39 protein-coding genes (2 of these 39 only partly in view) are annotated in these 57,671 nt (G+C 35.1%); 13 read left to right on the top strand and 26 right to left on the bottom strand.

Features of this window, described 5'->3' with window-relative positions; all coding sequences use genetic code 11:
- The 12 genes from ACTJIW_RS02910 to ACTJIW_RS02855 form a co-directional block, all read right to left on the bottom strand.
- On the bottom strand, positions 1 to 2,897 hold the 5' portion of the coding sequence (locus tag ACTJIW_RS02910; RefSeq protein ID WP_440715675.1) for a SusC/RagA family TonB-linked outer membrane protein. The gene continues 112 nt to the left of window position 1, outside the view; only the first 2,897 of its 3,009 coding nucleotides appear in the window; the start codon lies at positions 2,895 to 2,897; its stop codon lies off the left edge, out of view.
- Positions 2,898 to 3,449: 552 nt separating this feature from the next.
- Positions 3,450 to 7,571 carry a two-component regulator propeller domain-containing protein gene (locus tag ACTJIW_RS02905; protein ID WP_440715674.1) on the bottom strand — a complete coding sequence of 1,374 codons (4,122 nt, stop codon included), beginning with the start codon at positions 7,569 to 7,571 and terminating at the stop codon, positions 3,450 to 3,452.
- Positions 7,572 to 7,664: 93 nt separating this feature from the next.
- A complete protein-coding gene (locus tag ACTJIW_RS02900; protein ID WP_440715673.1) occupies positions 7,665 to 9,608 on the bottom strand; it encodes a glycoside hydrolase family 97 catalytic domain-containing protein in 1,944 nt (647 codons plus the stop codon).
- A gap of 60 nt (positions 9,609 to 9,668) precedes the next feature.
- Complete coding sequence (gene xyl3A, locus ACTJIW_RS02895) at positions 9,669 to 12,263, bottom strand: xylan 1,4-beta-xylosidase (RefSeq protein WP_440715672.1); 2,595 nt, start codon at positions 12,261 to 12,263, stop codon at positions 9,669 to 9,671.
- Between the two features lie 42 nt (positions 12,264 to 12,305).
- Complete coding sequence (locus ACTJIW_RS02890; RefSeq protein ID WP_440715671.1) at positions 12,306 to 13,862, bottom strand: glycoside hydrolase family 43 protein; 1,557 nt, start codon at positions 13,860 to 13,862, stop codon at positions 12,306 to 12,308.
- Positions 13,863 to 13,894: 32 nt separating this feature from the next.
- Positions 13,895 to 16,192, bottom strand: a complete 2,298-nt coding sequence (locus ACTJIW_RS02885; protein WP_440715670.1) for a beta-L-arabinofuranosidase domain-containing protein — start codon at positions 16,190 to 16,192, stop codon at positions 13,895 to 13,897.
- Positions 16,193 to 16,210: 18 nt separating this feature from the next.
- On the bottom strand, positions 16,211 to 18,736 hold the full coding sequence (locus ACTJIW_RS02880) for a glycosyl hydrolase 115 family protein (RefSeq protein ID WP_440715669.1): 2,526 nt from the start codon (positions 18,734 to 18,736) through the stop codon (positions 16,211 to 16,213).
- A gap of 22 nt (positions 18,737 to 18,758) precedes the next feature.
- Complete coding sequence (locus ACTJIW_RS02875; protein ID WP_012025855.1) at positions 18,759 to 20,441, bottom strand: sialate O-acetylesterase; 1,683 nt, start codon at positions 20,439 to 20,441, stop codon at positions 18,759 to 18,761.
- Between the two features lie 51 nt (positions 20,442 to 20,492).
- Positions 20,493 to 21,737: an SGNH/GDSL hydrolase family protein gene (locus ACTJIW_RS02870; protein ID WP_440715668.1), complete on the bottom strand. Its 1,245-nt coding sequence runs from the start codon at positions 21,735 to 21,737 to the stop codon at positions 20,493 to 20,495.
- A 55-nt stretch (positions 21,738 to 21,792) separates the two neighbouring features.
- Positions 21,793 to 23,508, bottom strand: a complete 1,716-nt coding sequence (locus ACTJIW_RS02865) for a glycoside hydrolase family 43 protein (protein ID WP_440715667.1) — start codon at positions 23,506 to 23,508, stop codon at positions 21,793 to 21,795.
- 145 nt (positions 23,509 to 23,653) lie between these two features.
- Positions 23,654 to 25,594 carry a RagB/SusD family nutrient uptake outer membrane protein gene (locus ACTJIW_RS02860; protein WP_012025858.1) on the bottom strand — a complete coding sequence of 647 codons (1,941 nt, stop codon included), beginning with the start codon at positions 25,592 to 25,594 and terminating at the stop codon, positions 23,654 to 23,656.
- Positions 25,595 to 25,606: 12 nt separating this feature from the next.
- Complete coding sequence (locus ACTJIW_RS02855) at positions 25,607 to 28,699, bottom strand: SusC/RagA family TonB-linked outer membrane protein (RefSeq protein WP_440715666.1); 3,093 nt, start codon at positions 28,697 to 28,699, stop codon at positions 25,607 to 25,609.
- Between the two features lie 908 nt (positions 28,700 to 29,607).
- Here ACTJIW_RS02855 and ACTJIW_RS02850 point away from each other — a divergent pair.
- Positions 29,608 to 32,235, top strand: a complete 2,628-nt coding sequence (locus ACTJIW_RS02850; protein ID WP_440715665.1) for a glycoside hydrolase family 3 C-terminal domain-containing protein — start codon at positions 29,608 to 29,610, stop codon at positions 32,233 to 32,235.
- Positions 32,236 to 32,322: 87 nt separating this feature from the next.
- Here the strand turns inward: ACTJIW_RS02850 and ACTJIW_RS02845 are convergent, their stop codons facing one another.
- The 4 genes from ACTJIW_RS02845 to ACTJIW_RS02830 form a co-directional block, all read right to left on the bottom strand.
- Positions 32,323 to 32,736 carry a response regulator gene (locus tag ACTJIW_RS02845; RefSeq protein ID WP_440715664.1) on the bottom strand — a complete coding sequence of 138 codons (414 nt, stop codon included), beginning with the start codon at positions 32,734 to 32,736 and terminating at the stop codon, positions 32,323 to 32,325.
- 526 nt (positions 32,737 to 33,262) lie between these two features.
- Entirely contained in the window at positions 33,263 to 33,637 is a 375-nt protein-coding gene (locus tag ACTJIW_RS02840; protein WP_440715663.1) for a DUF4440 domain-containing protein, read from the bottom strand.
- 45 nt (positions 33,638 to 33,682) lie between these two features.
- Complete coding sequence (locus tag ACTJIW_RS02835; RefSeq protein ID WP_149207058.1) at positions 33,683 to 34,195, bottom strand: PRC-barrel domain-containing protein; 513 nt, start codon at positions 34,193 to 34,195, stop codon at positions 33,683 to 33,685.
- A 71-nt stretch (positions 34,196 to 34,266) separates the two neighbouring features.
- Positions 34,267 to 34,434, bottom strand: a complete 168-nt coding sequence (locus ACTJIW_RS02830) for a hypothetical protein (RefSeq protein WP_165768449.1) — start codon at positions 34,432 to 34,434, stop codon at positions 34,267 to 34,269.
- Between the two features lie 395 nt (positions 34,435 to 34,829).
- Between ACTJIW_RS02830 and ACTJIW_RS02825 the strand changes: the two genes are divergently transcribed.
- Complete coding sequence (locus ACTJIW_RS02825; RefSeq protein WP_440715662.1) at positions 34,830 to 35,813, top strand: SDR family NAD(P)-dependent oxidoreductase; 984 nt, start codon at positions 34,830 to 34,832, stop codon at positions 35,811 to 35,813.
- 301 nt (positions 35,814 to 36,114) lie between these two features.
- Here the strand turns inward: ACTJIW_RS02825 and ACTJIW_RS02820 are convergent, their stop codons facing one another.
- From ACTJIW_RS02820 to katG, 4 genes are all read right to left on the bottom strand, one after another.
- Positions 36,115 to 36,612 (bottom strand): hypothetical protein, encoded by a 498-nt coding sequence (locus tag ACTJIW_RS02820; protein WP_440715661.1) that lies wholly within the window; start codon positions 36,610 to 36,612, stop codon positions 36,115 to 36,117.
- 133 nt (positions 36,613 to 36,745) lie between these two features.
- Positions 36,746 to 37,594 carry a helix-turn-helix domain-containing protein gene (locus ACTJIW_RS02815; RefSeq protein WP_440715660.1) on the bottom strand — a complete coding sequence of 283 codons (849 nt, stop codon included), beginning with the start codon at positions 37,592 to 37,594 and terminating at the stop codon, positions 36,746 to 36,748.
- Between the two features lie 61 nt (positions 37,595 to 37,655).
- Positions 37,656 to 38,114 carry an RNA methyltransferase gene (locus ACTJIW_RS02810; protein WP_012025873.1) on the bottom strand — a complete coding sequence of 153 codons (459 nt, stop codon included), beginning with the start codon at positions 38,112 to 38,114 and terminating at the stop codon, positions 37,656 to 37,658.
- A gap of 112 nt (positions 38,115 to 38,226) precedes the next feature.
- Positions 38,227 to 40,500, bottom strand: coding sequence for a catalase/peroxidase HPI (gene katG, locus ACTJIW_RS02805; RefSeq protein WP_440715659.1), 2,274 nt, complete (start codon positions 40,498 to 40,500; stop codon positions 38,227 to 38,229).
- A 466-nt stretch (positions 40,501 to 40,966) separates the two neighbouring features.
- Between katG and ACTJIW_RS02800 the strand changes: the two genes are divergently transcribed.
- Entirely contained in the window at positions 40,967 to 42,544 is a 1,578-nt protein-coding gene (locus ACTJIW_RS02800) for an FAD-dependent oxidoreductase (protein WP_274250270.1), read from the top strand.
- A gap of 84 nt (positions 42,545 to 42,628) precedes the next feature.
- Here the strand turns inward: ACTJIW_RS02800 and ACTJIW_RS02795 are convergent, their stop codons facing one another.
- The gene (locus ACTJIW_RS02795; protein ID WP_440715658.1) at positions 42,629 to 42,991 is read right to left on the bottom strand and encodes a hypothetical protein; all 363 of its coding nucleotides are present in this window, start codon (positions 42,989 to 42,991) and stop codon (positions 42,629 to 42,631) included.
- 294 nt (positions 42,992 to 43,285) lie between these two features.
- Between ACTJIW_RS02795 and ACTJIW_RS02790 the strand changes: the two genes are divergently transcribed.
- Positions 43,286 to 43,498, top strand: a complete 213-nt coding sequence (locus ACTJIW_RS02790; protein WP_012025877.1) for a hypothetical protein — start codon at positions 43,286 to 43,288, stop codon at positions 43,496 to 43,498.
- Positions 43,499 to 43,577: 79 nt separating this feature from the next.
- Here ACTJIW_RS02790 and ACTJIW_RS02785 read toward each other — a convergent pair whose 3' ends face one another.
- The 5 genes from ACTJIW_RS02785 to ACTJIW_RS02765 all read right to left on the bottom strand — a co-directional run bounded on the left by ACTJIW_RS02785 (position 43,578) and on the right by ACTJIW_RS02765 (position 48,322).
- A complete protein-coding gene (locus ACTJIW_RS02785; protein WP_440715657.1) occupies positions 43,578 to 45,782 on the bottom strand; it encodes a TonB-dependent receptor plug domain-containing protein in 2,205 nt (734 codons plus the stop codon).
- 87 nt (positions 45,783 to 45,869) lie between these two features.
- Positions 45,870 to 46,880: a hydrogenase expression/formation protein HypE gene (gene hypE / locus ACTJIW_RS02780; protein WP_440715656.1), complete on the bottom strand. Its 1,011-nt coding sequence runs from the start codon at positions 46,878 to 46,880 to the stop codon at positions 45,870 to 45,872.
- Between the two features lie 10 nt (positions 46,881 to 46,890).
- A complete protein-coding gene (locus tag ACTJIW_RS02775) occupies positions 46,891 to 47,127 on the bottom strand; it encodes a HypC/HybG/HupF family hydrogenase formation chaperone (RefSeq protein WP_149207044.1) in 237 nt (78 codons plus the stop codon).
- Positions 47,128 to 47,129: 2 nt separating this feature from the next.
- Positions 47,130 to 47,972, bottom strand: a complete 843-nt coding sequence (gene hypB / locus ACTJIW_RS02770) for a hydrogenase nickel incorporation protein HypB (RefSeq protein WP_440715655.1) — start codon at positions 47,970 to 47,972, stop codon at positions 47,130 to 47,132.
- An 8-nt stretch (positions 47,973 to 47,980) separates the two neighbouring features.
- Positions 47,981 to 48,322: a hydrogenase maturation nickel metallochaperone HypA/HybF gene (locus ACTJIW_RS02765; protein WP_012025882.1), complete on the bottom strand. Its 342-nt coding sequence runs from the start codon at positions 48,320 to 48,322 to the stop codon at positions 47,981 to 47,983.
- Positions 48,323 to 48,509: 187 nt separating this feature from the next.
- Here ACTJIW_RS02765 and ACTJIW_RS02760 point away from each other — a divergent pair, with 187 nt between their 5' ends.
- From ACTJIW_RS02760 to ACTJIW_RS02720, 9 genes are all read left to right on the top strand, one after another.
- Positions 48,510 to 49,637, top strand: a complete 1,128-nt coding sequence (locus tag ACTJIW_RS02760; RefSeq protein WP_012025883.1) for a hydrogenase small subunit — start codon at positions 48,510 to 48,512, stop codon at positions 49,635 to 49,637.
- 16 nt (positions 49,638 to 49,653) lie between these two features.
- The gene (locus tag ACTJIW_RS02755; protein WP_012025884.1) at positions 49,654 to 51,390 is read left to right on the top strand and encodes a nickel-dependent hydrogenase large subunit; all 1,737 of its coding nucleotides are present in this window, start codon (positions 49,654 to 49,656) and stop codon (positions 51,388 to 51,390) included.
- 15 nt (positions 51,391 to 51,405) lie between these two features.
- Positions 51,406 to 52,167 carry a Ni/Fe-hydrogenase, b-type cytochrome subunit gene (gene cybH / locus ACTJIW_RS02750; protein ID WP_440715654.1) on the top strand — a complete coding sequence of 254 codons (762 nt, stop codon included), beginning with the start codon at positions 51,406 to 51,408 and terminating at the stop codon, positions 52,165 to 52,167.
- A gap of 6 nt (positions 52,168 to 52,173) precedes the next feature.
- A complete protein-coding gene (locus tag ACTJIW_RS02745; protein ID WP_440715653.1) occupies positions 52,174 to 52,680 on the top strand; it encodes a HyaD/HybD family hydrogenase maturation endopeptidase in 507 nt (168 codons plus the stop codon).
- A gap of 12 nt (positions 52,681 to 52,692) precedes the next feature.
- On the top strand, positions 52,693 to 54,963 hold the full coding sequence (gene hypF, locus ACTJIW_RS02740; RefSeq protein WP_440715652.1) for a carbamoyltransferase HypF: 2,271 nt from the start codon (positions 52,693 to 52,695) through the stop codon (positions 54,961 to 54,963).
- Positions 54,964 to 54,966: 3 nt separating this feature from the next.
- The gene (locus tag ACTJIW_RS02735) at positions 54,967 to 55,593 is read left to right on the top strand and encodes an FKBP-type peptidyl-prolyl cis-trans isomerase (protein ID WP_433811898.1); all 627 of its coding nucleotides are present in this window, start codon (positions 54,967 to 54,969) and stop codon (positions 55,591 to 55,593) included.
- Between the two features lies 1 nt (position 55,594).
- Entirely contained in the window at positions 55,595 to 56,671 is a 1,077-nt protein-coding gene (hypD, locus tag ACTJIW_RS02730; RefSeq protein WP_440715651.1) for a hydrogenase formation protein HypD, read from the top strand.
- 8 nt (positions 56,672 to 56,679) lie between these two features.
- On the top strand, positions 56,680 to 57,396 hold the full coding sequence (locus ACTJIW_RS02725) for an urease accessory protein UreH domain-containing protein (protein ID WP_440715650.1): 717 nt from the start codon (positions 56,680 to 56,682) through the stop codon (positions 57,394 to 57,396).
- Between the two features lie 148 nt (positions 57,397 to 57,544).
- Positions 57,545 to 57,671, top strand: the 5' portion of a protein-coding gene (locus ACTJIW_RS02720) for a hypothetical protein (RefSeq protein ID WP_433811904.1). The gene runs 233 nt beyond the window's last position; the window shows 127 of its 360 coding nt (coding positions 1-127); the start codon lies at positions 57,545 to 57,547; its stop codon lies off the right edge, out of view.

Below are 57,671 nucleotides of genomic sequence, written 5' to 3'. Positions count from 1 at the left end.
CCTGTATACTTTGTAATAGTAATAAGGTTTTGACCGCTTACATAGAATCTTATATTTGAAAAATGATTATCAAATGTTTCTCCTGATAAGGTATATCCTAATGTGATATTTTTTAATCTCGTATAAGAACCATCTTCAATATAGCGCTGGTTTGCTGAAGACCAGTTAATATCTGCTCCCTGCGCTCTAGGCAGAGTTGCCGATGGGTTTGTAACGACTCCATTCGCAACTATTGCTCTGTCTAAAACATCAGTACTGGCATTAAACAAACGATTCATTCCTTTTAAGTCAAAAGTGTTGGCATTGTAAATATCATTCCCCTGAACTCCTGTAATGAAACAGTTAAAATCAAACTTTTTATAAGCTGCAGTAATATTTAAACCATATGTAAAATCAGGATATGGATTTCCAATATTGGTTTTGTCGTTTGAATTGATAACTTTATTACCGTCACGATCCACAATTTTGATATCACCCGGCTGTATATTTGTCTGGCCAGGACCAAAAACAGCATCTACTTCTGCCTGGTTTTGATAAATTCCATTTGTCTGGTAACCATAAAAGTAAAATAACGGCTGGCCTACTTCAAGTCTAGAAAAGTTCTCTAAACCTGCTCTTGCAGTTGGACCTCCCAATACACTGGTAACTCCCGGTGCTAAACTTGTTACTTCATTTTTACTTGTTCCTAAATTAGCTGTAGCAGACCATGTAAAATCTCCTTTTCTGTCATTGTAACTTAAACTGATTTCATATCCGGATACTTTTACATCGGCAATATTTTGAATTTGAGTTCCGCCTCCGGCAGATCCAACAGAAGCTGCTAAAGGAACTGCAAAAAGGATGTCACTGCTTTTATTATTAAAATATTCAAAAGATCCTGTGAATTGATCGTCAAACAAACCAAAATCTACACCTATGTTTCTATCCTTTTTAGACTCCCATTTCAAATCAGGATTTGAAGCAACTCCCAGAGATACACCCGGTGCATTTCCGCCTGCAATTGGGTAATTATAATCAGCAAGCAATGTAGCTGCATATTGGTAATTGTCTATTCTGTCATTTCCGGTTGTTCCTGTACTTGCTCTAAGTTTTAAAGTGCTGAAAATAGAATTCTCCATAAAACTTTCTTTGGCTATATTCCATCCTGCCGCTATTGAATAGAAATTTCCCCAGCGGTTATTAGCTCCAAAACGAGAAGATGCATCACGGCGTCCTGAAACAGCCAGCAGATATTTATCATCATAATCATAATTGATACGGGCAATATATCCAATGTTCTTTTCTACGTAATTTGCAGAACTTAGATTTCCTTCATTATATCGCAGCTGATCAATTTCGTCTGAAATATTGTAACGGCTTCCTGCTACCAGATTTTGTGACTTTCCGTCAATTTTAGTTATAACACCTAAGACTTCTAAATTGTGTTTTGCAGCAAAAGTAGTTTTGTATGTTAAACTGTTATCGTAAACAATAGTCTGTCCTTGCGAGTTGGTTTCATTTGTTGTAGAAAACGCCTGTCTGTGGTAAGAACCATCAGCGTAGCTCGGTACGAATGTATGATCTTTACCTGTGTAGTAATCCAATGAAACTTGTGATTTAAATTTTAAACCTTTTAAAATCTCTAATTCAGCGTAGATATTTCCTATTATTGAAAGATTGTTTATTTTTTGATAGCCTAAATTTGCTACACGAACAGGATTTTCTGCATCGTTGCCGTCAATAGCGCTTGGTCCCTGATAACCTCCTAAACTAGCATCGTTGTAAACCGGTAAATAAGGCGCCATTTTTATTGCATGTTCAAGTAATGTTCTTCCTCCTGAGCTGCGTTCCGGATTGATTGTACTGAAAGATATTCCGATATTACTTCCTACTTTAAGTCTGCCGATATCCTGTGTATTATTGGCTCTAAAAGAATAACGTTCAAAACCTGTATTAATAACGGCTCCTTCCTGCTTTAAATATTCGGCAGAATAACGGGCTGTAGAAGTTTCTGTACCATTTGAAAAACTTAAATTATAATCCTGCATTAAACCGCTTTGAAAAATCTGGTCCTGCCAGTTGGTATTAATGTTTCCAAATTCAGCTGCTCTTGCTGTTAAATCACTTCCCAGATCTTTAGCATACTGCAGATATTGCTGTGTATTTAAAACATCATATCTTTTGGTAATGGTTTGAAAACCGGCATAAGTGCTAAAAGTGAGCTGACCTGGTCCTTTTTTTCCTTTTTTTGTGGTTACCATAATTACTCCATTAAAAGCTTTTGAACCGTATAAAGCCGTTGTTGAAGCATCTTTTAAAACAGACATCGATTCAATATCATTAGGACTAAGTCCTGATAAATTTCCTGTCAAAACTCCGTCAATAACGTATAAAGGAGCACTATTTCCCATAGTAGCCAAACCACGAATGGTAACGGTAGGATTAGAACCCGGCGCGCCATTTACAACAGTAACACCGGCAGCTCTTCCCTGTAAAGCCGATTCTGCATTTGTAATGGGCACTGCAGCAATATCTTTTGAGCCTACTGTAGAGATTGCTCCGGTTACTTTAGCTTTTTTTTGCGTTCCGTATCCTACTATAACTTCATTTAAATTTTGTGTGGATAATGCCAGTGTGACATCAATATTGCTTCTTGTTCCTACTGTAATTGTTTGAGAAATCAAACCTACAAACGAAAAAGTAATTTTATCTGTAGGATTAACATCTTTTAAAGTATACTTTCCGTCAAAATCTGTAGAGGTGTTGTTTTTTGAACCTTCTACATTAACACCGGCACCCGGGAGAGGAAACCCCGAAGGATCTGTAATCACCCCATGTATAGTCTTAGACTGTGCCATTATAGTATGACTGCTGATTATTAGCAATGTAATTATTGCAAATTTTAATTTTAACATCATTTCAATTGGTTTTTTGATTAGTTTAAATAGTTATTCGGTTGTAAAGTTTTTTTATTTATTGCAGGCTTACTTATAAAATTGAAAAGCTGTTGCAGCTCTTCCTAATTTTTATTCAAATAAGGATTCAATAAATAATTTAGTGTTCATTTCATACTGTAATTTTTAAAATTGTTAATACTTGTTTTATGGGTTGTTTTAGTTTTCTTACAATCCAAAAATATAAGGTTAGCCTAAATTTTGCCTATTAAAAATGATGCAAAAACTATCAATTTTGTAGCATGAAAACTACAGAAACCGCCTAATTGACGGTTAATAAGCCATTTACTAAAAAAACAGAAATAGGATTTTAATAATAATGTGTTTCTTTTTTTATGCATGAAATAAAAAAAGATGCTGATTGCAATTATTCGATAATTACTTTAAAAGAAATTTGACGCTAATTACTTTGATTTTCAACAATTAAAGTATTCATATACCTAAAAGAAATCTGTTATTAGAGCAAAAAAAAGACGTTATAAAACCGTCTTTAGGAATAATTAAAAAAGAAACAAACTATTTATTATGCGTAGGCAGTTGTCCGTATTTTTCTTTATAACATTTTGTAAAATATGAAGGAGAACTAAAACCAACTTTAATACTAATCTCGGTTATATTATCATTGCCCAGTTCTATTAATTCTTTTGCTTTTTCTAAGCGTACATTTCGTATAAACTCATTTACTGAAACTCCTGTAAGTGTTTTAATTTTTCTGTACAACTGGCTTCGGCTTAAAAATACCTTCGATGCCAGAACCTCAACGCTGAGTTCGTATTCGTTAATATTTTCATTGATATAATGCAGTACCGTTTTTATAAATTCATTATCCAGTGTGGTCGTTTTTTCTTTTGCCTTTGGCGTAATGCCGTTGTAGAATTTATTGAACATAATCTGCCTGCTTTTGAGCAGCTGTACCAGACTGGATCTTAAAATATCCATGTCAAATGGCTTACTCAGATACATATCTGCACCAGAATCTATGCCTTCGAGTTTATCTTTTATTAATGCTTTTGCCGAAAGCATCATTAACGGAATATGGCTTGTTTTTAAATCTGCTTTAATGCTTTTACACAACTCTAAACCATTCATTACCGGCATAATTACATCGGTCAAAATCAAATCGGGCAGTTTTTGTAAAGCAGTTTCCAAACCAATCTGACCGTTTTCGGCAGTCAGTACTTTATATTCTTTTTTAAGTTCGTTTTTTAGATAATTTCTAAGTTCTGTGTTATCTTCAACAATCAAAATAGTATACACCCGGTCTTGTTTTTCCTGATCTTCTGGTAATTGAACCGCTTCTTTTTCAACTATGGGCGTGAAACTTATTTTTTTCTCCTTTTTTAATTCTTCATGCAGTATTTCATTTTCACTAAAAAAGTCTTTTCCTGTGGGAAATATTAATTTAAAAGTGGTGCCTGCTCCCAATACACTTTCGACTTCAATAATTCCTTTGTGGAGTTCAACAAAACCACGAACTACTTCCAGACCTATTCCTGTACTTCCGTAATAGGCTTTGTTCAAATTATTTACCTGATAGAAACGATCAAAAATTCGTTTAATATCTTTTTTGTCTAATCCTGCGCCGGTATCTTCAACAATAACTGAAAAAGAAGGATTTGTATAGGCAGGAGTTAATGACGGAAAATAAACCAATTCCTGATTTATTACTAATTTTACCGTTATTCTTCCATTATCGGGAGTAACCTTAAAAGCATTTGATATTACATTAAAAATAATTTTCTCGAACATTTTAGGATCGACCCAGTCTTTTAATGTTTTCTTATCCGATTCAAATTTAAGGTCAATACCACGGCTCAGGGCTTCTTCATCAAAATAACTTACAATGTCTTTTGTAAAACCCACTACTTCTAACTGCTGTACTTTGAGCGGCATTTTATTAAACTGCAGCTGATTAAAATCCATCAGCTCGTTGATTAATCTTGAAAGTCTGTCTGAACTTTTTTGAATGGTTTGCAGCTTATTTAAAACACCGTTTGAAAGTTCTGTGCTGTTGTTTTTAATTAAATCGGCTAAGGGATTTAAAATTAAAGTAAGCGGTGTTCTAAACTCATGTGAAATATTGGTAAAGAACTGTAACTTTTTATCATTTAATTTTTCAATTTGAGCTGCTTTTTTCTTTTCAAATTGTATTAATTGTTTTTGTTTAAACCTGTTTTGATAATATTGATTGCCAAAATGAATCGCTGCTAATACTAATAAAGAATAGAATAAATAAGCAAATGATGTTTTCCACCAGGGCGGCAGGATTTCAATTTTTAATTCTAAAGGTTTTTGGCTCCAGACTCCATTTTTTTCAGAAGCTTTAACTTTAAAAATATATTTTCCGGGTGCAAGATTTGTGTAGGTTGCTGAGCGTTTACTGCCTACATAGTTCCAGGAATCTTCAAAACCTTCTAAGTAATAAGCAAACTCTGTTCTGGCCGGAAAAGAATAATTTATGCCAATAAAATCGATTGTAAAAACAGATTGATCATGTTTAAGGATTATCTTTTTTGTTTCTGATATTACTTTTATAAGCGGTGAGTTTTTTTCCAGCGGTTTTACAGATTTATTAAAAAGCTTCAGGTCTGTGAAATAAATTGGAAGCTGTTTTCGGCTTTTTTTCAAATTTGAAGGATCAAAATAATTTAAGCCTTCATAACCTCCAAAATAAAGAATTCCGTTTTCATCTTTTAATACCGAATTGTTGTTAAAATCATTCCCCAGTAAACCATCATAGGTAGAATAATTTACTGTTGTTTTGCTCTTTAAGTCCAGCCTGCTGATTCCCTTTTTGCCGCTTAACCATATCGCACCATCATTAGATTCTACAATAGAGGCTATTGATTTTTCCTGAAGGCCGTTAAAATCTATATACCATTTTAGATCATCCTTTTTTTTATTGTAGGTAAACAATCCCGCACCATCGGTTCCAATCCAGATTTCTTTATTTTTAGTTTGATACAAAGTATTGATAGTATGGGTGCTTTTACGATTTTTAAGCTTTGCAGACATTTTATCTCTTAGGGACATTACTGAAAAAGTTATAAAATTCGTTGTACTCACTTTATATAAGCCGGTTGTAGAACCAACCCAAACTTCATCATCAGAATCGACCATGACTTTCCGAATGTCTGCATTTGCTAATCCAATTGCATAAAAAGATTTCTGATTGCAATGATGAAAACGCCCGTCAGCTGGTGTATAATAATGAAGTCCTTTTGAAAAAGTTCCAATCCATATTACACCTCTGGAATCTTCGGCAATACTCATTATATTGTCGGAGGTTAGATCCGGAGTATTTTTTGTATTGTAATTAATAAAAGTGCTGCTTCCTTTTTTTAGAAAAAAGATTCCTTCGTTCCAGCTGGCAAGCCAAACATTTTGTTTTTGATCAATAAAAACTTTTGTGATATTGTCATTTGTTAATCCCGAATAAAAACGAGTGTCTGATTTTGTAATATGTTGAAAGTTTTTGGTTTCGGGGTTGTAAATATCTACGCCTCCACCTTCCATAGAAATCCATAACTGCCCCAGATGATCTTTGGCAATACCGGTAACACAATTGGTTTGCAGCGACTGCGGGTTTCCGGGAAGACTTTCTATTCCGTTTACCTTACTGTTTATCCGGTCAAAAACTCCCAAACCTTTATTGTAATACCCCAGCCAGATTCTTTTTTCTTTGTCTACAAGTAAAGACCATACAGAATTAGATCCCAGACTGCGATTATTGTATTTGCTGTTTACATATTTTTTTTGAACAGCACCCAGTTCATCTACAATGATTAAACCGTCATTTTCAGTAGCACAAAGAATGGTGTGATCATCTGCTTCGCGAATGCACATGATTCTTTTTTTGGTAATTGGATAAGAAACAGCTTGTTTTACCGCAGCATATAAATTGACTTTTACCAGTCCTTTGTATCCGTTGCCAATCCATAGGTTTTGACTGCTGTCAAAAAACATAGATACAATTGAGCCTGAAATTAATTCATTGTCTTTAGGAAGGATTACTTTTTTGACCTCATTTTTTACAGGATCTACTACTTTTAGACCAAAATTAGTACCTAAATAAATAGTGCCTTTTTTATCTTTTACTAAAGAATTGATTAAATAATTTGAAACATTTGGAGTATCAAGTTTATATCTTGTAATTTCATGTGTTTTAGTATCTAACCTAAGCAGACCATTACTAAATGTTCCTAAAAAAATGTTTCCATTATTATCTTCTATGATACTTTTTACAGAAACTACGGTTTCTTTGTCTTCTTTTTTCCGAAGATCAATGTTTTCAAAAGTATCTAAATTGCGATTGTATATACATAAACCTTCATCAGTACCCACCCACAAATGATTCTGCCTGTCTACATAAACCGTATAAATTAAATTGCTGTTGATAGAATTATTTCGCTTGGAGTCTTGTTCATAACCAATATAATTGATTCCGTCATATTTATACAATCCCGCACCATTTGTTCCCATCCACATAATTCCAAACTGATCCTGCGCAATGGTATATATACCGCTTTTTGAAGTCGTATTATCTACCAGACGAAATCGATAGTTTTCAAATGTATTTTGTGAAAACAAACTATTGATAATAAAAAACAAAGCAGCAAAACATTTCTTTGAAAACATTTTAAAATGATTTTTAAATTAAAATCTATATATGGCTGATTTATAAAAACACAATATTGGGTTGATTATATCAGAAGATGTTCTTTCTATAATTTAGTTCAGTATTAGTATTCCACCGTTGGCTGGAATTTTTATTTCTATTTCCTTGTTCTTTTTAAGATGTACTGTTTTTACTTTTCCGTTTAGTTTTTCATCATCAAAATAACAGGTTAATGATGCATCAGAAACCATCATTGGAAGTTTTAATTTCACGCTTAAGGTTTCCTTTTGAGCATTAACTCCTGCGATGTACCACTTTGTTCCTTTTCTGCGGGCCAGAATAACATATTTACCCGGATATCCATCTAAAAAACGAACTTCGTCCCAAGTCGTGGGAACTTCTTTCATGAACTTTACCGCCCAATCCGGAGCATCAGTTAAATTGTTTGGTGCCAGTGCAAAATGCTGTACACCGCTTTGAAAAAGTACTGCCGTTGCCAAAGCAAACACATCTGAAGTAATTCGTTTTGAACCTTTATTGGGAGTATTGTCACTATTGTAAAATTTGTTTAGAGCGCTTCCGCCAAAATCCATACTTCCTACAGTATTTCTAATAAATGGATGTATCGACGCATTCATCGCTTCTTTGTCACAGCTTGCTTGTCCAAAATGCAGATTTTCACTCGCTAACACCGCTTCACTTGAAGCATAATTAGGATACATACGCTCCCAGCCTCTTGGTAATGTACAGCCGTGAAAAATAACCATTAGTCCAAAATCGTTAGCATCATTCAAAATATCTTCATACAGTTTCATGGTTACTTGTTTGTCGCCTCCAAAAAAATCTACTTTGATACCTTTTATACCAATTTCTCTTAACCACGCCATTTCCTTACGACGAATGATACTGTTATCCATCATTCCTCTTGGTCCTTGAGGCGCATCGTTCCAATATCCATTTGAATTGTACCATAAATACAAGCCGACACCTTTTTCGACTCCATATTGTGCCAGTTCGGCGATTTTATCTTTTCCTATTTGAGTGTCCCAAAGTGCATCAACCAAAATGGTCTCATATCCCATGCTGGCACTGAAATCTATATATTGTTTCTGCACCGGAAACGTAGTATTGTTATCCATTTTTATAATCCAGCTCCATGAACCTTTGGTATATTTATATTCTTTTGAAGCTTGGTATTTTGGTTTTACTAAATCAAAAGGAATTGTAGTTTCTACAATAGGATTCAGAGTTTCGCCCACAGTAATAGTTCTCCACGGTGTTTCGCCAATAAGCGGTATACCTGGAGCTGTTGTTCCGTTTCCGTTATTTTCTCCTGCCATTGGAAAACCAATAGTATACAATCCCTTTTCGTGCCCTATTAATCTGCTGGCACAATAACCGCTGTCTATGCCGGTTTCAGATAATAAAACCCATCCGTTATTATTCACTTTAAAAAGACAAGGAAATGTATATCCTTCACCAATACCGTTTTTCCCTATAGGTTCGTCTAATGTATATGAGGTTTCATAACTGGGCATAGTTCTGGCAAATCCGGTCATGGATTTACTCTGCGGACAAAGAAATGTTGTCGTACCTTCCGGCAGAAGAAAACCTGAAGCTTCTCCCTCTACCACGCAGGAACGGCTTTCCTTTTGCGGATATACTTTATATTTAAAAGCCGCATTGTTATTGCTCACTCTAAATATAATGTCAATCGCTGCTTTATTTTCTTTAGTAAAAGAGAAAACAGCTTCATTGGCTTCATAATAAACATTGCTGTTTTTTATATTAGGAAGCTGGTAATTTTCGTCAATTTTATTTTGAACCGGATTTGTTTTTAAAGCTAATCCGGTTGTAAAATCTTCAATATTGGTTTTAAGACCAAGAGGCGACTTTTCTAAAAACGTTTTTTCATTATAAGAAATACTATAAAAAGGCTGACCGTTAGAAACAAAAAGAGAAACTTTAAGTTTTCCGTCGGGGCTTTTTATAACTGATTGTGCATTTAGGCTTAAAAAACTAAAAAGACATAAACATAAAACATATTTAAAACTCATAATTCGCTGTAGATTAATTACTTTTTTATTTGATAAGAAATTTAAGAGGCAGTCTTTTATTTACTGAATAACCACTTTGGCTGTTTTTAAATCTTTAGTATCCGAACTGTTTCCATAATACACTTCATATTCGCCGGAAGCGATATTCATACCTCTGGTTTTAGCATCATAAAACTCAAATGAAGATGCGGGTAAATCGATTGTAACATTTTGTTTTTCGCCTGCCTTTAACTCAATTCGTTTAAAAGCTTTTAATGTTTTTAACGGGCCTTCTGCATCATTCAATTTTCGGACATACACCTGAACAATCTCTGTTCCGCTGCGCTTACTGCTGTTTTTTATTGAAAATTTCAGCTGTGTATCTTCATTCGGTTTTATCTTGCTTTTACTTAGATTTCCAGCCTGAATATCGAATTTAGAATAGCTTAAGCCAAACCCAAACGGAAACAAAACATCTGTGGTATAACGATACGTGCGCCCTTTAAGCGAATAATCTTCGAAGTCGCCTAATTTATCTGAGTTTTTATAAAATGAAACTGGCAGTTTCCCCGCAGGGTTATAATCTCCAAAAAGTACATCGGCGACAGCCTGTCCTCCTGATTCTCCCGGATACCACGCCTGTAAAATAGCATCACAGCTTTCTGTTTCTGGTGTTAAAGCAATAGCAGATCCAGAACAGTTTACAAAAATTACTTTTTTACCTGCTGCTTTAAGTTCTTTTAAGCATTTTCTCTGCACAGCAGGAAGTTCAATGTTGGTTCTGTCGCCTCCTTTAAAACCGGGAAAAGAAACAGGCATTTCTTCCCCTTCTAATAAAGTCGAAAGTCCTCCTGCAAAAATTACGGTGTCAATGCCTTTTAATTTTTGAATCAAGGCTTTAAAGTCGATATCAAACTCTTTTCCAAAATCAAATTCTAAGTTAGCCTGCCAATCATTGGATTGTGCAAAAAGAATTTCGATTTTATATTTCTTGCCTGCTTCAACCGGAAACGGGATTTTTCCAGGAACAGTACGCCAGTTGGTATATTTTGCGATCGATTTACCGTTAACTAATAATTCAAAAGCACCTGTCGCTCCGGTTTTAAAAACAAGGTTTTCAGTTTTTTTTGCTGTAAATTCGGCTTCATATTTTGCAGAGAATCCTTCTAGTTTAACTCCTGAAGCAAATTCATGCTGACCTGCTGTGGTCATTTTTATAGGATTTAATATTTGCTGCGAAATAACACTGTTTCCTTCTCTATTAGGGCTATTCCAATAAACTGCTTTCATTCCTTTTTTTCCTTCAAAAGAAATTTGATCAAAATACGTCTCTGTTACTTTGTCTTCAACTAAATCACAAGATTTATCATACAGCACTTTATTAGCAGCCAGTTTTCCCTCAATTCCTTTTTTAATGGTAATAGTTTTATTGGGAGTTCCATTATAGTTTCCCCATAACATTGGTTCGTTATCAGCATTTGGACCTATAACTGCCACTTTATTTACGTTTTTATTTAAAGGGAGAATATTATTTTTATTCTGTAAAAGCGTCATTGACTTTTGAGCCATTTCTAAAGCCAATTGCTGATGTTCTTTACTGTTCAAGACACTTGCCGGAATTTGAGCCCAGGGTACAATCGAGTCATCGTCCATTTCGCCCAAATCAAAACGGCCTATTAAAACACGAAGCAGACTTTTATTGATTTCTTCTTCCTTGATTAAATCTTTCTCAACGGCTTCCGGAAGTTTTTTAAACGGATATTTATCCCATACACATTCTACATCAGTTCCTGCCAATACAGCTTTTGATGCTGCATGAACCTCATCTGATGAAACTTTATGTGTGGTATAAAAATCAGTAACGGCACCGCAGTCTGAAACTACCAGATATTGAAATCCCCATTCATCGCGAAGAATACGCTGTAATAATCGGGTGTTACTGCAACAAGGTTCATCATCTAATCGCTGATACGCACACATTACCTGTCTTACATCGGCTTCTTGTACTAATGCCTTAAATGCAGGCAGATAGGTTTCGTATAATTCACGCGGATTTACATTATTCAAATTCAATTCATGTCTGCTCCATTCAGGTCCTGAATGAACAGCAAAATGTTTGGCGCAGGCTAAAAGTTTTCGGTATTTTGCATCTGCTGGTCCCTGAAGTCCTTTTACAACCGAAACTCCCATTCTGGAAGTCAAATAAGGATCTTCACCATAGGTTTCCTGTCCGCGCCCCCAGCGTGGGTCTCTAAAGATATTTACATTGGGCGTCCAGACTGAAAGGCTTAAAAAACGTTTGTTTTCATTTCCGTTTTGTATCCATTGGTTGTATTTTGCACGGCCTTCATCTGAAACTGCATCAAATACACGAAAAACCAATTGATCGTCAAACGATGCTGCCATACCTATTGGTTCAGGAAAAACGGTAACATTATCGTTATTGGCATAACCATGCAAAGCTTCGCTCCACCAGTTAAACTTTTTAATTCCTAATCGGGGAATTGCATCACTCTGATCGCACATTAAAGCTGCTTTTTCTTCGAGCGTTAATCGGGAAATTAAATCTTCTGCACGTTTTTTAGAACTAAGCGACGGATCTTTATAAGGATACTGCTGCGCGTTTAAATTGAAAAAGCATAGTAAACTTAAAAGATACAGATAATTATTTTTCATGTTTTTTCTTTTGAATTAAAGATTCTGCTGTTCGTCTATCATTTAATTTTTATTCTCAAGATGGAAGTAATCAAAATCGACATAACCTCCTAAGGTTTTCTCTGCATAGTTAAAAAGACCAAATCTGTAGCCCATAAAATGAGGAAGCGTATAAGGCAGTTTTATTTCGTTCCCTATGCTCATCCATTCTTTTCCGTTAAGGCTGTAGTAAAAGTGTCCTAAATCTGTTTTGTCTTTAAAATTGCATGAAGCTTTGAAATAGATTTTATTTCCGGAGAAAGGAACACTTTGAATCTCTTTTGAAATGCCGTTTACTGTTTCAATCATGACAATTCTTTTTGATCCGTTTTCTGCTTTTACGCCAACAAGTCCAAAATCTTTTTGAAATAAAGTAAGTCCAGCAAAATCACCATCTTTCATTTGAGAAACTTCCAAAAGTGTCGTTCCTGAACATTCTGGTCCAAACGTTCTTTGTGTAAGCGTATTTTTTGCCTGAGTTAAAGTGTTTGCTATAGAAGCAGTTTTTAATCGTAAGTATCCTTTTCTTTCCTGAACAGACCATAACGAATTATCAGGATTATGGTTCCACTGCCAGACTAAAGGCAGATCTTTTTCTCCTTTTTTTCGGCTGAAATCATCTGAATTCACAATTCCCGGAATTAATCCTTTACTTTTGGGTAAATCAAGATATTGAGGCACTTTATTATTTTCACCCAAAACAGGCCAGCCATCGACCCATTTTACAGGCACAAAATATGGAATACGGCCAACGCCTCCATAATCTCTAAATAAATACGAAAACCATTTTCCGTCTGGAGTGTCAATTAAACCTCCTTGTGCCACACCTAAATCCTGTAAACCAATCTTTCCTTCCCACGGTCCTGAAATTTTATCGGCTCTGTGAATAAGCACTGTACGCATTCCGTCTTTTGGCCAGACAATATTAAACAGATAATACTTTCCGTTTATTTTGTACAATTGAGAACCTTCTGCTCCCAGCATAATGTTATTTCCTGCCGGACTGCTGGCATTTTCAATCAATACCTGATCTAGTCCGTTTTCTTTTATTCCTGATAAATCTGATTTTAATTCTTTAATAAAAAGTTTCCCATTTCCATACACCATATAAACTCTGTCATCGTTATCAAACAAAATACTGTGATCGTGATACGCGGGACTAAAACTAATTTCTTTCCAAGGCCCTTTTTCGATATCTTTTGTGGTATATACATATGTCTTTCCGGTAGTCTGGGAAAAAGTAGTTACATAAAACATATTGTTATGAAATCTTATATTACTTGCCCATGAACCTCGTCCGTAAGTGTTTTTGCCATTATCCAGATTTAGTTCATCACTGCTTCCTAAAGTATCATACGCATAGTTTATAATTTTCCAGTTAATTAAATCTTTTGATTTCATTATAGGAACGCCCGGATTCATGTGCATTGTGGTACTGCTCATATAATAATCACTTCCGATCCTGATAATGGATAAATCTGGAACATCTGCAAAAATTACAGGGTTTTGTGCTTTTTTATCCTGCGCATTAGATCCGGTAAGAATTAAAAAAATCGCTAATAGGTTATAGAGTACTTTCATGGTTTTATTTTCTGAACTTTTAAACTTTCCCGTTAATTTTTCACGATTCGTAATTGGTAAAACTTAGGACTTACTTTTCCGTCTTTAGCTGTTATTTTAATTGCTATAACGTCTTGTTTTGCAATATCGAGCCTGATTATTTTATTTTCTAAAGAGACTATTTCTGCTGGTTTGCTGTTGATCGTTATAGTAATATCATTGGTACTCATTGTATCCAAAATACTTATATCAAGATACTTTCCTGATTTGTCTTTGTTTATCATTTGATAGGAAATATAAGACTGGGTATTTCTCCAAAATCGGCCGTCGTCATATCCTGAATTACTTTTTTCTCCTCTGTACAAATGATCAACTTCTGGCTGTTGTTCTCCGCAGTTAATTTTATCTATAGTATTTGCTTCAAGCGCCATTTCTTTTATTTCCTGCTGTCGCAGTATTTCCTGTTTTTCTTTAAATTCATCTTTAGTAAAGGTTTGGAAATATATTTGATAACGTGCATCATGCAGTTCAAAAAAAGGTTCTAATTCTAAGGAGTCTAAAACAAAACGCATATTGCCAAGTTCTTTAAGTCTGGAAACATAACTTGCTTTTTCGCCAACAAGTGCATAAGCTTTATCCATTGGCATGTATTTTCCCGAAGCGACGTGACCCATACGGCTGTCATCTGCAAATAATCCGTCTAATGCCTCTGTAGAAGTTTTGGCAGCTAAAACAATTGGGCCGTTTACAAAAGCACTCCAGTTAGAACCATCAGGCAATTGCTCTAAATGGGTTTTCGTTTCAAATTCAATGCGTACATGGTCTTTTGATTTCCATTTTCTTTTAAGACTGATATAACCCGATGGTTTTAATTCTGTTTTCTGCTCTTTATCGTTGATGAATACTTTAAAGTTTTCTGCCCATTTTGGACGGCGGATATTTAAATCAAAAGTTTTTGCTTTTTTGAGATTAAGAATAATTTCGGTGCTGTTTTCATAAGGGAATTTTGTACGCTGTTCGATTACAATTCCTTTTTCATTCCAGTTTAGTGTTGATGCTATAAAGAGATTGACAAAAACTTCCTCATCAAAATGGCTGTAAATTAATTCTCCATATTTAGTATGATTCTCCAATCCAGATCCTACACAGCACCACATACTGGTTTCGGGTTGTGAATAAACCCGATAATGATTGGGTCTAATGGGTGTAAAGTAAACAAAACCTCCTTTTTCCGGATGCTGGCTTGACAGTATATGATTGTAAAGCGTGCGTTCGTAGAAATCGAGATAATTCATCTCTTGTTTTTCCAGAAATAAGGCTTTACTGAGACGTTCCATGTTATAGGAATTACAGGTTTCCGGTCCTTCATTTGACTTAAGCATGCCGCTGAAATCATTGATAGGATTAAAATGTTCTGAAACACTGTTGCCGCCAAAAGCCACGCTTCGTTTTTGAGTTACATTATCCCAAAAAAAAGTAACTGCTTCTGACCATTTTTTATCTGCTGAAATAGAAGCAATTTTTTCAAAACCAATAACTTTGGGAATTTGAGTATTGGCATGTAGCCCGGTAAGTTTATCTTCTTTCTTTATTAAAGATTCTAAAAAACTCTTTTGGGAAATTTTTTGAGCTGTTTCCAGATATTTTTTATCCTTCGTAATAAGATATAAATCTGCAAAAGACTCGTTAATGCCTCCATGTTCTGTTTTTAGAATTTTCTGGATCTGATCGTCACTCAGTGGTTTTATCATTTCAATAAACCAGTCTCCCAATTTTATTAAAACTTCTTTTGCCTGCTGGTTTCCTGTATATTGATAAGCATCGTTTAATCCTGCAAAAAGTTTATGGATATTGTAAATGGGAACCCAGGTATTGTTTAAGCCAAAACTGCTTCCGTCAATATCTCCTTTATGAATGCGGTCCCAAAAAACTTTTCCCTGCGGAATCCCGCCAACATATCCATTTCCGTTTTTATCCTGACATCTGGCTAATTCAGAAATCATATAATCTAATCTGCTTTTAAGCTCCGGATTTCCTGTAGAAGCATACATCATCGATAATGCCGATAAATAATGTCCGGCAATATGACCGTCAAGCCCCAGACTTTCCCAATTACCGTAACGAGTTGACTTTACCGGAAGACCAGCATCAATTAAATAAGGCGCAAGAAGTTTATCCGGATTAAGGGCAAGCATATATTTAAAATCAACATCCTGTGCCTTTTTAAAAGGTCCGTCTCCTAATCTCACTTCCTGTAACGGAAATGTTTTCATTTGAGCTGCTGCTGAAAACGTAATGCATACTGCTATTAAACATCCTAGTTTATTATATTTCTCAAAGATATTTACCATAATTTTATTGAATTAAAACTAATCCTGTGAAACCCTGTCGCTTTCGGGCGCACCGAGATAAGACGGTTTTAATCCGCCGGTATTTATTAAAATCTTCTGAAGAACAATTCCGGGATCCAGTACGCGAAAACGCAGTGTATGTCTGCCTGGTTTCAAAATCTGGTGCGACGTAAGGGAATGGATCATGTGTTCTGCCTGCCATTTTCCGAGTTCGCCGCGATATTTCTCGTTAAAATTTACAAGCTGCGGTTTTTCGTCATCAAAAGAAACTTCATAACGAAGCCCTTTGTTGCTGTTAAAATTAAGTGTAGGCGCTAGTAATAATTCAACATTAAAAGTTCCGGTCGAAGTAAAATCAATTTCATATTCTACAAAAATATTTTCCTTTGTGTCCGGATAAAGGTTTTGGGGTAATGTCGTAATGCCGCTTTTTGTTTTTCCAAAATCAGGAATTGTTTCCCAATGAATTCTTTTTGAATTGTTTGCTTTAGAAAAATGTGCGGCTTCTATAGAAACATAACCGTCTTTTTCTACAAATACTTTTCGTTCTGTTTTTTCAGAGGCAGTAATGTATTGTATTTCAGGTAAAATATTTTTAGGAGTATCAAACCAGTTTTTGTAACCAATGCGCATTTGATCCATCATGTGAGGCCATTTTCCATTGGCAATTTCGTTATTGTATTTGTTTTGAAGAACAGAATCGCGTGTGAACTTAGTCTTCACCAAATCGGCATAATAATTAGCCTGAATATCTTTCTGTTTGTATAATTTTTTATTCAACGCTTGTGCAAAATACATTTCATAGAGATTACTGCAGGCGTCTATAGGATATAAAACGAGCTGGAAATAAGCATCTTTATATTCCTGAGGTAAATCATTATAAACTCTGTAGGCATCAAGTGCCAGATTTTTATAATCGTTTACTACATTTTGAAATTCATTGTAATTTTCAAGACTGTAAGTTTGACTGTCGAGCATTTCTGGTGTTACACGACGATTGAATTTGGGATACGTATTTAAAAATCCGGCAATTTCTTTTGAATGTTTTTCTCCAAACTGCTCTGCAGCCCATTTTTCGGTAAATTCAAATAAATTCTGCGGATTAAATTTCTTAGGATTCCATGCCATATCGAGAAAAAAACTGATAGGAAACTCCATTGGTTTAAGATCACCAACATTCACAATCCAGACTTTATCTGCACCATGCTCATAACTAAGATTCATTTGTTCCCAGACTCTTTGTATCGGACTTATATTAATCCATTTTGAATTTCTTGGACCTCCAACGTAATCGAAATGATAATACATACCGTAACCGCCCTTATGCAGAGGTTTACTTAAATCTGGAAGTTTACGGACATTTCCCCAGTTATCATCACAGAATAATAAAATTACATCGTCCGGAACACGCATTCCCTGATCGTAATAATCCTGAACTTCTTTGTATAAAGCCCAAACCTGAGGCGTTTTGTCTGGACTTTGTCCGGTTTCCTGCGAAATAATACGGCGCTGTTCTTTTACTATATTTTCGAGCAGACTTATATTAGTTCCTTCGCTCATGGCTTCATCGCCGTCTCCACGCATACCTATGGTTACTAGTTTTTCCCAGTTTTTACTTCGTACGATACCGCTTTTCCAGAATTCATCTAAAACAGTTTTATTTTTAGAATAATCCCAAACATTAGGGAGATTGTTTTTTTTGATATAACGGTGCCAGTCTGTTTGAGCCAAAGCCATTGGTTCATGGTGGGATGTTCCCATTATAATTCCCATTTCATTAGCAAGAGGTCCGCTTAACGGATCATCATCATAAAAAGCATTCCCCCACATGGCAGGCCACATATAATTGGACTTTAAACGAAGTAATAATTCGAAAACTTTCTCATAGAACTTACTATTAAATCCGCCGAATGTTTTTTTTGCCCAGCCGCTCAATGCGGGAGCTTCATCATTTAAAAAGATTCCTCTGTATTTTACAGCCGGTTCTCCATCGCTGTACGTTCCTTTTATAAAATAAAGTGTTTCACTTTTCTTTACCGGAACATCTGCCCAGTAATACCAGGGTGAAACTCCTATTTGTCTGGATAATTCATAAATGCCGTAAATTGTACCGCGTTTGTCACTGCCTGCAATTACAATAGCTTCTTCAACTCCTTTGAACGGATTTTTGACGTGCTGGATAATAAATTTTTCATTTTTCCCTTTAAGCTCTTTTCCGTTGATTTTCTTTTGCTTTATTAAATCATCAATGACTGAATTTCCTGCCATTCCAATTATAATAAGAGGGGAAGAATCTGCTGGGTTTTGATTCAGAATAACAGGTTTTGAACCCGTAACTTTTTCAAAATCTGATTGGAGATTATATACGGCGCGCATGATACCAGCATCAAGCGTAGTATTTATGAAAAAAGACGGCTGTACTGATTTTTCTTTCAGCACCATAACGTTAGAACTTTTTTCATGGGTAATGAAAGGTTCTGCTGCTTTTAAAGGGCTGTAAATACAGATAATCAATAAGGCAATCCATGTTGAAAGACTTTTCATTTTATTTTCTCTTAATTAAAAATTACTTCTCGATAGTATAGGCAGATATGCTGTATTTTTGAAAAACTAAGGGATCAACCTCTTTAAATAAAAACTGTGAAAACATATAAAGTCCATTTTTCCAGACTTTAAAGTCATGTACTCCCGGCTCGATGTAGTAAATATGAGGAACATTATTTTTAGCCAGATAATCATGTGTGCGGGTGCTGTTTTCTATAAGCCAGTCTTTATCACCGCATGAAATCCAAAGCAGTTTGAGTTTCTTTTTTGCTTCTTCGGGTTTTGCTAATAATTCTGTTCCTATTTTTGTATTAGGCGCAGCCGAAAAAGCTCCAACCCACGCAAATTGATCTAAATTCCCCAATCCGAAATTTAAAGACTGTCCGCCTCCCATAGATAAACCTGCAATAGCACGATGTTCCCTGTCTTTTAAAACCGGATATTTTTTTTCGATAAAAGGAATTAAATCGTTTAAAAGGTCTTTTTCAAAAACACTAAAAGCTTTTACTTTATCTGCCGCCATGATATCGCCGCCGGCTCTGTCGTCTTTCATTGCTCTGCCGTTTGGCATTACTACGATCATAGGTTCAAGCTTTCCATCAGCATAAAGATTATCCAATATAACATTGGGCTGTCCACCGTTTAGCCATTCTTTTTCATCTCCACCTATTCCGTGAAGCAGATAGAGAACCGGATATTTTTTATTTTTATTAAATCCCGGAGGCGTATAAATAGTTGCTTTTCTGGTTGAACCTACTGTTTTAGATTCGTAACTTACTATTTCGACCTTGCCTTGCGGAGCATTTGCGTTTACCTCATCAAATCCAAGAGGGGCACGAACAATAAAAGGTTCTTTGCCGTTAAATAGCATATATCCTGATAGGGACAGCATTTTATCGGCATAACGTTTGCCTAATTCTCTGTAACCTTCGGGGCTGAAATGCAGGAAATCAGCATCTGCTTTACATCCTTTTGAAGAAATAATATAAGAGTTTGGCAGTACCTGAGGCAGTTTTGCAATGATCTTATTCATACTGCCGCATTTACCATTCTGATCTTCATTTACGGTTTCTCCGGAAAGTAATGGTACTTTTTTCGGATCAAGATTGAGATCTTTAATTAAATTATCATAAACAATTTTTACTTTTTGAGGCCAGAGTGTATCGCCTGTATTTGATTCTCCCTGATGAAGCAGAATGCCTTTTATAACGCCTTTTTTCTGAGCAATTTTAGCCATTTCTACCAATCTCCCGTATGGATTACCGTCGTATTGTTTTACGATATTTTTTAACCAGTCGGGAGAATTAGCGACATAACTTTCAAAATTATTCTTATCAAAAAGTTCTATTTTACAGCCTCCAACAGCAACATTTACAACACCGACTTTTATATTCTGCGGAAGGTTCGATATCATAGTTCTTCCAAAATAATCCATTGGGGTAAGTCCTGTGGTACATCTGCATAAAGGCGGAACAGCTGTATACCATTTCCCTTTTTCGCGTCCCATTTCAGGACAGTCAACTGCCGACAAAACCTGAAAGCGTTCGTTGACACCTGTTTTATCCTGAGGTTCTATTTTGGCAAAACCTTCCATATTCGATTGTCCGAAACTTAAATACACATGGAAATTCGGATCTTGGGAATATCCTTTCTGTGCTGTTAAAAAAAGAATCGTAAATATTGAAAACCTGATTATTAATTTCATTTTATACTTTAATTAAAATTTGCAATTAAAAATTAGTCTTGTGAAATCGTGTTATTGAAACAAATCTAAATCAACGGTTTCTCCCATTCTTTGATATCCTTTTTCATTGGGATGTAAAAAATCGTTGTCGTGCATATCTGGCAAAATTGTTTTAGAGCCAACGTCTGAAGCCATTGCTTTATCAAAATCAATTACAGCATCAAAATTGCCTTTGGTTCTAATCCATTCGTTTACAATATCTCGTGCATCTTGTTTAAAAGGCGCATCATAAAAGGATTTTTCAAATGGCAGAATTGTACCGCCAAATACTTTTATACCTTTGGCATGGGCTTTATCAATCATAACTTTATAGCCTTCTATAATTTCTTTTGCTGTGACTGATGCATCTTCTGCTTTTCGAATGCCGCCAATGTCATTTATTCCTTCCAGAATAATAAGCCATTTGGTCCCGCTTTGAGAAAGTACATCTCTGTCAAAACGATTTAAGGCCGTTGGTCCTAATCCTCCCCTTACTACACAATTCCCTCCAATTCCTAAATTAAGCACACCAATATGGGCTGTGTTTTTATTCGCATTTAGACGTGATGCTAAAATATCTGTCCAGCGGTTTTGTTTGTTTGTTCCAGATCCGCGGCCGTCGATAATTGAATTTCCTAAGCATACAACATTACTCTCATTTTTAACTGAACTAATGTCGACTCCCATAATAGAATACCAATGGTCTGTTTTTACTGCTCCTGCAAAAGATTCGTTATTGATATGATCGCCTTGTAAAATATAAGAAGTTGTGCGGGAACCGGGATGACCTGATACGTTTGATGAAATTTCGCCATAATGAATGGTAATGGCTAAAAGCTGTCCTGGCTGTAATTCAAAATCAAAAGCATCTGAATATACTACCTCATCAGCTCCCAGTGTTACTTGCGGACTGCCCTTAAAACTCAATATTTTTTGTGTTTTTATATCTACAGCCGGAGCTTCTGTAACATTGGCAACACTTACCGATTTCAGAACGGCAGGCTGATCGCTAAACAGATTAGAAAAACGAAGTCTAATCTGTTTACCGCCCAGCGATACTTTAATAATCTGACGAAGTGTATTCTGTGCTAATCCGGGTTCAGGAGGCATATTTTTTGGTTCAACAAGAATTTGAGCTGTTGCCCAGGTGCCTGTCCAGTTTTGATCTTCTTTTTTATCTCCCGTTTTAATTAATGCTTTATTCGATGTACACCCTGCCATTACAAACAGCAGATTTAAAAGTACGATCCATTTAACAGACTTTATTTTTACATTCATTTTATTAAAAATTATAAGTTCATTTTCGAATAAAAAAAATTAATTTTTATCCTGATTATGGATGAGCATCATTAGCCGAAGTAGCATATAAACCTACTAATGCCCCTGTAAAATCTCCGGCAGCATTTGTTGAAAGAATATCGCCAGAAACGGTTCCGCCTAAATTTTCAAAATCAACTCCATTTACAGCATAACTGAATTCATAATTGTCTCCCGCAGCTTTTACCTGCAGACGAAGTGTATTTGTTATTTTGATTTTAGAACTTGCTATAATTTTTGACTGTCCTTTTTCTGTTCTTTCCAGTATTATAAAAGTATCATTTCCTTTTTTAGTAATCCCGAAAACATAATTAAAACGTTCATTTTGAAGACATACAATTCCTGCCAGATCTTTTTCTGACTGCAGTTTGTAATCAACTGATGCTGTAAATGAGAAAGTATTGTGCTGTTGTCTGTAAAAAAGTGTCGAAGTAGGTTTCATTTCTTTAATGTTTACTTCAAAAGGCGTTATTTCTAAACCTTTTTTACTTACTGAACTAAAGTTTTCGCGAGGACCTCTTAATCCTATCCATCTGTAATCTAATTTTTGAGAAGTGAAATTTTCGGTAAAAGTGAAATTTCCATTTGGAAAAAACCCATTTTTTCCGGTTTGGTTTGTAACTCCAGCCGGCATTTTTAGTTTTGGCTGCATAGGAACTAATCCGTTTTCAAAAACAGGAAATTCGCCAGACCAGTCTACAGGAAGTATAAAAGTTTCTCTTCCTATATTTACTCTGTCTTTTTCGTTAGGTCGGATTGCCAGGAAAACACCGTAATATTTATTGTCCGGTCCTTGTATTAAATCAGCGTGGCCTGCCCAGTCTACTTTATTGGCTCTGTCTTTTGGAAAATAACGCTGGGTAAGAATCGGGTTATTTGATGCTGGTTTAAAAGGGCCTTTTGGACTATCACTGGTGAAAATAACTTCGCTGTGATTTCCTCCTGTACCGCCTTCGGCACACATTAAATAATATTTCCCATTTTTTTTATATAAATGCGGTGCTTCAATCCAAATAGGTTTTTTAGAAAGGTCTACTCCTCCGTCTACAATAATTTTATCGGTGCCGGGAATTACTTTATCAGTAGTAAGATCATATTCCCAAACTTTAATTACACGGTGTCCTTCGTATAATTCTTTTCCTTTATCGGGTGCGTCATTATGAACGATATATCCTTTGCCATTTTCATCAAAAAAGATTGAAGGATCAATACCGCCGAAGTCTAATTTTATAGGGCTTCCCCATCCTTTCATGGGATCTTTTGTTTTGACAATGATATTTCCAAGGCCACCTGAAAAGGCTGTCACAATCATATAAAAAGTATCATTGTGCGGATTGTAGGTAATTCCGGGTGCATATACTCCTGCGCTGATTCCGGTATCATGCGGATTAAATTCGGATACATTGTTTAAAACACCTCCTAAATCTGTCCAGTTTACTAAATCTTTGGAATGAAAAATAGGCACGCCGGGAAACATTGCAAATGAAGAACATACCATGTAGTAATCATCTCCTTTTTTGGTAATGGCAGGATCTGGATAACATCCCTGTAAAATAGGCGTATAAAATTCGTCTGGTTTTAATGGATTATTTTTATAAATCTGATCATCACCATTGTAAACGACATTAGAAAAAACAGCTGTTTTTTTTGATTGCATTTTTTTCTGAGCAGTTCCTGTATAAGAACACAAAAGTGCTGCTGCCAGTAAAAAAAAGATATTTCCTTTAATCATTTGTGTATTATTTATTTATTCAAAAAAATATTAAAAAGCCGAGAGAAAATGCCCTCGGCTTTCAACTTACAAACTTAAGATCATCAAAAAGTAACCGTAAAATCAACTCTTATAAATAGGATCTAAATTTGTTTAAAAAGTTAATCTAGTAACCCGGATTTTGATATTTAGCTTTTTCATCTGCACTCATTTCCATACCATCTAACTGTCCTTGAGGAATTGGTCTTAAATAATGATGTGCATCAATAGTTCTGGTTACAACTTCAGGTGTATGCTGACCATAGTTAGATCCGCCAATTGAATATTTTCCTGCAATCTCATTCCATTTTTGAGTTCTTACTAAATCATACCAGCGGTATCCTTCTCCAAAAAACTCACGTGAACGTTCTGCTAAAATGTAATTAATATCAATTATTGCCGGAGTTGCAGTGGTCATAGCTGCACTGTTGTCTGCTATTTTTGCTGTATTTCCGTTATTATCCCAGCGCCATTTTCCTGCTCTTGCTCTTATCACGTTTACAAGAGTTCTTGCGCTTAGGGTTCCCGTTGCACCTTTAACAGCAGCTTCTGCCGCTACCAGATACAACTCAGAGAATTTTGCCACTGGGTAAGGTCTTGTACTTGCAGCATTAGGCTGTCCTAATCCGCCCGCATTATCGGTACGATATGGCCCTAATTTCCAGAAACCTGGATATACAATTCTGCTTATTCCGTTTGGAGAAATAACGTAATCTGCTCTTCCCGGTAAAATTCCTGCTCCAACACCGCTGTCACCTTGTCCAGAAGGATAAGTAATTGGTGTTAATGGTTCATCATTTAAAAACGTTAATACAGCGTCGCCAGGTTTAATTGTTAATCCGTTTGCATTGGTTAAAGTCGGTACGGTTGTAAGACCTGTTCCCTGCAAATTCCAGTTACCGCGATAAACTGCTGCAAAAGTTCCGTCATATCTTGAATCATTTGTTTTATCTGCAAAAGTTTTGGTGAAAACTTCAATTGGAGGCGCCATTCTTGTCCATGGACGTCCTAAAAACTGATTGGCTTCACGCTGAACAGAAGAAACCGAAGCGCTTCCGTTTTTACTTCTAATAGAAGTGTAATTCCAGGTTACCATCCAGCCAGCGAAGTTATCAGGTGCTCCGCCGCTTCCGTAAGTAAGACTTCCTCCGTTGTAATATTCGCTTGATTCTGTATGATCTGCATATAACATTACTTCTTTATTTCTGTCATTTGGACCTGCGTTTACATCATAAAAAGAATCCAATAAAGCATAAGGACCAGGATTATTAATTCCTTCTACGGCTAAATCATAAGCCTGCTGAAAATACCATTGTGCATTATGTCCGTCAGGATCTGTACGTGGTGCTTCAGGATAAGTTGGAATATTATTTGGATTTTCCAGCCACCATGCATAAGTCAAATATGCTTTTGCCAATATTAAACGAGCTAATGTTTTGGTTGCAGTACCTGTTAATCGGGCAGCATCCGGCAGTTCAGCAACTGCTGCTTTTAAATCTGGAAAAACAGCTTTTGTATAAACTTCTGGAACTGTATTACGTTTTGAAGATCTCGAAGGTTTACTGTTAAATTTCAATTCTCCAGCTCCTAAATCTAATGGCACACCTCCAAAAGTCTGAACCAATAAGAAATAATCGAAAGCCCTGAAAAATTTTGACTCGGCAATAAGACTGCTTGAAACTCCTACAGCTGCTCCGTTCTCGATTATACCGCTGGCCGTGTTGATATCATTGTATGAATTGTTCCATAAAACATCTGAACGGCTTGAGTTAGGGTTAATTACACCAACTCCTGATAAATCATGATCCTTGAAATTTCCGTCTGCACTCTGCGCATACGTTGCTTCATCTGTACCGGTTTGTGTAGCATTATAAAAATAAGCCTGTCCGTAAATATAACGAAGGTGGGCATAATGAGAAGTTAATCCTTGTATTACTCCCTGTTCTGTTTTAAAATAACCCGGTTCATAAAAATCATGCGGCTTTTCTTCCAGAATATCAGTACAGCTGGCAAAGGAGTATAAAACTACTGATCCTATTATTAAATTTCTAAAAATATATCGTTTCATAGTTCTTCTTGATTAAAATGTTAAGTTAAGTCCAAATAAATAATTTCGGGTACTAGGGGTATTAGTACCAATAACCAAAAATCTTCTTTGGTAAGAGGATACAGCCTGATTTTCATCTCCAAATGAGTTAGTTTCAGGATCCATTCCTGATGCTTTATGATAAGGAGAGAAAAATACAAATGGATTTTGTGCTGTAAAATAAACTCTTAGTTTATTAATACCTAAATCTTTAATAAAATCCTGATCTAATGTATATCCTAAAGTAAGGGCTCTGATTTTAACATAAGAAGCATCAAAATAACCCATTGTCGAAATGTATTTAGGATTATCCCCGCTTCTGATACCTCTTGGGTTAGGAAACTCTGCATCTCTGTTATCTGGCGTCCAGTAATCAACTTCAACATTACTTCTACGGCCGTTCATTAAGTTAAGGTAACTTGCACCGCCGTAAAGCGTGCTGATTAATACACCGCCGCTTTTAAAAGCTCCAACTGCAGAAAAATCAAAACCTTTGTAAGTTAAGTTTGTGTTGAAACCTCCCTGAAAATCAGGATCTGTTTCTATAATTTGTCTGTCATTTGCATTTATAGCTCTAGTTGGCGATCCGTCTGGGTTAAAATCTCCTGTGTATTTTACCTTGATTGATCCCACAACTGTTCCCTGCTGATTAATTCCTGTTGGTCCAGGTTCTAAAATTGACATATAAGGATCACCTTCCTGCCAGATTCCAACTTTTTCATAATCATAAATTGAGTTTATGTTACGTCCCACAAACCAAGAGTTTGCTTCGTCTCTTTCTGCTCCTGAAGCAAGAGAAACCAGTTTGTTTTTGTTAGCATACAAGTTAAATCCAACTGACCAGCTTAATCCTTCCGGATTGTCAAGAATTACTCCGTTTAAAGATATTTCATATCCTTTATTTTCTGTTGCTCCCACGTTAGCTACATAACTGCTTACACCAGATGTTGCAGGAAGTCCTACTCTTTGTAAAAGGTCTTTTGTTTGTGTATTATAATATTCTAAAGTACCAGAAAGACGATTATTAAATAATCCAAAATCAAGAGCATAATTCCATGTAGTAGAAAACTCCCACCCTAAATTTGGGTTTGGCAGTTCTGTTACATAAACACCTGTAGAATTTGTGTTTCCAAAATTGTAAGGTCTCGTGCTTAAAGCTCCCAAAGTAGCATAAGGTGCTACTGCCTGATTAGAAGTTTCTCCATAACCAGCACGCAGTTTCACTAAATTAACTGTTTCCTTAATGCCTTTCATAAATGACTCATTTGAAACATTCCAACCCACAGAAACTGCCGGGTAAGTTACCCATTTATTACCGTCAGATAATCTTGAAGATCCATCAGATCGTATGGTTCCTGAAATGAAATATTTATTGTCATACGAATACATAAGTCTGGCCATATAAGAACGAAGTCCCCATTGTGTATAATCCTGATTTGCCGGATTAATAACTGCTTCTTCTTCACTCTGACCTAAATTGTAAAACTGAAATGCATCAGAAGTAATTCCGTTTCTTGAAATCTGAGAACTGTTTCCTGTATACTGCTCATTTGAATAAAGACCAACAAAGTTTACAGTATGTTTATCAGCAAATGTTCTGTCGTATGTCAAAAGGTTTTCAATAAGCCATTGTGTAGACAATGCATTCGTTATAGAAGCGTTAGATAAAGTAGCCGGATTTACATCAAAAACACCCTGCCCTTCATAATAACCGCTGTTTGAAGTACGTAAATTTAATCCCGTATTTAGGCGGTATTTTAAACCTTTAACTCCCGGAATTTTTAATTCGGCAAAAATATTATTGTATGAACTAAAAGCTCTGGTTAAATTAATATACGATTCACCTAAGTTTTTAATTGATTGTCTTGTGTAAACCCATTGATCATCAGCACCCATACTTACTACTCTTTTCAAAGATCCGTCAGCTCTGTAAGGGTTCGCAAGCGGAGAAGTTCCTAAAATAGTTCCTGTACCAATGTTATCTCCATTTGTTACAGCATAATTGCTATTAGTTGTAAACCCTATACGAAATGCACTTCCAATCTGCTGGTCTACACCCGCTCTAAGGCTGTAACGTTCGAATTTTTGTCCCGGAAGAACAGATTCTTCTTTATAATAACCTAATCCTGCATTGTATGAACCTTTTTCAGTTCCACCTGCAACGCTCACATCATGACTGATCATTTCACCAGCTCCGTAAAGTGAATCCTGCCAGTCTGTATTTGTGCTTCTAGATTCATCAACACCATCTGTATATAATCCGGCATAATCACGAAGAGCTGCAAACCTTTCAGCATTCATCATTGGATATTTGCCAAAAACCTGCTTTATACCGCTGAAACCATTATAGCTAAATGTTGCCTGCTGATTTTTACGTCCTTTATTACTGGTAATCATGATAACACCATTTGCTCCTCTCGAACCATAAATAGCAGTTGCCGAAGCATCTTTTAAAATATCAACAGATTTAATATCAACAGGATTAATATCTCCTATCGAACCCGCAAATGGAACTCCGTCAAGTACAATCAAAGGATCATTACTTCCTGTAAGTGATCTGGTTCCACGAATACGAATCTGCATCGCCGCTCCCGGTTTTGAAGATGTCTGTGTTAATTCAACCCCCGGAAGTCTCCCTTGAAGCGCCTGCGTAATGTTCGCTGCAGGAACTTCATTTAACTCTTTACCTCCTATCGAGGCAACAGAACCTGTTACAGACTCTTTCATTTGAGTACCATACCCAATAACAACAACTTCTTTTAATGTACTTAAATCCTCTTCAAGAGTAACATTAATAGTTTTTTGTCCGTTTACAGCAACTTCTTTGCTTTTCAAACCTATAAAACTAAAAACAAGAGTACCATTTGAAGGAACACTAATAGAATAATTACCATCAAAACTGGTGCTTACTCCATTTTTAGCACCTTTTAAATTTACATTCGCTCCAGGAATTGGTCCATTGGCATCTGATACCATACCTGTGACTGTTGTCTGCGCACCCATATGATACGAAAACGCAAGCATTAACATCAAAAAACATAAGCATTTAAAACGCTTGTGCTTACTTGTAACAAAAAAGTTAGTCATAAAAATTGATTTAAATTAAGTTAGAACTTTGGTTTAGTTAATAAGTGTATTTAAAACAAATATATAGAAAAACAAATAATACACAATCGGTTGTGTAAATTTTTATTGATAATTACAAAAAAAAAGCCTCTAAAAAAAATATAAAAACTAATTTTATAATTAAAATATTGATTTTTTATTAAAAAAACATTTCAGAAGATATCGATTGTTATCAATTATAAAATGATTTTTTATAAAATTTAACAAAAGAATAAAAGAGTAAATATTTGGTGTATTTAGAAAAAATTGAAGTAAAAATAATGTTAAATACAAGATATTTCAATACAAAAGCAGTAAATAACAATAGAAATTTAAAATAAATACAAGACAAAAAGTGCAGAAAAAGCCAATCTAAACAATCGGTTGTTAATTTGTAGAGTATTCAAACAGAGAGTATTCATTTTTTGAGAATAAGCTCAATCCATTTTTATAAATCATTTAATACAACTTTATACTATAATAGTATATAAAGGCAGATTAAAGAATTATTTGTTTTTACAATAACTTTTTACAGCTATATATTTTTAAACATTTGGATGCTCATTTTAACCTATCTTATATATAATAGGTAATGAATTATGAAATCATTTTTAGAAATGCAATTCCAAAAATTAAATCCCCTCTTCTCTTTTCAAAATATAGTTTAGAATGACTTGTACAACATAAAAAAGCAATCAGTCAGTTTATAAAATAATTATAAATACCTAAATAAAGTCAATAAAAATCAATACTACTCTCTATTTAATACAAATACCATTATTTTTTAAGCATAATTATATGTAATTGGAAAAAATTTATTTTATTTACACAATCGGTTGCAATCACCTTTACTATCTAATCTTAATTCTTTTACACAAAAAAATAATTCCATGAAGATGAAAAAAACGATATACTGCCTCTTATTTTTAATTTGCATTTATTCATATTCACAAGACAAAAAGTATGATTTTGAATTTCAAAATCCATCACTGAGTTTTGAACAGAGAGTTGATGATCTTGTGAGTCGTTTAACATTAGAAGAAAAAGTTTCTCAAATGCTAAATTCGTCACCTGAAATTGCAAGATTAGGTATTCCTGCTTATGACTGGTGGAATGAAACCTTGCATGGAGTTGCCAGAACTCCGTTTAAAACGACGGTTTATCCTCAAGCTATTGGAATGGCAGCAACTTTTGATAAAAATTCGCTCTTTACAATGGCCGACTATTCTGCTCTTGAAGGCAGGGCTATATACAATAAAGCGGTAGAACTTAAAAGAACCAACGAGCGTTATTTGGGACTCACCTACTGGACTCCAAATATTAATATTTTTCGTGATCCTCGCTGGGGACGCGGACAGGAAACCTATGGAGAAGATCCTTACTTAACAGCTGTCTTAGGTGACGCTTTTGTAAAAGGCCTGCAGGGAGATGATCCTAAATACCTAAAAGCCGCCGCTTGTGCTAAACATTACGCTGTACACAGCGGTCCGGAATCGCTAAGACATACTTTTGATGTTGATGTAACGCCCTATGAACTTTGGGACACTTATCTTCCTGCTTTTAGAAAATTAATAACCGAATCGAATGTAGCCGGTGTTATGTGTGCTTACAATGCATTTAGAACACAGCCTTGTTGTGCAAGTGACATTTTAATGAATGATATTCTGAGAAAAGAATGGAAATTTGACGGTTATGTTACTTCAGACTGCTGGGCGATTGACGATTTTTTTAAGAATCATAAAACACATTCCGATGCTGAATCTGCTGCTGCCGATGCTGTTTTTCATGGCACTGATATTGATTGCGGCACCGACGCTTATAAAGCACTTGTTCAGGCTGTTAAAAATGGAAAAATCAGCGAAAAACAGATTGATATTTCTGTGAAACGTCTTTTTATGATTCGTTTCAGACTTGGAATGTTTGATCCCGTATCAATGGTAAAATATGCCCAAACCTCATCTTCTGTTTTAGAAAGTACAGAACATCAATTACATGCCTTAAAAATGGCAAGACAGTCGATCGTTTTACTTAAAAATGAAAAAAATATTCTTCCTTTAAATAAAAACCTAAAAAAGATTGTGGTTCTGGGACCAAACGCCGACAATGATATCTCAATATTGGGAAATTATAACGGAACTCCGTCTAAACTGACTACAGTTTTGCAGGGTATTAGAGAAAAAGTGAGTCCTGATACAGAAGTTGTTTATGAGAAAGCAGTCAACTTTACAAATGATACTTTATTGGTTTACAAAGACTTGAAAAATCAATACTCATACGAAGGAAAACAAGGTTTCAAGGCTGAATATTACAATAATACTACTCTTTCAGGGCAGCCTGCAGCGGTTAGAACCGAATTAGAAATCAATAATTTCTGGCAGGAAGGAGAAGTTGTAATTCAAAACATCAAAGCAAATCATTTCTCTGCGCGTTATACTACAAACTTTACAGCAGATCAGGACGGTTCTGTTACTTTTGAACTTAAAGCCGATGACGGTTATCGTTTTATAATAAACGGAAAAGAGGTTGTAAATGCCTGGCAGAAGAATAGATGGGGAGAAAAAACTTTTAAACTGGAAACCAAAAAAAATACAGTTTACAAAATAGTATTGGAATATTGGCAGGGAGAAGGAAAAGCAGAAGTATCGCTGCAGACCGGAAATTTTGTAAAAACCAATTTTGCAGATTTAATTGAACGTCATAAAAATGCTGATGCTTTTGTTTTTGCCGGCGGTATTTCGCCGCAGCTGGAAGGAGAAGAAATGCCTGTTGATTTTCCCGGATTTAAAGGAGGCGACCGCACCTCTATCCTGCTTCCGGGGGTGCAGACCAAACTTTTAAAAGCGCTTCAGTCTTCTGGAAAACCAGTAGTTTTTGCCATGATGACGGGAAGCGCAATAGCAATTCCGTGGGAAGCAGAAAATATTCCGGCAATACTAAATATCTGGTACGGCGGACAATCGGCAGGAACCGCAGCCGCCGATGTAATTTTTGGAGATTATAACCCGGCAGGAAGACTTCCTGTTACTTTTTACAAAAGCGATTCAGATTTACCTTCTTTTGTAGATTATAAAATGGATAATAAAACGTATCGTTATTTTAAAGGAACGCCGCTATACGGCTTTGGATACGGACTGAGTTATACTTCATTTAAATATAGTGATTTAAAAACACCAGTTAAAATTAAAAAAGGACAGTCAGTTTCTATTTCGGTTAAAGTAGCAAATACCGGAAAAACAGAAGGCGAAGAAGTAGCGCAGCTGTACTTAATTAATCAGGATACAGCAATAAAAACACCTTTGAAAAGTTTAAAAGGATTTGAAAGATTCAATTTGAAATCTGGTGAAAATAAAATAATTACTTTTAATCTTTCTCCTGAAGATCTTTCGTATGTTACACCGGAAGGCAGTTTAAAACAATATGAAGGCAAAATCAAAATTTCGATTGGAGGCAGTCAGCCAGATGAAAAACTGCTGACAAAAGGCAATGTAATTTCTAAAATTATGCAATTAGAAAAATAAAAAACAGCTTAAATAAAAAAGGTTTTGAGTATTCTCAAAACCTTTTTTATTTAAGAATTTGTAGTTAAATCTGATCCGTGTCCGGAATTATAATTTCAAGTTACAATCTTCTCTTTTTTTACCTATAATTATTTTTTGCAATGATTCAAAAAGCTTTTTGAAGCTGCCATGTTTCTTCAAAAATTTCACTCTCTTGAATTTGTCTATTTCATCCTGCTGCATAATTCCCGAATTTCGGGAATAAAGTACAATTGGAATCTTTCTTAAGCCTTTAATATCACGAAGTAATTTAAGGAATCCGCTCCCATCAAAATAAGGCATATTATAATCCAAAAAGATTATATCAGGACAGATTTTTGAATCCTTAAGCTTTTTTAAAGCCTCAAGTGCACTTTCCTCTACAGAAGATCTGATTTCATGGCTGATTGCATTCAAAACTGACACAAAAATCTCTGCATCATCAGTATTATCGTTGACTAGTAATATGTTTTTGTATTTCATGCCACTACTATTTAAGGGAAAAAGTCTGGAATAAAGTCGTTTTTGTCTTTAAATTGAATACAATTTTATAACAAAATAAAACGATATCACAGTACACTAACTCTAATTTGTAATAAGTCTGAAAAACTTTGTAATAACATACTATTTACACTTATGTGCATTCATGTAAGTGCTAAAAATGAAGACAGAAAGATGTAAATTTTAAAAGGCTGAAATGAAATTATATAAAACAAATTAAAGTAAAAAAAATAATTTTAATAAAACCAATATGTCTGAGAGATTATTAAACTAACCACATAAACAGAAAAACCATGGAATACGAAAAACACTATTATGCACCCGAAGGAATTGGAGAAGATACGACTCAGGAAGAAGACCTGCTTTTTTATGAATTGAGCTGGGAAGAATAACTACTCATTTTTATAGAAAATATCCAGTTGTAGACCCAAGTTTCGGAAAAAGAAAAACATTCCAAAGCAATGATAAAAAGCTGTGGAATGCTGTTCTGCAATCTATTCATTTTTTTTTATTTTTTAGAAGATAATTCTGTTTCGGTATGAAGCATACACAGCCAGCGGTCATTTTCTTTTATCCATGTTGAAGTACAGGCACATTTGACAGATTTATTTTCTTTTGTATCCAATAATTCGATAACATAGGCTGTTACCGCAGTTTCTTGAGTCGGCAACTGGGATATAACATCTAAATAACCTAATACTTTTATTTTATCGCCTTCGCCGGACTCAAACATTTTTTTAAAACTCGGTTCATCTACACTCTGTACTCCATTTCTTCCAGCTATTATACAGGGAAAATGAGTGAGGTTTTTTACTGTTTCATATTGGTGATCCTCCATGCCCTGCCAATATTTTTTTTCTAAATTAAAAATCTCTGTTTCCATAATTAATTCTATTTATTATTGAACAGTTATACTGGAGTAATGACATTATAAATGATTTTCGAACTCTCGACGATTGTAAAATTTATCATCATCACTGTCATAAAATTCAGGATCGTTAGAAGAATAATAAGATCGCATTACATTTCTTTCATAGTTCCTGTCGAACTTATCCTGGCTGTTATATCTGCTTGTATTTCTAAAGGTGTCATATCCTATGCTGTTTGCCATGACAATCTTTGTGTCTTTATTAATGTTTACCGATCCAATGGGAATGATAATATGGCTGTCTCCATCCTTATAAACAAACTCTTTTCCATTGTCGTAAGCAATAGCATCGTGTACTTCTTTACGTCCGTCTTCTATTAATTTTTTATCGACCTTAACATCCAGATAAATCACTCGCTGCATATCCTTATTGACCCAGAGGTTATCAATAGTTCCTATAGTGCGGTTGTCAGCATCTACTATTTTCCATCCTCTTACATCTGAGTAATTAGAAGCAATCTTATAATCCGAAAGTTCATCCAGTCGGTATAAATTTCTTTGTTTCGTATCCATGGTATTTTGTTTATGTGTTACACTTAATTTTTTTGACAGACTTAAAATAATTATGTCTGTCTTGCTCTTTATTATTTTGCTATAGTGTCTGTGCCTACGGCATTTTCGGTTTCTACACGCATATTATTATTTGTCCCATCATCTTGTATAAAGACATAATAGGCAACAGCCGCGATTAACAGGATTGCCACAATCCATGGCCATAAAGGCTTTTTCTTCTCAATTTTAATTTCTGCCATAACTTATTATTTTGATTATAAACATTTTAACTACAATAAAATTACAAACATCTACAGCTTACAGAAGTATTTAATTTCATTCTGATTTTATAAAATTACCAGTACATCATTCCTTCAGCAGCCTATTAATTAAGTAATTAACATTAAAAATTATATAACCGCAACGAAATCCTTTAGCATAATTTTATAATGCTTTAAAACAATTATTCATTATTAAATTATGCGCTATGAAATTTCTAAATCAGAAGAACAGAACACTTAGTTCCAGAACTTCAGAAAAAAAACTTTTTATAAAAAGCACTTCAAGCAGAGCTAATGAAAAAAGCAGTGTCACGACATTTAAAAATATACTTACCCACTTCAATTTATAAGTTAACCATCTAAATAATAGAATTATGACAGATAAAACAGTAGTCCAAAATAGCCTTAAAGGGAAAAACGTTGTCATTACAGGAGCAAGCAGCGGTGTAGGCAGAGCTGCGGCGGAAGCATTTGCCCATGAAGGATGCAATCTGATCTTAGCGGCCAGAGGACAAGAAGGATTAGATGAAATAGTGAAATTCTGCCGTGAATTAGGTGTGCAGGCTGTTGGCGTTTCGGCAGATATGTCTATTCCTGAGGAGGTAGAAAAAGTAGCTGCATCAGCTGCATCAATAGGAGGAAAAATCGATATATGGGTCAACAATGCGGGAGTTATGGCCAGCGGGAAATTTGAAGAAATCCCTTTAGAAATCCATCATCAGGTAATCAAGACCAATTTGTTTGGTTACATGCACGGAGCTTATAATGCCATTAAAATTTTTAAAACACAAAATGAAGGTGTTTTAATTAATAACATATCGATAGGTGGTTATATGCCAGCACCTTACAGTGCGGTTTATTCTGCCAGCAAATATGGAATAAGAGGTCTAATGGAATGCCTGCAGGGTGAAATATCAAACCGACAGCACATTCACATCTGCAATCTTTATCCGCAACTCCAAAACTCAACGGGCAATCTTCATTCAGCAAAATATTCGGGTTTTGATATGACAATACCTTTTATTGCGTCAGATCCTCGTGATACAGCCTCTAAAATAGTAGAGCTGGCTAAAAATCCTAAAAAGGACCTGTTTCCTGATTTTAAGGCTGCTGCCGTCACAAACCTTTACAGATTATTTCCTAAAGTAATCATCAACGCTGCATCTGCCGTTGTGCGTACTAAAATGGAATTTAATAAGAATAAGGAAAATAACCCTGGTAATGTTTTGACGAAGTCAAAAGAACCGCTGCGAGTTTATGGAAATCCGTCTGCAAAAAACACATCAGATCTTAAACTGGCAATGTTTGCCGGAATTGGTATTGGTATCGGCCTGCTTTTATTTCATAAAAAACACTAAACGATGTCTATGTTTTTCTAACGCAAAAACACGTTTTAAAATAAGGAAAAAATATATCAAGATATAAAATAAAAAAGATGAGTATTACAGCTCATCTTTTTTATTTCTATTTCATTACCCCCATTCTATCTGTTTCGACTGCGGTTACATAATTTGAGTCTTCTTTAAGAACTATAACATACACTCCGGTAAAAGGTTCTTGATTGTAAGTTGTCTGTTCTGGAATATTCTCCCGCGAGACTACAAAACCAACTACTGAATATTAAAGCTTATTCAATAATTTAAAAAATATTCCCTGAGCTTATTCTAAAATGTCAGCTCTGTTAATCAACCTTTGTCTGAAAAACTGATAAACAGAACCAATAACAAAAAGTAAAAGCAGAAAAAGAAGTGTTCTTCCTATTATTGGATCGGTAATATCTTTGGCCAGAGGCCGGCGCACAGGAATTCTGGTAAAAGTTTCATTGACTGTTGGCACCAGAGAAAGAAAGAAACTAAAAGACAACCAGAAATTTTCGAAATAACGGGATCTCGCACTATTTTTTCTCTTTGCATTTAGAAAATAAGCTCCCAGTACCAAAAAGATTATAAAAATAGAAAAAGCATGTCCCGGATTAAAACCTCCATGTTTAGAGATGCCTAATGAAGTTAACGATGTAATGATCGTTCCGTAAAAATATATCTTACCAGATAATTTGTTCAAATTGATTTTACCATATTTGATAAAATCTACTAACGCCGCGATAATTGCGCCTACACCAATAATAGTGTGAAAAATTCCTAAACTTGATAATCCCATTTTGTATTAATTTAAATTTGTTTGAAAACAGTACAAACTTCCGATAGATTAACAGAAATGGTTTTGTCAAATAGTTCAATTATTTGGTGATTTCGTTCATAAAAACTTTAAACAAAATTCTAGTTAGTATTAATTATTTAAGTTTCTGTCTGTAATTTGTGGGACTGATACCATATTTGCTGGTGAAACTTTTGGTAAAATTTGCCAGATCATTAAAACCGCAGTCAAAAGCTATTTCAGTAATACGCTGGTCAGAAACCTGAAGCATCTCTGCCGCTTTGATAAGCTTTTTAGTTTTAATGTAATTCGCAGGAGTATCATGATATATTTTTGAAAATTCGCGTTTAAACGATGATACACTTAAATTATTCTGTTGTGCTAATTCTTCAATAGTGAGCTGCGAAAATAAATTTGCTTCGATTATTTGTCTGAAACTATAAATAGTGGGAGAAAAAAGCTGGGACAATATCAGCTGTATTGATTCTGAATTTTGTGTTTGAGACAATAAGAGTATAATTTCTTTTAATTTTAGAACTAAAATGTCTTCATTGATTAAAGACGGATTTTCAAAATAAAACAATAATCCTTCGATATACTTTTGAATTAAAAAATCGTTATTTATTCTTTCACTTGATTTATTCGATATTAAACTTTCAGGTCTTTGAAACAATAATGGAAGTTCCTTTTCATATATTTTCTTTAATATTTCAGGATAGAACGTTACAATAACTATTTCACAATTATTATTGGAATTTGAATTATGCAATTGTTTACCAGAATCCATACAATTTACCAATAATGAATAATTTGCAGAAATATTGACATTTTCGTTATCAACATAATAATCAATCTCACCTTCTTTTACATATAAAAAGCAAGCCTGCTCAGTAATTGGAAAATCAAATTTAAAAGGCGGTGTTAATTCAATTTTTTGAATTAATGTCATGCCATATAAATCATGCTTTTTATAGTCGTTTATCATAAAAAAGATCTGCTAATTTTCTTTAAACATTATGAAATACAAATTATTACATTTTTTCATTTTAAGATCTAGGTTTGGATAAATTCCTGTCATACATCACAACAGTTCCCGCCACAGCAACATTTAAACTTTTTTCTGATTTAAATTTTACTAAATGATGGCATTTATCCATTGCTTTTTTCGATAAACCATGATCTTCTGCTCCCAATAAATAAACGCATCGTCTTGGGTGTTCAAAGGTTTCTAAATCTACTGCTTTTTCAGATAATTCAACTCCAACCAGACGTGCGCCTTTTGGTAAATTTTCAAAAAAGGCCTCAAAAGTTTCATAATGAAAATAAGGAATTGCTTTTACTGCATCGTGGGTATCACAGGCTTGTTTGGCATATCGGTTTCCTATGGTAAATATAAAAGATGCACCCAGATTTTGGGCAGATCTCCACAAAACACCTAAGTTTTCTGGTGTTTTACCATTTTGTATTCCTATGCCAAAATATTCGTTTGTAAAATTATCACTCATAAGGGCAAAAGTACAAACTGTGAGTATAGAAATCAATTTTTATAAGGATGACTTATATCAAAAAAAAGACGCCAATTAATGGCGTCTTAAATACAATTATAAATATCAGCTATTAAGCTAAATCAAATCTATCCAGATTCATGACTTTAGTCCATACCTTAATAAAATCATTTACAAATTTTTCATTTGCATCAGTGCTTGCGTATACTTCTGCAACAGCTCTTAATTCTGAATTAGATCCAAAAACAAGATCTGCACGTGTTGCAATCCATTTAGGCTGTCCGGTGCTTCTGTCATTTCCTGCATAGAGTTCTTTATCGTTTGAAACAGCCTGCCATTGTGTATTCATATCTAACAGATTTACAAAAAAATCATTGGTCAATTGACCCGGACGATGTGTAAAAACACCATTTTTTGAACCGTCTGCATTAATATCAAGTACACGAAGACCACCTAAAAGCACCGTAAGTTCAGGTGCAGTAAGAGTCAGCAAATTCGCTTTATCAATAAGAAGTTCCTCTGTAGAAACTGCTGATTTTGTTTTTCTGTAATTTCTAAAACCATCTGCTTTTGGCTCCAGATATCCAAATGATTCGACATCTGTTTCTTCTGCAGATGCATCCATACGACCTGGATTAAAAGGTACAACAACTGAACTTCCTGCTTCGTTAGCCGCTTTTTCGACTCCGGCAGAACCTGCTAAAACTATTAAATCAGCCAAAGAAACTTTTTTACCATCATTTTGCGAAGCATTAAACTCTGTTTGAATAGTTTCTAATTTACTTAAAACCTGAGCAAGCTTAGCCGGGTTATTTACTTCCCAGTCTTTTTGGGGAGCCAGTCTTACACGTGCGCCATTTGCACCGCCGCGCTTGTCTGAGCCTCTAAAAGTAGATGCTGAAGCCCAAGCAGCTGCAACTAACTGAGAAATAGTTAATCCTGAATTTAGTATTTTTTCTTTCAGCTGTTTTATGTCATTTTCGTCTATTAATTTGTGGTTTACTTCTGGAATAGGATCCTGCCATAACAATACTTCCTGAGGAACATCTGGTCCAAGGTAGCGTGCACGCGGTCCCATATCACGATGTGTTAACTTAAACCAGGCACGGGAAAAGGCATCGGCAAACTGATCAGGATTTTCTAAAAAGCGGCGTGATATTTTTTCATACTCTGGATCTAACCTTAGAGATAAATCAGTAGTAAGCATTGTTGGAAGATGTTTTTTTGTACTGTCAAAAGCATCAGGAATAATGGCTTCGGCATTTTTTGCAACCCATTGGTGCGCGCCTGCCGGACTTTTAGAAAGTTCCCATTCAAAAGCAAATAAGTTTTCGAAGAAATTATTACTCCATTGTGTTGGAGTTTTAGTCCATGTAACTTCAAGTCCGCTTGTAATAGCATCAGCACCTTTACCTGATCCAAAACTATTTTTCCAGCCAAAACCCTGCAGTTCTAAACCAGCTGCTTCAGGTTCTTTATCTACGTGATCAGATGAAGCTGCACCGTGAGTTTTACCAAAAGTATGGCCTCCGGCAATTAAAGCAACCGTTTCTTCATCATTCATAGCCATTCGGCCGAATGTATCTCGTATATCTTTTGCTGCTAAAATAGGATCAGGATTTCCGTCAGGACCTTCTGGATTTACATATATAAGCCCCATTTGAACTGCAGCAAGAGGTTTTTCTAAATTTCTTGAATGAACTTTTCCGTCGGCATCATCATCTGCAGAAACAACTCCATGATCTTTCGGCACACCCTCTGAACCATTACTATAACGTTCGTCGCCTCCCAGCCATGTGGTTTCAGAACCCCAGTAAACAGATTCATCCGGTTCCCATACATCTGCTCTTCCTCCTGCAAATCCAAAAGTTTTAAAACCCATAGATTCAAGAGCTACATTTCCTGTTAGTATCATTAAATCAGCCCACGAAATTTTTTGTCCGTATTTTTGTTTTATGGGCCAGAGAAGTCTTCTGGCTTTATCAAGACTCACATTATCAGGCCAGCTGTTTAAAGGTGCAAAACGCTGTTGTCCCGCTCCTGCTCCGCCTCGCCCGTCGTGTACACGGTAAGTTCCTGCACTATGCCATGCCATACGGATAAAAAGCCCTCCGTAGTGACCAAAGTCTGCCGGCCACCAGTCTTGTGAATCTGTCATAAGTACATGAAGGTCTTTTTTTACAGCTTCAAGATCAAGAGTTTTAAAAGCTTCTGCATAATCAAAATCTTTACTTAAAGGATTTGATAGAGATGAATTCTGTCTCAGGATATTCACCTTTAATTGTTTGGGCCACCAGTCATTATTTTTTGTACCTGATGCGGCTTGATTATCCATACTGCCATTATGAAAAGGGCACTTGCTAATGTCGTTTGATTGATTCTCCATAATTCGAAATTTTTATTTTTTACTAAATTACTAAGTATAGAAAGAGAAAATCCTGAGTATTTATCATTTCTAATTCTTTTCTGATAGATAAAACTTATTGAAAAATATTTTCAAATTAGTTTTACCATTAAATAATATATTAGGGTAGTTTTATAAGCAGATATCTAAAATCAATAATAAAACTATTATATGTTACTAAAACTTTTTATCATAGAATATTAAAGTTACTATTTTTTATAGATACTTAAAAATAAACTTAGTTATAAAGGCTTTTTTGCATTGGTATTTTCTGCTGTATTAAAGTACAATGCCTTGCATACCGCACATAATAACAGAATAAAAATTAAGTAAACTGGCAATCATATAAAATTGAGAATCAATACTATAAGCAATAGTCAATTCTTGTTAGTAGCTTTGATATCAGTGATTTGCAAAATCAATTTTATAAATATTTAAATGATACAGAATGAAATCAGCTGATAAAATAAACGAAGGAAGTATTACTTCAGGAGATAATGTTTCTTTTTGGATCGATACAACTTCAATTTTAGCTTTTGAGAAACCGCATCAGGATATAGCAGCAGAAGTACTTATTATTGGAGGCGGAATCGCGGGTCTCACCACGGCTTATAAACTTTTAGAAGCCGGAAAGAAAATAGTTTTGGTTGAAGACGGTTTTTTAGGAAGCGGAGAAACAGGAAGAACAACAGCACATTTAACCTGTGCACTTGATGATCGTTATTATTATCTTGAAAATACTTTTGGTAAAGAAAATGCACATCTGGCGGCTGAAAGTCACAGTGCCGCAATAGATGAAATTGAAAAAATAGTAAACAATCTAAAAATAGACTGTTCTTTTAAAAGAGTAAGCGGTTATTTGTTTCTTCATCCTAGTGATAAAGAAAAAAATCTCGAAGAAGAATTTAATGCTGTTCAAAAAGCCGGACTTAATACTACTATGCTCAATAATACGCCATATTTAGCCGGAGCCGAAAACCAAAAATCTATTGAATTTAAAAACCAAGGCCAATTCCACATTCTGCATTATCTAAAAGGTCTTGCCCAAGCTGTTATCAATCTTGGAGGAACCATTTTTACTGAGGCACACGCAGAAAATATTACAAAAAATGGAGCAGTTGTAAATGGTTTTAATTTTCAGGCAAAACAAATTGTCGTGGCAACTAATACTCCAATTAATGATGTTCTAACCATGCACACCAAACAGCACGCTTATAGAACTTATGTAATAGGCGGTAAAATCCCAAAAGGTTCTTTACCCTATGCATTATGGTGGGATACTGGTGATACAAAGTCGAAATGGGTTTCTCAGCCTTATCATTATGTGCGTTTGGAAAGTTTTGACGATGAATACGATTTATTGATCTCAGGTGGTGAAGATCATAAAACAGGACAAGCAGATGAGGAAGGAATTTCTGAAGCTGAACGATATGAAAGACTTGAAACCTGGACAAGACAATATTTTCCAATGCTGGACGAAATTAGCTATAAATGGTCTGGGCAGGTTATGGAGCCTTATGATTCATTAGGTTTTATGGGAAGAAATCCAGGAGATAAAAATATTTACATCATTACAGGTGATTCTGGAAACGGTATGACGCATGCCACGATTGGAGCCATGATTATTACGGATCAAATTCTTGGTATAAAAAATAAATGGGAAGATTTATACAATCCGTCACGAATTACTTTTAAAGCCTTTGGCGATTTTATTAAAGAAGCAGGAAATATGGCATCACAGTATTTAGACTGGATTACGGCATCTGACTTAAATAATACAGCCGATTTAAAAGCTGGAGACGGAGGCATTCTTACCATAGGATTAAAGAAAGTAGCCGTTTATCGTGATTATGATAATACCCTGCAGGCTTTTTCTGCTGTTTGTCCTCATTTAGGTTGTATTGTAAAATGGAATTCTGACGAAAAAACATTTGATTGTCCGTGTCACGGTTCAAGATTTGCTGCAGACGGAACAGTTACAAATGGACCTGCAACAAGTGATCTGCACAAATTTCAAGTTAAATAAGTTTCGAAAATAATTAAAATCAAAAAAGCCTCTAAATAATTTTAGAGGCTTTTTTAACGCAGAGAAACATAAAATGAAAAATCTCTATTTTTCATTTTTGCTTTTAGCGGTTTTAGTTTTAGACTTAATACTGTCTTTTTGTAATCCTGAAGATTTTGAATAAGTCGAACCATCTTCAGCGCTTTCTCCGGGTCCGCTTCCTTTTCCAGCAGTTGTTGCAGAACTGTTATTACTACCAGAACTCATTGCCCCAGTATTAGCCCCTTCTTCTCCTACTCCAGAATCATTAGCAGTTTGTGTAGTGTCAGCCGCCATTTTTGTACTGTCAATTGGTGTTTCACTTGTCTGGATTTCATCACTGTATCCGTCCTGATTGTTTTTACAGGAACCTAATAATCCTGTCAGAATCAGAACCAGCATAACGTGTAACTTAATAACTGTTCTCATAATTATATTTTTTGCATGTATATTTCAAATTTAGGCTGTTATAAAGTTTATATGTTTCATAATTGTAAATTGATTTTACAATATTCATAACAATCTATTTATCAGTAAATTGATAAAGCATTAAAATATTTTGTTTTAAAAATGTGAATTATGAAAGTGTTTTAAAAAATAATATAACTAACTGAAAACCAATAGAATTAATTTTACTTCCGAAAGATATATTTAATAAACACAGTGTTTATATCAATAATACTTGTCAAAACATACCCAAACAAAACTTAAACTCATCATATCATGGAAAATTTAAAAATAAAATACAGCCAAAACTACAGCAGTATTTGTGGTACACGGATATATTCAGGAGATAACAATGAACTAATCTGCATTAAAACGTATAAAGGAGATTGGGGAGACTGGGACGAAAAACCCGAAAAAAATAATTTTAATTGCAGTCAGGTTTTAAATGATGCTTCTAAAAGCAGTTCAAACGAAGAAATTCTGTTTTAACTGCTGCGATTTATAAACAAATAAAAATCCCTCAAAAGAAATGTTTTGAGGGATTTTTTTATAAACTAAATGTTCTGTTTTACCAGCTGTATTTTAAAATTAATCTTGCATTAAATGGCGTTCCGGCAGTAAAATGAATTTCTTCAACAGGATCAGTTTCATTTGCTAATCTTGATTCTGTTAAGAATTGCGTCTCTTTCCATTTTGTATTAAAAATGTTATCGATGTTTACTCCTATCGATACCTTTTTAATTTGATAGTTTACTGAAAAATCTGTGATGCAGTATCCTTTGGCAACTACCGAATTATCTTCATTTGCCGGACGATCTCCCAAAAATCTTGTTCTTAAACTTCCAGAGAATCCTTTTAGGTCTTTTACGGAAAATCCATTCATTAAAGTATGTGCCGGAGCCAATGGCAGATAATCATTTCCTTTTGGTTCGTCTATTGCTCTTGCATGTGTATAAGTATAATCAGTATTCCAGAATAACCAATTGGTTAATTGATATCTAAAACCAAAATCAAATCCTTTTCGTTCTGTTTTTCCGCTTGGCTCAACAACAGCTTCGTCTCCCACATATACAAATTCCTGCGCCAGATACAAATACCAAACAGCCGAATTGATAATCATTCTTGGAAAAGGTTTCCAGTTAATTCCTAAATCTGCTCCATAGGTTTCCGGAAGGATTTTTTCTCCTTTTTGAGCCACTACTACACGTGTATCATTGCTGTGAAACCCTTTTCCTAATTTTAAAAAGTAATTTATTTTATCATTCTGAGTGTATAAAAAATTCAGTTTTGGACTCACAATTGCTTTCGTCTGCGTTTGATTGCTGTAAGTTGTTGCCAATTGGTCTTCGTAACCAAATTTAAAATAATCCAAACGTAAACCTCCATTTACTAACCATTTACCTGACGTAAAATCAAGGCTTGAATAAGCAAAAAGATTCGTTTGGTTTACATTTCCTAAACTCAAATACTCTAAAACAGTTTTACGATTTACGGTATGCGATAATTCTACATCTTTGTTATTGTCATTTCGCAATCCTGCACCTAATTTAAAAAGCCATTTTTCATTTAGTTTTTGATCGTATTCAGACTGAAAACCTACAATGGTTCTATTTTCTTTTTGTTTGATCTGATCTCCGTTTACAGGATCATTCAGGAAAAAAGTAAAATTCGAATACAATTCAAAATCATATTTGCTTAAATAAGCCGTGTTTTTAATCTGGCTGTTTTCATCAATTTTGGCATCGTACTGCAAATTAAAATTAGTTCTTCCTGTATTTCCTCCTTCATTTGGATCGATTGCACCGTAATGAGAAATTGTTCCGTCGTTTACAGCACGATCCGGAATTTGTCCGCTCGCGTCCCATTGGCTTTTAAAATGCGAAACCGAAATTGCCAATCGGTCGCCATTAGTCATTTTAGCCGAATATTTTCCAAATAAATTAATTCGGTTGAAGTTTTGCGGTGCATCAAAATAACCATATGTCATCATATATTCGCTTGCAAAATAAGCCGACTGATTTTCCTTATTCAATAAATTGAACAACGCAACGGTGCGAAAAGTATCAAACTGACCTCCTTCAAAAGATACAGAACTATTCTGCAGGGCATTTTTAGTATTAAAACCAACATATCCGGCTGTTGTAAAATCACCTTTATCGACAAAATAAGAGCCTTTGTCAAAATCTATCTTATCGACTGTTTCAGGAATTACAAAATGAAGATCGGCATAACCTTGTCCGTGTGCGTGCGAAACCATATTTACCGGTATTCCGTCTACTGTAACATTAATATCAGTTCCGTGATCACAGTCAAAACCTCTCAGGAAAATTTGTTCTGCTTTTCCCCCGCCCGCATGCTGGCCTATAAAAAGCCCCGGAACTTTTCGCAGTAAATCCTGCGAATTTGAAACAGGCTGAATCTCTAAATCTATTTTAGAAATGGTATTTAAATATTTAAGACTGTTGGTTATGGTAACTTCTTCTAATAAAAAAGGTTTTTCTTCTAATTGAATAGAAAGAAAAGCATCAGAAGACAGTTTAATTTTTTGTGTAATATAACCTTGTTTAGAAATTTGAAGGCTGTCATCTGTTTTGGTTTGTTCTAATGTAAATTTTCCGTTTATATCAGTATGAGCGTGTGTTTTAGAAATCAAATCCCGAATTAAAACATCTGATAAAGGTTTTCCGTCGGTATTATTTACAATCCCGCTCACAGATTGCGCATTTGTTGAAAAAGAAAGAATAAAAATGAAAAGTAAAAATAAAAATCTCATAGAAGTGTAATAAAAATGCGAAATAATAAAATATAAAGTCAAATTACAACTTAATATTTCAGATAAAAATAAACTCAAAAATACTGCTTAGCAAATTCTTGGCAGCTGTTCTCCAACTAAAGGATTTACAACTCTTTTTCCTCCAAAAGCACTTTCGATAATTATTTTTGATGGATGTTCTCCGCTTATAAAACCAATCTCTGATGCCTTTGGATTTGTTTTTTGTAAAATCTTCAATACTTCATTTTTAATTTCTGGTGCTGCGATACAGACAAAAACTCCTTCGTTAGCTACATAAAGCGGATCTAAACCAAGCAGTTCGCAGGCACTTTTTACCTGACTTTCTACTTTTATGTTTTCTTCAAAAAGAGAAATGCCGAAATTAATTTCGGTAGTTATTTCATGCAGTACAGAAGCCAGTCCGCCGCGGGTTGCGTCTCTCAAAAAATGAATTTTATCACCAAACTGTTCTATTAAATCAAAAATGATGTGATTTAAATTTGTGGTATCGCTCAAAATATCACTGTCAAATTCAAGTCCTTCGCGTTCAGACATAATTGCCATTCCGTGCGATGCTATAGAACCGTTTATAATAACAGTATCATTTTGCTGGATATTTCTAATTTTGATATTGGCTTTTTCGTGAACAACACCAATTCCCGAAGTATTAATGTAAATTTTATCTCCTTTTCCTCTTTCTACAACTTTTGTATCTCCGGTAACGATTTGAACATTAGCCTTATCTGCCGCTTGTTTTATTGATTTTATAATTTCTGTAAATTCTTCTAAACTAAAACCTTCTTCAATAATTAAGGCCAGCGAAAGGTATTTTGGAACTGCCCCGCACATCGAAAGATCATTTACAGTTCCGTTTACGGCAAGTTCACCAATGTTGCCGCCTTTAAAAAATACGGGAGAAATAACATAACTATCTGTAGAAAAAGCCAGATTTCCTTGTACGTTTAAAAAGGCTCCATCGTGGCGGACTTCTAAAATATCATTTTTTAAAATCTTAAAAATTACTTCATTGAGTAATTTGGTCATATGTTCACCGCCGCTTCCGTGATGCAGGTGAATTACTTCCTGTTCTTTTTCCATTTTTTATGCATTAAATCTCTTCGCCCATTTCTTTTAAAATCTCCATTGTCCTTTTGGCTTCGTCTTCATCAATAATTCCAATGGCAGCACCAACATGAACTAAAAGGTAATCACCTTCTACTGCCTCTGGAACAAGTGCTAAATTGACCTCTTTGATAATACCGTCAAAAGAAACATTTCCAATTCTAAACGTTTCATCAAGCTCAGCTGTGATTTTTTCAAGTCGGCCGGGAACTGCTAAACACATACTTACTGTTTTATAGATTTTGTTAAATAATCGTACCAGACTGCTAAACCTTCTCCTGATGCAGCAGAAACTTCAAAGAAAGTCAAATGCGGATTTACCTGTTTTGCATATTCTTTCAGTTTCTCCAAATCAAATTTCAAATACGGAAGCAGATCAATTTTATTAATAATACAGATTTGCGATCCTAAAAACATATCCGGATATTTAAGCGGTTTATCCTCACCTTCAGTAACTGATATAATTACGATTCGTTTTAATTCTCCCAAATCAAACATAGCCGGACAAACCAGATTTCCAACATTTTCGATCATTAAAACAGAATCCTGAACCGGTTTTAATTCTTTTACGGCTTTTGATATCATTTCGCTGTCTAAATGGCAGCCTTTTCCTGTATTAATCTGAATTACAGGAACATTTAATTTATGGATTCTGTCGGCATCATTTGTAGTCTGCTGGTCACCTTCGATTACAGAAAAAGCAATTTTGTCTTTTAAATCTGAAATGGTTCTTTCTAATAAAGAGGTTTTTCCGGAGCCCGGTGAACTCACCAGATTGATAGAAAAAATATTCAGGGCTTCAAAAAATCCTCTGTTTCTCTCAGCAGTAAGCTGGTTTTTATACAAAATATCCTTTTCTAACTGCACCACACTTATTTCATGAGAATGATTGTGAAAATGGTCATGATGATGATCGTGATCGTCGTTGTCATGATCATGGTCGTGATGATGCTCATGGTGGTGGTCATGATCGTGATCGTGACCGGAATAAGAATGAAAGTGTTTCTCTCCTATTTTGGTAAATCGTATTTCGTTTTCATCAGAACTGCATCCGCAAGTGGTACACATAACTCAGTTTATTTTATGATTATTTTCTTTATTTTCAATTCTCTGCCGGCAATAATTTCCTTAAACGGACTCTTACAATTTGGACAGCTGTCAAAACTTTTTTCAATGTAAAATTCCGTTTCACATTCTGCACACCGGGCTTTTCCTTCTGGTTCTTCCACAAATAATTTCGTGTTGCTTAAAATATTTCCATTAATGCATTGCGGCCACACAAAATAAAAAGAAGACATTTCTACTCCTGATAATTTTCCAATTTCCAGATAGAGTTCTAATACGCTTTTACCTTTTATCTTATCTACTTCTTGTTGAACAATTTTCACAATCGAAGTAACAACCGAAAGCTCATGCATTTGTATTTTTTTTAACAGATTATTACAACCGCGAAAGATAATTCAAAGAATCAAATCAAAACCTGATAATTATCACTTCCGAGAATCAAATGTTTAAATAGTTTTGAAAATAGATTCAGTAAAAAATTCCTCATGCTTTTAGGAACTTTTTTAAATAAACTAAGGCTTTCTTTAAACCTATTTTAGCATGAAAGATGAAATAAAAGTAAATGAAACCTATTATAACAGCATTGAAAGACAAGGTTATAGCAGGAGAGATTTTTTAAAATTTGTTGCTTACATCGGCGCCTATATGGGCGTGCAGAGTTCTGCAATTGGTCAGATTACCAAAGCGCTCGAAAACACCCCCCGTCTCCCGGTAATCTGGGAACATTTTCAGGAATGCACCTGCTGCAGTGAGTCTTTTATACGATCAGACCATCCTATTGTTGCCGATATTATTTTAGACAAAATCTCTTTAGATTACACTTTAACACTTATGGCCGCTTCTGGTCATCAGGCCGAAGCTGCGAAAAAAGCAACTATGGACAAATACAAAGGAGAATACATTCTTTGTGTTGAAGGTTCTGTACCTATGGGAGCTGACGGAAATTACTGCTGTATAGGCGGAAGAAGTGCTATTGATATTCTAAAAGAATCTGCTGCAGGAGCAAAAGCTATTATTGCCTGGGGAAGCTGTGCAACAACAGGCTGTGTGCAGGCAGCAAAACCAAATCCTACCGGAGCTGTTCCTATTAATAAAATTATTACCGATAAACCTATTATAAATGTTCCGGGCTGTCCGCCAATTGGTGAAGTTATGGCCGGAATTATTGTACACGTTGTAGCATTTGGAAAACTGCCTGAATTAGACAGTTCTGGTCGTCCAAAAGCTTTTTATTCTAAAAGGGTTCACGACAGCTGTTACCGCAGACCTTATTTTGATGCGGGATTATTTGCTGAAAATTTTGATGATGAAAACGCTAAAAAAGGATACTGTTTGTACAAAGTGGGCTGTAAAGGGCCAAGTACTTACAATGCCTGCGGTAATATGAAATGGAACGGCGGTGTGAGTTATCCTATTCAATCCGGACACGGCTGTATTGGATGCAGTGCCAAAGATTTTTGGGATGCTGGAAGTTTTTACTCCAGAGATACTTCTATAAATGCAGGAAGTATCGAGGCCAATGCCGATTTACTGGGCAAAGTTGCTCTTGGTGGTGTTGCCGCAGGAATTGGAGCTCACGCGATTCTTTCGAATGTATCTAAAAGAAAAGAATTAAATCAGAGAATTAGTCAGGGAACTGAAAACGAAAAACACTTAGAGGATTTATAACCTATATAGAAATAAAATGGCAGAGAGAATAGTTGTAGACCCAATTACAAGAATAGAAGGACATTTAAGAGCCGAAGTAGAAATCTCAGACGGTACTATAAAAGAAGCCTTCTTATCTTCAACAATGGTAAGAGGTCTGGAGAATATTGTAAAAGACAGAAATCCTAAAGATGTCTGGGCGTTTGTACAAAGAACCTGTGGTGTTTGTACTTCGACTCATGCTACAGCATCTGTAAGGGCGGTTGAAGATGCACTTGGAATTGTGGTTCCTCCCAATGCAGAAATAGTTAGAAATATTATGCTGGGTGCTTTGTATTTACACGATCACGTAGTGCATTTTTATCATTTGCATGCTTTTGACTGGGTAGATGTTTTGAGTGGTTTAAATGCAGATCCTGTAAAAACCTCACAATTGGCACAGTCTATTTCGAATTGGCCAAAAAGTTCGCCGGGCTATTTTTCAGATTTACAAAAACGATTAAAAAAGTTTGTTGCCAGCGGTCAGTTAGGAATTTTTGCCAATGGTTATTGGGGACATCCGCAGATGAAATTACCACCCGAAGCCAATTTAATGGCAACAGCCCATTACCTTGAAGCTCTGGAATGGCAGAAGGAAATTGTAAAAGTACATGCCATTTTTGGAGGTAAAAATCCGCATCCAAACTTTTTAGTGGGCGGTATGGCCTGTTCAATTAATTTGGATGATGCAAGCGGTTTAAATGCCGAAAGACTTGCTTTTGTGAGACAGCTGCTGGAAGAAGGAAAACGTTTTGTAGAACAAGTTTACCTTCCGGATGTACTTGCTATTGCTGGTTATTATAAAGACTGGGGCGCTATTGGAGGCTTTCATAACTTTATGACTTTTGGCGATTTTCCAACACAGGGTCATAATAATACCAATAATGATACTTTTAAATTTCCAGCGGGAGTTATTTTAAACAAAGACTTGACAAAAGTTCATGATTTAGATTTAAGAGATTTAAAAACGGTAGAAGAATATGTAAACAACTCCTGGTATGATTATGAAGGAGACGGAAATTCAGGAAGACAGCCGTGGTCTGGAGAAACCAAAATAAATTATACAGGGCCAAAACCGCCTTACACTCATTTGAATGTTGACGAAAAATACAGTTTCATCAAAACACCAAGATGGAAAGGCCACGCTATGGAAGTCGGTCCGCTGGCAAGAATGCTGGTTGGTTATGCATCTGGGAGAGAAGAATTTAAAGATATCGTAGACGGTGCTTTATCAAAACTGCAGATTCCTGCCGCCGCTTTATTCTCGACTTTAGGAAGAACTGCTGCAAGAGCCTTAGAATCGCAATTAGTAGCCAATTGGAATCTGGAGTTTTTTGATGATTTAATTAAAAACATCAAAAACGGCGATACCAAAATGGCTAATATGGAAAAATGGGAAACCAATACCTGGCCGAAAGAATCTCAGGGAGTTGGATTGGTAGAAGCACCACGAGGCGCTTTGAGCCACTGGATTGTAATAAAAGATGCTAAAGTTGCTAATTATCAGCAGGTCGTGCCGTCAACGTGGAATGCTTCTCCAAAAGATCCAAAAGGACAGCGATCTCCTTATGAAAGTACTTTATTAAATACGCCAATTGCAAATCCAGAACTGCCTCTTGAAATTATTAGAACCATACATTCCTTTGATCCCTGCATTGCCTGTGCCGTGCATTTATACGACGAAAATGGCGATATCATTAAAGAAGTAAATGACATAACTATCTGCACCGTTTAATTTAAACTGAACAGTATGCCAACAAAAACTAACGATTACAAAAGAGCTTATATCTGGCAGTTACCTGTACGAATTTTTCATTGGGTAAATGCCTGGGCTATTACAGGACTTGTCGCTACAGGATTTATTATTGGGAATCCGCCGGGAATCATTTCTACCAAAGAAGCTTCAAATCAATTTTGGTTTGGATACATTCGGGAGATTCATTTTATGTGCGCTTACTTATTGGTTGCAGTTATGATTTTGAGGGTTTATTTTGCTTTTAAAGGAAATAAATATGCCAACTGGCGTGTCTTTTTCCCTTTTAAAAAAGAAGGTTTTAAAAGAATGTGGCATGTTATTAAATATGATATTTTTCTTCAAAATGAAGAAACACACGGCTCTCCAACAGGTGCTGTAGGTCACAACAGCGTAGCAGCAGCTTCTTATCTCGTTATGTTTTTTATGGCACTCATCATGATTGCAACAGGATTTGCCATGTATGCCCCTACTTCGACCTGGTTTTTTCCTAAAATGTTCGGCTGGGTGGTAAACGTAGCCGGAGGAGATTTAAACGTCAGATCGATACATCATTTTACAACATGGACTTTTATATTGTTTGCAATAGTTCATATTTATCTGGTTTTCTTTCATGACTGGCTGGAAGGTTTAGGAGAAACATCAGCAATGGTAAGCGGTTATAAATTCGTTCGAACCGAAAGAGTGAAAAAAGAAGATGAACTTACTGGAACTGAAATAACAAATCAAAATACAGCACAGGCAGAAGATTTAAGCTAAAAAAATATGGAAACAGCAGTCAGCACTAGAAAAATAGACGAATTCCATTCTGATGGAAATACCATTTTGGTACTCGGAATAGGAAATTATTTGATGGGAGACGAAGGTGTTGGAGTGCATTTTATAAACCGAATTGATAAAGCCCAATTTCCGGAAGGCATATCTTTTATCGATGGCGGAACTGGCGGTTTTACATTAATTCCTTACATAGAAAGTCACCAAAAAGTAATAATTGTAGATGCTACAATGGATGGCAAGGAAGAAGGAACTATTTCGCTTTTGAAACCGCGTTTCTCAGAAGACTTTCCTATTTCACTGAGCGGACACAATTTTGGACTTAAAGATATGGTTGAAATCCTGTCTATGACGGATACCATGCCCGAAATCTATTTGTACACCATTACCATTTTAAAAATGGAGCCCATGTGCATGCAGCTTTCACCGAAAGTAGAAGCTGCGATAGAAAAAGTAACGGCTGAAATTATACAGCAGATAGAAAAAATAAAAATTTAATACTCTCTTTTCTTGACACCAACATTTCAAATAACAATTTCAGGCATTGTACAAGGTGTTGGTTTTCGGCCTTTTGTATACAATACTGCCATACAGTTTAACCTGAAAGGCTTTGTTTCTAATAATGAATTTGGTGTTGTTATAATTGTGCAGGAAGAAGAAAAAACAATAAGAGAATTTGTAGCCCAACTAAAAAAAATACATCCAAAAAAAGCGATAATTACTACTATTCAGGTTTCAGAAATTGAAACGGAAGAAAGATTTGACCTCTTTTTTATAAAACCAACAGAAAAAGGCATTTCGATCAACGCGCCTTTGACACCCGATTTTGCTATATGCAAAAACTGTAAAAAAGAAACTCTGGACCCGCAAAACCGTCGCTATAATTATCCGTTTACAAGTTGTACGTCATGCGGACCCAGATATGCCATTTCCGAAAAATTTCCTTTTGAAAGAGAAAATACAAGTATGAGCCCATTTAAAATGTGCCAAACTTGTCTGGAAGAATACAACAATCCAAACGATATACGTTTTCATTCGCAGACCAATTCATGTCCTGAATGCGGTATTCAGATTGTATTTACAGATAATAATGGAACTCTTATTTCTGGAACAAACAAAGAAATTTTCGAATCTATTTCAGAGAAATTAAATCAGGGAAAAATAATTGCCGTAAAAAATACTTCTGGTTATTTACTGCTTTGCGATGCTTCAAATAATCAAACTGTTCAGGAATTACGAAATAGAAAAAGACGTTCAGCAAAACCTTTTGCTGTATTATTCTCCGATTTTAAACAAATTAAAAAGCATTTATTATATCATAAAACAGAAAAAAAACTTTTAAAATCGACACAAGCGCCTATTATAATTTTACCCATAAAAAATCAAAAAAAATTAGCTGTAAATGAAATAGCTCCCAATATGGAAACTATTGGAGCAATGCTTCCCAATTCAGGACTATTGCATTTAATTTCTAATTTGTTTCAGAAACCATTAGTTGCAACAAGCGGTAATTTTAATGGTTCTCCCCTTTCTTCAAATCAAAATGAAGCCGTTCAATCCCTAAATTCCATTGCTGATTATTACCTGCATCACAATCTTGAAATTCAAAACTCACAAGATGACTCGGTAATTCGGTTTTCGAGAAAAAACAAACAAAAAATTGTTTTACGCCGTGCGAGAGGTCTGGCGCCAAATATTGATAATTTTCATCTGAATAAAACTTCAGACAAAATACTCTGTTTAGGAGCTGCATTAAAAAACACAATCACCATCTCAAACCAGCAAATATATCAAAGTGAATATATTGGAAATGTCTTGAATTATGACACTTATAAAAGGTTTGAAAATAGAATACAAAACTATCTGCATTTTTTTGATTTCGTTCCGCAGACAATAGTTTACGATCAGCATCCGGGTTACGAAAACAACAAAATTGTTTCTGATTTTTTAAAAGAAAATCCTTTACTGAAAACTATAAAAGTTCTGCATCACGAAGCGCATTTTGCAGCGATTTTGGGAGAAAAAAAGCTTTGGGAAAAATCTAAAATATTAGGCGTTATTTGGGACGGTTCTGGTTTTGGAAATGAAAACGAAATTTATGGCGGAGAATTTTTTAAATACAATCGCGGCGAAATTACCCGAATAGGACATTTAGAATATTTTCACTGGATTTTAGGAGATCAAATGGCATTAAATCCAAAAATTTCGGCGCTTTCTATCAGTGAAAATGATGAGTATTTCCAGTCTTATTTCAATAAAAACGAACTTAAAGTTTATAGTAAACTTATTGAAAACAGTACGGTAAAAACTTCTTCGATAGGAAGATTATTTGATGCTGCCGCATTTACGCTAGGGTTTAAAGGGAACATTTCTTTTGAAGGCCAAACGGGTATGTTTTTAGAAAATCTGGCACAAAAAGCTTTTTCTAAATCAAAAGTAAAACTAAAGGATTATTTAAAAGATGAAAACATAACGAATATAATCCCGGCAAAAAAACTGCTGCTGCAGATCGTTAAAGCTTTTCAAAACAATATTGACTGCAGTGTTATTGCTTTAAACTTTCATTACACTTTAGTGAAATGCATTGAAAAAACAGCTTTGTTTTCAAAATCGGGAGAAATTGCTTTCAGCGGAGGCGTTTTTCAAAACGCAGTTCTGGTAGATTTAATTATAGATCATCTGCAGCCAAATTACAAATTGCATTTTCATGAAACACTCTCTCCAAATGATGAAAATATTTCATTTGGACAACTCAATTATTATTTACATCTAAAAAAATAAATTATGGACATTTTAGAACTATTAGGACACATTGGTAAAACCGAAGAAAAAGATAAAATTTCGTATTCAGCTGGAGTTGTAATGGCTCTAAGTCTGAAAGATATTGGATTTGAAGAAATAAAATATGAAGATTATGTAGACGGAATGAAATCAGTTTTTGATAAATCCGGAGAAAAAATTTCGCCAAAACGCTCTATTGATATTTTCAACAATTATGTGGCATTACTGCAGGAAGAATTAAAAGTTAAAAATGCCGAAATAGGAACTGCATTTCTGGCTAAAAATGCCTCAAAAGAAGGTATTACTGTACTGCCAAGCGGTTTGCAATATGAAGTCTTAACCGAAGGAAACGGCAGAAAACCCAAAATAACCGATACCGTAAATGTAATTTATGAAGGTTATTTGATAAATAAAGATGTCTTTGATTCAACCAAAGATACAGGCCCTCAAAAAATGAGAGTATTGCAGACCATAAAAGGCTGGCAGGAAGCACTGCAGTTAATGCCCGAAGGTTCACGCTGGAAAATTTATATCCCGCATGATTTGGCTTACGCCGAAATGGGAGCACCGCCAATCATTCAGCCCAACTCCACTTTAGTATTCATTATAGAACTTTTAAATATCGTTTAAAATGAAATACCTGTCTGAATATCGAAATCCGGAACTGATTAAACACTACATAAGTGAAATCCATAAAATAACCACAAAACCATGGAATATCATGGAAATTTGCGGTGGTCAGACGCATTCATTAGTCAAAAACGGTCTGCTGGACTTATTGCCAAAAAACATTAGGATGATACACGGGCCGGGCTGTCCGGTTTGTGTTACGCCTGTTTCGTTAATCAATAAAGCAATTGAATTAATGAAACAAGGTATCGTTCTGTGTTCTTTTGGAGATATGATTCGGGTTCCCGGTTCATCAAAAAGTCTATTACAGGCCAAAGCAGAAGGCGGTGATTTACGCATTTTATATTCTCCTTTAGAAGCTGTAAATATTGCGGCTAAAAATCCGGATAAGGAAATTGTATTTTTTGCTGTTGGTTTTGAAACTACAGCACCCAGCAATGCGCTGGCTGTTCTTCATGCACAAAAACTGGGTTTAACCAATTTTAGTTTATTGGTTTCTCATGTTTTAGTGCCGCCTGCAATGGAAGCTATTTTATCAGATGAATTCTGCACCATAAATGCTTTTTTAGGTGCGGGGCATGTCTGTACAATTGTAGGTCTGGGAGAATATTATCCTATTGCCGAAAAATACAAAATACCAATTGTGGTTTCCGGTTTTGAACCTGCTGATATGGTGCAGGCGATTTATCATACCGTTTTGCAATTGGAACAAGGAAAACATGAAGTAGAAAATCAATATACAAGATTGGTAAAAGAAGAAGGAAACCTGAGAGCAAAAGAAGTCGTAAATACCATTTTTACTATTGGAACTCAGGAATGGCGAGGCATTGGTAAAATTGAAAACAGCGGACTTGTATTGAGAGAAAATTATAAAATGTATGATGCGAACATCAAATTTTCTATTGAAACAACGAATAGCAAAACGGATAATTTGTGCATTGCAGGTCAAATCCTGACGGGAAATAAAAGACCAAACGAATGTCCTGAATTCGGAAAAAAATGCAAACCTTCTTTTCCGTTAGGAGCGCCAATGGTTTCGTCTGAAGGTGCTTGTGCCGCTTATTTCAACTATCTATAAAACTTAAAATGATTGGATTACTTATTACGGTTTACGCCGGACTTGAACATGCTTTTGAGGCAGATCATTTACTGGCTGTAAACAATCTTGTTACAAATAGAACTAAAATTAAAGATGCTTTAAAAGACGGAATGTTTTGGGGCGTTGGTCATACCGCCACTATTTTTATTGTGGGCGTTATTATGATTGGTTTTAAAATTTCGATAAGCGAAAATGTATTCAGCTATCTTGAAGCGGTTGTTGGTTTAATGCTGATTGTTTTAGGAATAATTCGTTTGTTTAAATTATTATACAAAAAAAGGCATTCGCATACGTATTATCATAGTCATGAACATACGCACAGCAACGGAGTCACGCATACACACATGCATGCTCATACTTATTTTCATTCGCATCCTATTGCTTCTTTTAAACATGCTCATTATGACGGATCAACCAATTATAAAACGGCATTTGGCGTAGGATTGGTACATGGTCTGGCAGGAAGCGGTTCATTGGTTATTCTGGTTATTTCGCAAATGAAAACACCATTGGAAGGTCTGCTTTATATTTTTATTTTTGGAGTGGGATCTATCATTGGAATGTTTATCGCATCAGGATTGTTTAGTATTCCATTTACCAAAAGCATACTTAAATCTCAAAAACTGCAATATACATTAATTATACTTTCATCTGCAATATGCATTATATTCGGATTTAAAATCATTTATACCAATTTACTTTAAGATCTACTGCAGCTAAAAAACGTACTGTTTTATTAAAATCAATATTAGATTCTTTACTTTTGCATGGTTCTGTTTGGCTGATATTTTATATAGTATTCAACAAAATTATCACTAAACAGTAAATTAATTTTCTACATCAAAAAAGTAAATGACAATACAGGATTTAGCTGGCAATTTTTCCATTTCCGGAAGCAATCAGGACGAGAGCAATCAAATAACATATAAAGGAATTTTGAGTTTGTCGCTTGACAAAAACAATAGAATAATTGCCAAAT

The sequence above is a fragment of the Flavobacterium sp. 22659 genome, from assembly GCF_052044235.1.
GTDB lineage: Bacteria > Bacteroidota > Bacteroidia > Flavobacteriales > Flavobacteriaceae > Flavobacterium > Flavobacterium johnsoniae.
Note: the sequence above shows the minus strand (reverse complement) of the source record. Positions and strands in the feature narration are given on the sequence as shown.

Coding starts and splice junctions, on each gene's coding strand:
- ACTJIW_RS02735 (WP_433811898.1), top strand. CDS start 54,967: ATGGACATTTTAGAACTATTAGGACACATTGGTAAAACCGAAGAAAAA.
- ACTJIW_RS02760 (WP_012025883.1), top strand. CDS start 48,510: ATGAAAGATGAAATAAAAGTAAATGAAACCTATTATAACAGCATTGAA.
- hypB (WP_440715655.1), bottom strand. CDS start 47,972: ATGTGTACCACTTGCGGATGCAGTTCTGATGAAAACGAAATACGATTT.
- ACTJIW_RS02850 (WP_440715665.1), top strand. CDS start 29,608: ATGAAGATGAAAAAAACGATATACTGCCTCTTATTTTTAATTTGCATT.
- ACTJIW_RS02745 (WP_440715653.1), top strand. CDS start 52,174: ATGGAAACAGCAGTCAGCACTAGAAAAATAGACGAATTCCATTCTGAT.
- ACTJIW_RS02825 (WP_440715662.1), top strand. CDS start 34,830: ATGACAGATAAAACAGTAGTCCAAAATAGCCTTAAAGGGAAAAACGTT.
- ACTJIW_RS02870 (WP_440715668.1), bottom strand. CDS start 21,737: ATGAATGTAAAAATAAAGTCTGTTAAATGGATCGTACTTTTAAATCTG.
- ACTJIW_RS02830 (WP_165768449.1), bottom strand. CDS start 34,434: ATGGCAGAAATTAAAATTGAGAAGAAAAAGCCTTTATGGCCATGGATT.
- ACTJIW_RS02765 (WP_012025882.1), bottom strand. CDS start 48,322: ATGCATGAGCTTTCGGTTGTTACTTCGATTGTGAAAATTGTTCAACAA.
- xyl3A (WP_440715672.1), bottom strand. CDS start 12,263: ATGAAAAATAATTATCTGTATCTTTTAAGTTTACTATGCTTTTTCAAT.
- ACTJIW_RS02890 (WP_440715671.1), bottom strand. CDS start 13,862: ATGAAAGTACTCTATAACCTATTAGCGATTTTTTTAATTCTTACCGGA.
- ACTJIW_RS02725 (WP_440715650.1), top strand. CDS start 56,680: ATGATTGGATTACTTATTACGGTTTACGCCGGACTTGAACATGCTTTT.
- ACTJIW_RS02845 (WP_440715664.1), bottom strand. CDS start 32,736: ATGAAATACAAAAACATATTACTAGTCAACGATAATACTGATGATGCA.
- ACTJIW_RS02885 (WP_440715670.1), bottom strand. CDS start 16,192: ATGGTAAATATCTTTGAGAAATATAATAAACTAGGATGTTTAATAGCA.
- ACTJIW_RS02810 (WP_012025873.1), bottom strand. CDS start 38,114: ATGAGTGATAATTTTACAAACGAATATTTTGGCATAGGAATACAAAAT.
- ACTJIW_RS02835 (WP_149207058.1), bottom strand. CDS start 34,195: ATGGATACGAAACAAAGAAATTTATACCGACTGGATGAACTTTCGGAT.
- ACTJIW_RS02755 (WP_012025884.1), top strand. CDS start 49,654: ATGGCAGAGAGAATAGTTGTAGACCCAATTACAAGAATAGAAGGACAT.
- ACTJIW_RS02815 (WP_440715660.1), bottom strand. CDS start 37,594: ATGATAAACGACTATAAAAAGCATGATTTATATGGCATGACATTAATT.
- ACTJIW_RS02785 (WP_440715657.1), bottom strand. CDS start 45,782: ATGAGATTTTTATTTTTACTTTTCATTTTTATTCTTTCTTTTTCAACA.
- hypD (WP_440715651.1), top strand. CDS start 55,595: ATGAAATACCTGTCTGAATATCGAAATCCGGAACTGATTAAACACTAC.
- ACTJIW_RS02900 (WP_440715673.1), bottom strand. CDS start 9,608: ATGAGTTTTAAATATGTTTTATGTTTATGTCTTTTTAGTTTTTTAAGC.
- ACTJIW_RS02860 (WP_012025858.1), bottom strand. CDS start 25,594: ATGAAACGATATATTTTTAGAAATTTAATAATAGGATCAGTAGTTTTA.
- ACTJIW_RS02820 (WP_440715661.1), bottom strand. CDS start 36,612: ATGGGATTATCAAGTTTAGGAATTTTTCACACTATTATTGGTGTAGGC.
- ACTJIW_RS02855 (WP_440715666.1), bottom strand. CDS start 28,699: ATGACTAACTTTTTTGTTACAAGTAAGCACAAGCGTTTTAAATGCTTA.
- ACTJIW_RS02790 (WP_012025877.1), top strand. CDS start 43,286: ATGGAAAATTTAAAAATAAAATACAGCCAAAACTACAGCAGTATTTGT.
- katG (WP_440715659.1), bottom strand. CDS start 40,500: ATGGAGAATCAATCAAACGACATTAGCAAGTGCCCTTTTCATAATGGC.
- ACTJIW_RS02875 (WP_012025855.1), bottom strand. CDS start 20,441: ATGAAATTAATAATCAGGTTTTCAATATTTACGATTCTTTTTTTAACA.
- cybH (WP_440715654.1), top strand. CDS start 51,406: ATGCCAACAAAAACTAACGATTACAAAAGAGCTTATATCTGGCAGTTA.
- ACTJIW_RS02905 (WP_440715674.1), bottom strand. CDS start 7,571: ATGTTTTCAAAGAAATGTTTTGCTGCTTTGTTTTTTATTATCAATAGT.
- ACTJIW_RS02880 (WP_440715669.1), bottom strand. CDS start 18,736: ATGAAAAGTCTTTCAACATGGATTGCCTTATTGATTATCTGTATTTAC.
- ACTJIW_RS02800 (WP_274250270.1), top strand. CDS start 40,967: ATGAAATCAGCTGATAAAATAAACGAAGGAAGTATTACTTCAGGAGAT.
- ACTJIW_RS02865 (WP_440715667.1), bottom strand. CDS start 23,508: ATGATTAAAGGAAATATCTTTTTTTTACTGGCAGCAGCACTTTTGTGT.
- ACTJIW_RS02795 (WP_440715658.1), bottom strand. CDS start 42,991: ATGAGAACAGTTATTAAGTTACACGTTATGCTGGTTCTGATTCTGACA.
- ACTJIW_RS02840 (WP_440715663.1), bottom strand. CDS start 33,637: ATGGAAACAGAGATTTTTAATTTAGAAAAAAAATATTGGCAGGGCATG.
- hypE (WP_440715656.1), bottom strand. CDS start 46,880: ATGGAAAAAGAACAGGAAGTAATTCACCTGCATCACGGAAGCGGCGGT.
- ACTJIW_RS02775 (WP_149207044.1), bottom strand. CDS start 47,127: ATGTGTTTAGCAGTTCCCGGCCGACTTGAAAAAATCACAGCTGAGCTT.